Origin of the sequence: Anabaena sp. UHCC 0204, assembly GCF_009711975.1 — a bacterium.
Classification (GTDB): Bacteria; Cyanobacteriota; Cyanobacteriia; order Cyanobacteriales; family Nostocaceae; genus Dolichospermum.
On record NZ_VIKW01000029.1, the window covers coordinates 1 to 50,701 of the forward strand.

Below are 50,701 nucleotides of genomic sequence, written 5' to 3' on the forward strand. Positions count from 1 at the left end.
GATTTTTTCTAATATATTGTAAATAACCTAATTCAAAAAATAATTTAGCTTTTTGTTCATTATCTATTTCATGTTCAATAATATCTATAATTTCTAGGATTTTCCGATTTGTTTCTTCATTCGTTAAATTTACATATTTTTCATAAGTTCCTTCTTGAATAATCCTTGTTGCTTCTTGTTCGAGAGTTGTTGAATCTAAAGGAAAATCAAATAAACCAGAACGCCAATCAAAGAAATCAGGGGCGCGGTGAATAAAATATTTAATTGCAAACTGAGGTAATAAAAAAACAAAACACATTTTCAAATTATCTCTAAACCGTTCTCGCTGTTGATTCAGGTTAATTAAAACAGGTGGTACACCTTCCCAACTATAGGAATAGGTTTCTCTACTACTCCAACCTGCTAATTTTTTACATTCTTCATATTCATACAGTGAAGACTCTAACCCAGTGATAAATAAAACATTAATTTGGTCTTTATTTTCTAAATCATTAATTATTTCATATAAATTAGTAATAGATTTATCTAGCTGTAAAACTTCTATCTTTTTATTATTAATATCTTCTTTTACTTTAATAATTAATTTTTGACCTTCAGCCGGAGAACAGCGTACAAATAACAATTCAAAGCCTTCGGTAAATTGAAGTGTCCGAATAAATGCCTGATATTCTTCATCTTTGTCTATTGGTAAATCATGATCCCAATCACTTAGTTTAAGAGGCATAATTTTAGATATATAATAATGTAGGTTGGGTTGAGAAAACCCAACATTTTCAACATTTCCAACATTTCCGTCATTATGTTGGGTTTCACTTTGTTCTACCCAACCTACGATGTTTAACAATTTTTAAAGCTGTTTTTATCCAGGATATCCTTCATCATAAGCATCCTGAAATTCTTTTATCCCTTTAATTAAAGGGTGAATATCATACCAAACTTTACTACTTCCATCTGGTTCTATATAACGATATTCTAAAACACAACGATTAAATAATAAACCCCGATAAAGTTGATCATTAACTATCTCTTTAGAATGATGCACTTTTGCTAATGCTTCCCATTCATTATGAAAAATTGTATTTTTGTAAGTAGTTCTCAATTCGCTAAATGAACGTTGTAAGGCTCTTTTAGAAATAGGTAATTTTGTTGTATATTTAATTGCCTCCTTCATTAATAATAATAAATTCCGCACATGACCACCACTCATCAAACATAACATTTCTAAAGATTGACTATCTTCAAATATATCAACTATTAAGCGACCTGGATCAATCTCACTCAAACGCTTTTGCAATAGTTCAATAACCTTACTAATTCCTCTTTCATAAGGTTTATTTTCCGGTGTTTGTACCATAATCATTGGTAAAACTTGGGGAGTTCCATAAATATCCGCTAATGATGAAGCGCGATCAGAATAAATTAAAGAAATTGGGACTGTATAAACCAAATGACAATCTAAATCTTTCAATTGTTCATTACGATCTAGAAAAATTTGGTCATGATTACTACGTCCTTCTCCTTGATTGATAGGGACAATTCTATCTAAATTATCAGCAATTAAAACTAATTCATGATATTGTGAAGGTAGACTCTTTTTAACATCTTTAATAAACTGCTTTAATGCCTTTGTTAAAGTAATCGTATGGGGATTAATTAACTGCCGAATTTTAGAACGTTCACCCGGTTCAGTGCGTATTTTAGTAGTAATTTTTGCAAATTGGGAAACTTGCGCTTCCATTGATAATTCTTCTAGAGAAATTTTTGTTTGTAGTAAATCCTTTAAATCTTCGCAACGTTCTTTTAACCAATTTGATATAGCTTGAGAATCGGTTTGATCTTTAAAGACTGCTAATATATTGCGTGTACAAGCTAAAATAATATCTGTATATTGAACATCTTCAGGATCAATATCTTCCTCATCTGCGGCAAAATAAACAACAAAAAACCCATTTTCATCTAAATATTTTTGTAGTCTGAGTAATTCTGTAGATTTACCTGCACCACGATGACCAGCGTATAATTGACAGGTGTTTCTGTCAGAGTACAAAATCTCATTTCCTACCGCTTCTAGTATATCCCCATCACCCCGCACTTCGTGACAATCAACATAAACAGGATCTCCAGCCGGTAAGGGTTGGAAGGGGTCAAAGGCGTTAAATAGCCGCTTTAAAAAGGCAAAATCTGATGTCATAGTAGAAAATATCAGTATCTAACGTCATATTAGCGCAAAAATACTGACATTCATCTAATTATTAGTTAGGGTTTGCTGAAAAAGTTATCTGTGAGGGGAGGGAACAGGGAACAGGGAACAGGGAACAGTTTCAACTATCTGGATATCCTCAATTTCCCATATCCGACAAGGAAAAATGCAACTGTTTTGAGACACCATAAGCTAAAACCTTGCACTTGCTTGTTCTTGAAATCCGCGAAACCCCTATTAATAGACGGTTACAGCTTTATTCAGCAAGCCCTAGTTAAATACCCGACTTGATTAAGGTGATATATATTGAATACTTTAGTCTGTAGCACTTTTGTATTCAATACCTTAATCTCTTTTCATGCAACCAAGTAAACTAGACCAAAATTTAGGGCTAGAAATACAACGTCGTCGTTTAGAGAAAGGCTTTTCCCAAGAGTATCTAGCAGAAATTACAGGTCTGCATAGAACCTATATTAGCCAATTAGAACGAGGCTTAAAAAGCCCATCTGTAAGAGTTCTGAGTCATATCACAAATGCTTTAACTGTAACAATGAGTGAATTTTTGCAAGCTGTAGAGGAATCTTTAAGTGTTGACAGAAAACGAGATTGAGAGGCTAAAACAAGCTATTCTTGCTACTATTGCATCCCCAGTAATTGGGTCAATAGAAGATTATGCTTGGGAAGCTATTTTTCATTATATTAAAGATATTCCTCTGACAGATCCAGCTTTAGGACGTAGTAAACTACTTTATGATGCTGTTAATATTTTAACTAAAACAGGTTGGTCATTAAAATCTCTTCAACTGAATAATTTAAAAGTTGGGAGTACATTTTTCTTTGTAATTCAAAGAGCCGATATTATTAGTAAAGCTGATCAACTTGGTTTCCCTAGTTTAACAGAATTATCTGCACCAGAAGAACTAGGTGCGGCTGTTATTCAACATTGGAATGAAAAATTGATTACAAATCAGTCATTACAAAGAGTTGAAAATAGTTATGAAAGCATACTTCTGAAAACTATTAAAGGTAATGAATATGTTTATTGTGAATATCCTTTATATCCACTTGATCCTACTACTTTTAATTGGGCTTGGACAATAAACAAAAAAACAGGTAAAAGTGGTGCAGGTTTACAAGGTAGTGTAGAAGATAAAGTCCAGTTAGTTTGGTACAAAAATCAAAAACAACTTTTTAAAGCTAGAATTATTCCTCTAGAAGCAGTCAGAATAAATATTCAGAGAACTCGTCTTAACCCTGATAATTATGTGAAAACTATTCTTGCAGCTTTACAAGCCCAAAATTCCTAATCTTAACTTTAGAGAATACATTCAGCGATAGTTTTAGCTAATAGTGGAGGTACAGATTCACCAATTTGAGAAGCCATTTCTGTATATGTTCCCAAAAAGTGAAAAGTATCTGGATAAGAATGAAGTCTAGCTGCTTCACGTATTGTAATAGTTCTATTTTGTGTGGGATGAAAAAATCTCCCAGAACCAGGATGAAAAACCCATCTTGTAATTGTCTTCGCTGGTTGATCCCAATAAAGCCTTCCATAAGCACCACTATAATGTTTTTTAGGTGCTAACTCTGGTGGTAAATTTCTAGCATCTTGTCCTTCTTTTAACAGCTTTACTCTTGACATTTGAATTGAACTTAAAGCCCGCGCAATATGGTTTGTAATTTTACTACTGTTATGTCTAATTAAAGTTTGATAACTTGTTTGAGGATCTGAGGGATATCTATCTTCATCATATTTTTGTCCAGCATTTAATTCTGGTAAATCTCCAATTGCATCTTTAACTGTGACGATTGGAGAAGAATTGGATTTTAGTAGGTTTGTTTGATAGTATGATTCTTGATTTTTAGAATTAATTTTAATATCATCATTATGTGTAGGGTTGGGTAAGACAATTAAACGCTCTAAACTAGCAACAAAAAAAGCTCTACTTCTTGTTTGTGGTACTCCATACTTAGCAGCATTTAAAGATGATGATATAACTTTATATCCAAGTGATTCTAGTTGATTTGTAATTTGATATTTGAATAACCCTTTATATGCTGTCAAAATTTCTGGAACATTTTCCATAATCACGTAAAGAGGTTTAAACTCTTTTACAAAATCTAAAAAACTTTTATATAATTGATTCTGTGGATCATCTATATAGCGATATTCAGCAGGTATATTTCTGGAAAACCCCTGACAAGGAGGACCGCCAATTATCGCTTGTAATTGTTCTCTCTCTAATCCTAAATTGTGACGAAGTTCTGAGGGATTAACTTCACGAATATCTTGATGTATAACTTTAGTATTTGGGTAATTATGTTGATAAGTTGCTAAGGCTTTTTTATTTGCATCAATGGCACATAAGGCTTCAAAGCCAGCCAAATGAAAACCTGTAGTTAAGCCACCTGCACCAGAAAATAAATCAATAATTTTGTTGTTCATGATTGAATACTATAGTATTCGGGAATTAATGTCAAATACTTTGTTTTTTCAGTATTACTCAGACACCGAACTGTTTAAAGAGGTATAATTTTTTTTATTGTGAGTCTTAAAAATCCCCGTGTCTTGAGACCGGGGAGTGTCAAAACCCTACTCCACCTCCACCACAGAGATAATTCTCTCATCCCGGTTCAGTTGACAAATAGTTTCACCTTTACTGTCCTTACTGAGATGAGGAACTGTATCTACTGATATGCGGATTACTCGCTCTTTATTTGTTAGTAGTGCGACTTCTGTTCCTGGATTTGCTCGTACCATTGCGGCTAAATTGTCGGTTTTGTTATTAAATTTCAAAACTTGTATCCCTAAATCACCACGATTAGCAGCCCTTAAGGTACTGGCTGGCATGATTTTGGCATATCCCTCTTCTGTGACTAGCAATAATTGGCCATCTTTGCTGACATTGACGCAGCCAACCATTTGCTGATTTTTCAAGAGTCGGAATGCTTGTAACCCCATTGCAGCACGACCCATCACTGGTAGCTGTTCATCATTGACGGGAAACCTTAACAGACGACCGCTAGAACTAGCCAAAATGAGATGTTGTCCGCTGGTAGTGAATTGGGTAAAAGCTAATTCGTCATCATCTTTGAGTTTCAAAATTGTAATTCCTCTTCGAGAGAGGTTAACAAATTCTGATAAAGACAGACGTTTAATGCGTCCTTCCTTCGTCACCAACACCATTTCTTGATTTTGTGGATTTTCGGGTAGCAAGAACCGGGTAACTATACCTTCGGTATTACCTTGGGCGGTACTGGTAAGCATAGTAATCAATGGCGTTCCCCTCGCAGAACTTGTAGTGAGCGAAGTCGAACTACGTCCAGTAGTCATGGGAATATCTCCCACCGTAATCGGATAGACTTTACCCCCGCTAGTCAGGATTAATAGGTCTTTCTGAGTATTAGTTAATTCAGTTTGGATAATGAAATCATGATCCAATAACCCGTTTTCCCCTTTCGGTTTTTTGCTGTTGGGAGAAATGCGGCGCACATAACCCCGTTGAGTAACTTCTAAAATAGTTTCTTCTGGGGGTTGTTCTGGTTTGGAATGGGGAATTTTAGATGGGGAATTTTCTTCTGGTGCTACTGCTGATTTTTTAGTTTTAGTTTTATCTTCTGGAACTGGTTTTTCTTGGTTATGAACAATTTTGGTGCGACGAGGATCATTGTATTTGCGTTTGAGTGTCCGCAAATCTTTTTTCAAAGCCTTGAGGAGTTCCCGTCTATCTTCCAGTAATGTCCGCAAGAGGGTAATTTCCTGGCTAATTTGGTCAAATTCCTTTTGTAAGTTTTGCTGTTCTAAACTGGTGAGACGACGTAATGGCATAGACAGAATTGCATCTGCTTGTACCTCAGTTAAATCCAGATGGCTACAAAGTGTCATCTTGGCTGTACTGCCATCGGGAGCTTGCCGTAAAATTGTAATAACATCATCTAAATTTGACAGAGCTTTTAGCAATCCAGTGAGGATATTGACCCGATTTTCTGCTTTCTCTAGTTCATAACTGTAGCGACGGTTGAGGGTATGTTCTCGGAACTTGAGAAATTCCTCTAAAAGTTGCCGTAAGCTTAATTGGCGGGGTTGTCCATCAACTATAGCTAAAAGAATCGCCCCAAAGGTCGTTTGTAAAGCAGTTTGGTGATACAAATGCTGGAGTAATTCTTGGGGGTTGGTATCACGTTTAAGTTCAATAACTACGCGCATTCCATCGCGATCGCTCTCATCCCGAATATCAGAAATTCCGTGTAAACGACCTTGATTGACTAAATCGGCGATTTTTTCAATCCAACCAGCCTTATTGACTTGATAGGGCAGTTCTGTGACTATTAATGCTGTGCGGCGTTTACTTCCCCTGGTGGCAGGAATTTCTTCCATTGTCACTATGCCGCGCATGACAATACCACCTTTACCAGTGGTGTAAGCCTCTTTAATTCCCCCATGATCAACAATTTCCCCACCAGTCGGAAAGTCTGGTCCGGGAATTAATTGAAATAATTTTTCGTCCGTTAACTCTGGGTTATCAATTAAGGCAATTAACCCATCTACAATTTCTCCCAAGTTGTGGGGAGGAACATTTGTGGCCATTCCTACGGCAATTCCGGCACAACCATTCAGCAACAAAAATGGTAATTGAGCAGGTAGTACCGTTGGTTCTTGTTGGGAATTGTCGAAATTCCCAGTAAAGTCCACCGTTTCTTCGGCAATTTCCGCCAACATTCCCTCATGTCCCACAGGTGCAAGACGGGTTTCCGTGTACCGCATCGCCGCTGGTGGGTCATTATCAACACTGCCAAAGTTACCATGTCCCCCCAGTAAGGGATAACGGCTGGAAAAGTCTTGGACTAATCGAACTAAAGCATCATAAACTGATTGATCACCGTGAGGATGATATTTACCGAGAACATCTCCAACCACACGGGCGCATTTTCGGTAAGGTCGATCTGGTGTTAAACCCAGTTCGTGCATGGCATATAGGATGCGCCTATGCACTGGTTTTAACCCATCACGGACATCTGGTAAGGCTCGCCCCACAATCACACTCATGGCATATTCTAGGTATGACCGTTGCATTTCGGTGTGCAGGGCGGTGGTGATGACCTGTCCCTTGGAGAGAAGGTTTAACTGTTTTGCCATGAGGTTTTTCCCTGAATTTTCACTACACAACAGCCGCTAGAAGATAACACGCTTCGCAATCACAGCATAACGGATGAAATAGAAATACTCACACAATCTTGATACTCATTAAGATAAAAAGCAGTAGTATTATCCTTGATGTGATCTAAGCTTATGGATTATTAAAAATACAACAGAGATTGCTCCGGTGTTAGCCCTATTAGTATAAAGTCTCATGAAAACTGTTTTAATTGTCGAAGATGATTTAATTAATGCTCGCGTTTTTTCTAAAATTCTCACTAAACGCGGTGGCTTGGGTGTAAAACATACGGAAAATGTAGACGAGGTCATGGAAATTGCCCAAGCGGGTCAAATTGATTTGATTTTAATGGATGTTTCTTTGTCACGTAGTGTATATCAAGGTAAGTCTGTTGATGGTATCAAAATTACACAAATGTTAAAATCTGACCCACAAACAGCCCACTTACCGATTATTTTAGTGACAGCACACGCTATGGAAGGCGATCGCGAGAATTTTCTGAAACAAAGCGGTGCTGATGGTTATATTTCTAAGCCTGTGGTTGATCATCAACAGTTTATAGACCAAATTTTCAACCTGCTACCACCAGGATAAGTAGGTTGGCGTTGAAAATAGTCGTTGGGGCAAGGGGGCAGGGGAGCAAGGGAAGGTGACAGGTGACAGGTGACAGGTGACAGAGAAGAGGCAGGGAGCAGGGAGAATATGTTTTCAACTGACAACTGACAACTGACAACTGACAACTGACAACTGACCAATCACCAATTACCAATCCCTATTGAGGTGTTGGTAATTCCTCCTGTTGCACTAGTGCTAATTTAATTTCCGGTAATTCTAGGAATTTTTTGGTATCTGACAGCAAGCGTTCACCCCAAAGATTTTCTTTGAGAAAATCTAAATCGGCATAACGGTAATCTGTGCGGAGTGCGGATATTCCCATTTGTAAGCCTTTTTGTCTATCCCCTTTGTTATAGGATGCCACTGCTAAAGCAAGCATTGGTTCGGCGGCTTTTTGATCAATGGTGACTGCTGTTTGCCATTGCTGAATTGCTCCTGAAATATCGCCCTGCTCGTATTTGATTAAACCAATGTTGTTGATGGCTGGCCAAAACTTTTGATCTTGTTTAACAGCCAAATTGAATTGAGCGATCGCTTCTGGGAATTTATTTAACATAAAGTAAGCGTTGCCCAAATCAAACAACCCCCCAGCATAATCGGGTTTCAATTTCAAACCCTGTTGATAATGGGTGAGCGATGCTTGGTAATCTTTTTTTTGAAACTTAGCTGAACCTAAAGCAAATAGCACTTCAGGATTTTTGGGGTTGAGTGTTTGGGCTTTGTTCAATGAGGTAATAGCCTCATCAAATTCTTTATTTTGTAAATACAAACTCCCCAACAGCCACCAGACTTTATCATTCTGCGGAGCTAGTTTTGTCGCTAACTGCGCTCTGAGTAAAGCTGGTTCAACCCTCTGAAACTGAGCTAACATAGCTGCTTCCTGTGCCAAGCTCAAACCCTGCCGCTCTAACTGTGCATAATCAATCTGCACTGTATGAGGAATGAATGCTTGAGCATGAGCAGCTTTAGGCAAACTCCATAAACTACAAGCAACTAAAAGAGAAATTAACCGAATGTGTTTTGGCACACTACCGCCTCTTAAACCACAAATCAAGGAATCATTTCCGATAGCTTAACAAAATCAGATGGATTGGTCATTGATCATTGGTTATTAGTCAGGGGACAAAATTGGTAGAGTAACGGTGAAAGTCGTACCTTCACCTGGTGTACTGGTTACTTGAATTTGTCCTTGATGATGTTCGACAATAGCTTGAGCGATCGCTAATCCTAATCCTGAACCAGTAGTTGTGGTTTTATCTGTTTTGCCAGTTCTATGGGTTCGTGCCGGATCAACTCGATAAAAGCGGTCAAATAATCTTGGTAACGCTTCTGTGGGGATACCAATTCCTGTATCACTGACTTTAATTTGTAAATAAGAATTAGTGTAACGCATTCCGGCAACTCGATTTATGCCTTCTATTCTCCCTAATTCTACTTTTATTACTCCTGATATCGGAGTATGTTGCAAAGCATTGCCAATTAAATTTGTCAATAATCTTACCAATTGCTCCCAATTTCCCATCAAAGTAAACCAGTTTTCTAATAATTCAGGATTAATTTCTGTCGGGGGAGGATCAACTAAATGAAGAACTAAATTAATTTGTTTTTCCCTAGCTACAATTTGTTGTTCTTCGACAACTTCCATCAAGAGAGCATCAAGAGGACAAGCTGAAAATACATCTGTGCTAATACCACTATCTTGTCTCGCTAAAAAAAGTAAATCATTTACTAACTTTCCCAATCTTTGAGTAAGTCTTTCTACTACTTTTAATTGTTGGCGATATTGAATTGTATTGTTTCCTGTTTCTTCAACTAAATCTAAATCAGATAAAGCCACTTGGACATTAGTTTGAATTAACGCAATAGGACTTCTTAATTCATGGGAAGCATCAGCGGTAAATTGTTTTAAGCGTTGGTAGGATTCCCCCACTGGTTCCATAGCTTTCCCCGATAAAAACCAACCACTGGCAGCTACAGACAATACCATTAAACTGATACCTAAAGCCAAATCAAAAATTAATTGTCGGCTGGGTTTTGTCACCTCAAACCAAGGATGACTGACTCGCAAATAGCCTAAAACCTGTCTTCCTAGTTCTATTCTTTTAGTAACTTGTCTTAATAATAGTGCAGATTCTCCCCATCCTCCCATACCAGCGACGCGCACAGTTTCACCTGTATGATAAGTATGAATAGGAATATCTAATATTTCCGAAAAAGTTGACCACACTAATTCACCATTAGGATTAAACCACTCTAAATCAATGCGATCATCTTCCGCATTTTCAGCATTATTACGAAAACTAGCTTCTATATTTACTCGCAATTGAGTCGGGTGAAAGCTGATTGGTTCAATGACTAAAGAACGTTCTACAACTTCCACCACATGATATAATGTATCGTCAATTCGCTCAATTAATGTACTGCGAACATACAAATATACCCCACTAGCAAATAGTAATAGTAAGATTGCAGTTACAGCGGTGTACCAAATAGCCAAACGGCGACGAGTAGCCTGAAACATATAACATTTCCTACGTCTAACGAGGTAAAAACTTATTTCCTGCCCCTCTGCCCCCCTGCCCCTGCCTTGCCCCAAGGACAATTTTTAACGCCCACCTACTTAGGGGATTAGCGAACTGACAAGTCAGCACTTGCGCTATCGCCTCACCCACTCTACGTATATTAAAAAAATTAAACATGAGTCTTATACATAAATATAATTCAGTCTACAACTGAATCAGCTTTCTACATGAAGAAGTGTAAAAATCTAATCACTAGCAATTAAGATATGTATATTCATTGGTTCTATGAACAATGTCTACCTTAATCTAAGTAATCATGGCGAAACCAAAAAAAAATCCGGGTGCTATTAATTTAAGTGATCAGCAATACTACATTAACCGTGAATTAAGTTGGTTAGAATTTAACAGTCGGGTGTTGCATGAGGCCTGTGATCCGAGAACTCCTTTATTAGAAAGGCTAAAATTTTTAGCCATTTTTAGTTCTAATTTAGATGAATTCTTTATGGTGCGAGTGGCAGGTTTAAAGCAACAGATAGAAGCCACTGTTAATTTATTAACTCCAGATGGACGGACACCACAAAAACAACTAGATGATATTCGACTGAATCTCAGACCCCAAGTTCAAAGACAAAATGCAGAATTTGAGAAAGTTTTACAACCACTGTTAGCACAACAGGGGATTTATATCCTAGATTACATAGAACTGAATGAAAAACAAAGAAATTACTTAGATAATTACTTTGAAGAACAGGTGTTTCCGGTTCTCACACCCCTTGCTGTTGATCCTAGTCATCCCTTTCCATATATTTCTAATCTCAGTTTAAATTTAGCAGTGGTGCTAAAAAATCCCGATACGGAAGAGGAGTTTTTTGCCAGAGTTAAAGTTCCTAGAGTTTTACCACGATTTTTGCCTTTACCCCCAGAGTTGGGAATGCAGGAAGATGGAAAAATTGCTAACTGGACGGGGATTCCCTTAGAACAAGCGATCGCTCATAATTTAGAATCTCTCTTTCCAGGGATGAATATCCAAGAATATCACCCCTTCCGCATTACCCGTGATGCTGATTTGGAATTAGAAGAAGATGAAGCGGATGATCTCTTATTAGCTATTGAACAAGAACTCCGCAAACGGCGCATGGGTGGAAATACTGTCAGGTTAGAAATTCGCTCCCAAACCCCTACATCAGTTCGTTCCCGGCTTTTACAGGATTTAGGATTAACGGAAAGTGATATTTACGAAGTTGATGGTTTGTTAGGATTGCGGGATTTAATGTATTTTTTGGCGCTACCATTACCAGAACTAAAAGATCCCCCTCGTCAATCTGTCGTTCCTCCCCGCTTACAACGGCTGAGAGAACCAAGCATTGATGTTGATGTTCCAGAACTAGAAGAAGGAAAAGACTTTTTTTCCGTAATCCGCGAAAAAGATTTGCTAGTCCATCATCCTTATCAATCTTTCTCCGGTACAGTGGAGCGTTTTATTACTAGCGCCGCCCATGATCCTAATGTCCTAGCTATCAAAATGACTCTTTACCGGACTTCTGGAGACTCACCCATTGTCAATGCTTTAATTGCTGCGGCAGAAAATGGTAAACAAGTTTCGGTATTAGTAGAATTAAAAGCCCGGTTTGATGAAGAGAATAATATTTACTGGGCTAGACGTTTAGAAAGAGTTGGTGTTCATGTTGTCTATGGTTTAGTTGGTTTGAAAACCCATAGCAAAATTGTCCTCATCGTCCGTCGGGAAAAAGACCGGATGCGTCGCTATGTACATATTGGTACTGGTAATTATAACCCCAAAACAGCACGACTCTATACAGATATCGGATTATTCAGTTGTCGGGAAGAATTGGGTGCAGATTTAACAGATGTGTTTAATTTTTTAACCGGTTATTCTCGCCAGAAATCCTATCGAGAAGTTATGGTTGCACCTGTGAATATGCGCGATCGCTTTCTCGAATTAATTAAACGCGAAATCGAAAATGTCCAAAAAGGATTTTCTGGTCGGATTGTTGCCAAAATGAACGCCCTAGTTGATCCACAAATAATTTCTGCACTATACGAAGCTTCCCGCGCTGGTGTGAAAATTGACCTCATTATTCGCGGGATATGTTGTTTGCGTCCTGGGCTACCAAATCTCAGTGATAATATTCGGATCATCAGCATTATTGGTCGCTTTTTAGAACACTCCCGAATCTTCTATTTCTACAACAATAGTCAAGAAGAAATATATATCGGCAGTGCTGATTGGATGCGTCGCAATTTAGATCGTCGAGTTGAAGTAATTACCCCTATCAAAGATCAAGATATTGCCAAGGACTTGCAAGAAATTTTAGGCATTATGTTGGCAGATAATCGTCATGCTTGGGATTTACAACCTGATGGTAGTTATATCCAAAGATATCCCGGTGAAAACTGTTCAGAAGCTAATTCCCAAAAAATTCTGATGTCTATGGCATTACGTTCTGTTGGTATGAATTAAACTCTCATTAGTTGCAGCAAAGGTGAATAATAACTTGAGATTCTGATAGCGGATGCTTGGCGTTAGCTATACTTGAATTGACAAATTATTATGTGAATTCTTCTTCAATCAATAGATATATATATTGGAAATAATCACTCAGGAGATAATTATGCAAAAACAACATTTCCTTAATGAATTTTCCGCATTTAAATCATTTTTTAGTCACTTAAATTCATCCATAAGATAGAGTGAATTATTTCACCTATACTCATACACTATAAGAGTTCATATCATTTTGGATATTTGATTTTTGATATGGGATTGTCCAAGACTTACAAAAAAAGGGAACAGATAAGAAACAAAAGTTGCTGAGTTTAAAGCTCAGTTAAAAAAAGGATGTTTTTCAAAGATGCGTAGCACGAAAAAAACAGTGTCTTTATTTCAATATCATGTTTAACTCGACTCGAACATGAGTTTTTTCTGTTACCTGCTGCTTGTTGCCCGTTTCCTGTTCCCTCTGAATTTATAAGCTTGACAATTTTCTCTTTATCAGCATCATCTTTCAAATTGATATCAATTAATATTTATTATTGGCGTGGAATGTTAATGTTGTCCCGTGAGTCTTCTAACTTACGTATTCTAGTAGTTGATGATCATGAACTCACTCGTTTAAGCCTACAATTAGTTTTTTCTCTTCAAGAGAATATTAATGTTGTTGGTTTAGCTAGTAATGGTCAAGAAGCTATAGAGATGGTTAAATGCTATAAGCCTGATGTCATTATTCTCGATTTGCAAATGCCAATTATGGATGGTTGGTTAGCATCTGATTACATTAAATCTATATCTCCAACTACTCAAATTCTTGCTTATTCTTCCATAGATGAAGTAACTTTTGGGCAAAATAAAACTAGACATAAGTTTGATAAATTTTGCAAAAAAGATATTCCGACTTTAGACCTTGTGGCTTTAGTGAGAGAGTTAGGTCAGAGAATTACTGATAGAGTAAATGCGATCGCTCCTGAAGTGGTAAACTAAAAGTGCGATCGCATTTTTCTGTAACAATACATTGTTAGGAATAGACAATAGGTAACTCAAGATTAATTCCCATTACCTATTACCAGCTAGAAGTTAATTATTTCTCGCTTCAGGAATAGTCCGTTTAAATTCATCCATTAAATCATCTAATTCTTCCAAAGCTTGATTGACATCAACTCTTAAAGTCCCTAAATTGGGTTGTTCTAATAAACTCAGCAAATATTCACGTTTACCTTGAACTGTGCTAATTCGCTCTTTAATTGTCTGAATATCCATTTTTTGGCTTCCCGTCTTTTAAATACTTCAAATCTAAAGTTAACGCAAAAAGGAAAAATTTCACTTACTCTTTTCCCAATTTGTCGCTGATCAGAGATCATAATAGGCTTAAGATGAAAAGAAATTATACTAATCTCAAATTATGATCGGCGGAATTTCTCTGGGAACACTTGGTTTAACAATAGGTAGTATACTGACTATCATAGGTTTTATTGCCTACTTTGCGGATAATGCTACTCTCAATCTAGTCGGATTTTTCTATGGTTTTCCGCTGCTATTGGGAGGTTTAGCCCTGAAAGCTAATGAACTTAAACCCATACCCTTCAGCCAAGCTACCACACCATCAATTCTGGAACTCAGAAAACAACAAGCAACTGTCACGCAAAATAAAATTCGCAAAGACATTACACGCTACTGCTATGGACAAAAGTCCCATTTAGATGTAGCTCTAGCATATCTAGGCTTGAGTCCCACTGACGAGGAAAGACCAGTAGTGACTAGTTTACAAGAAACCGAAGTCAATGGGGCTTATACCTTAATTTTAGAATTCTATTCACCACTAATTACCCTAGATACTTGGCAACAAAAGCAGGAAAAAATGACCAGATATTTTGGTCCTGACGTAGAAGTGAGCATCAAACAGCCCAGCGAAGATTGCATTGAACTAGCTTTAATGAAGCAATAGTAGGGGCGGGGTTTCCCCGCCCATTTTGACAATTATCAATCACTTTAATGAAGCAGGAATAGGGTTTCCCCGCCCATTTTGACAATTATCAATCACCATCCACAGCGTATTGAATTAGTAAAGATAAACGCTGACGGAGAGTTTCTAGTCCTAAACGCCCAGTAGCAGAAATAAATACTGCCAAGGGAAACTCCTCTCTTGCTAAAGCCAGTGTTTCACTACTAACTTGATCAATTTTATTAAAAGCAACTAAGGCAGGTCCAGGTGTGACTGGCATTTGCGCGAGTATGTCCCGAACTGAACGAATATGACCTAACCAAGCCGGATGAGATAAATCTACTAAATGTAGTAAAGCATCCGCTTCTGTGACTTCCTCTAAAGTGGCACGAAAGGCATTCATCAAAGATTCAGGTAACTCATGGATAAACCCTACAGTATCTGTCATGAGAGTTTCCTGGGGTGCGCCTGTCTCCGCGTGGGGAAGTATTAAACGCCGGGTAGTAGGGTCAAGGGTGGCAAACAATTGGTCAGCCGTGTATACTTCCGAATTGGTGAGGGCGTTGAGTAGAGTAGATTTACCTGCATTTGTATAACCTACCAAAGCTACCGAGGGAACTTCCCGATGTTGTCGCCGTAGACGTAACCGACAACGATGAGCTTGTAATTGATTAACTTCTTGTTGCAGTCGAGAAATCCGTTTTTGAATAGTCCGGCGTTCTGTTTCTAATTTGGTTTCACCTGGTCCTCTTGTCCCAATACCACCTCCTAATCTGGACATGGCTTGACCTCTGCCTGTGAGTCGTGGCAGCATATATTCTAATTGTGCCAGTTCCACCTGTAATTTACCTGCACCTGATTGAGCGCGTTGAGCAAAGATATCTAAAATCAATTCGGTGCGGTCAACAACTCTCACACCAATTTGTGTTTCGAGATTGCGGACTTGGGCTGGTGAAAGATCACGATCAAATACTACCAAATTAGCGCCTAGAGTTTGGGCGGCTAGGGCAACTTCTTGGACTTTACCTTCACCGATAACTGTTTGGGGATGAATGCGCGATCGCTTTTGTTGTAACGTCTGCAATACTTCTCCTCCAGCAGTATCTACTAACCTTCCCAATTCTGAGATGATGTCTTGGAATTGTTGAGGAGTAGTATTTTCTGTTAGCACTCCCACAATCACTACCCGATCATGATCAGCGTCTACTTCTTGAGCTACATACTCCCGACTAAATTCTTCTTCTAAACTTTCTACTAAGTCTAGAAAATCCTGGTCGGCTAAAGCATCTAAGCTCAAAGGTGGTGATGTGTGAGAATATATCCCCGCTTCTGGAATATTGATCCCAGAAGATTGAGTTGCAACTAACTGTCTGCTATTGGCTACTAGATGCGCTAAGTAAGCTTCTTTTACGTATCCAGTTGAACCACCACCACGCTTTGTAAATCCTGTACCAGTAATATTTAAAACTACTAAGGCATCCAATCTTTGTAAAGCCATCGCCGTCAATGCTGACTCATTCGGTGGTTCTGACTTCAGATTGGTGGATAAACAACGAATACCGCTCAGACGCTCTGCGCCATAACGTGGCAATTCCAGGGGTGGAATTTGGGTTTGACGTGGAGTACCTACACCTACTCGAATCACTTGTCCGCGACGGTTGAGATAGGCACAAATAGGTTGATTAATTTCTGTACTAATTGCCGCCAGACGTTGGGCAAACTCGGATGTAGTAATGCGATCGCCTGATATCCTTTGGTGGTACAGCCGCTGGAGTTGTTTTAGCTGGCTGGACTTTAAACCTTGAACATTTCCAAAGATGGTCTCTATAGGCGTTTATGACCAGTAAACTGGCCCCCCCTGAATCCTTACACTGTCTATTTTACAACAGGGATTGGTCATTGGTCAGTTGTCAGTTGTCAGTCGTCATGTAATGGGTAAAATTAATATTCTTTACCTAAATGCGTTAAATAACTGGACTCGCGGGCGATTATGGATTTATAATTAGCGATTGGGAGTTTTTTCAAAAAACAGAAAAATGAACGTACAAGAAATTATTCGCTCAATCGAAGCGGAACAATTAAAGTCAGATTTACCTGATATCTATGTAGGTGACACAGTTAAAGTCGGAGTCAAAATTAAGGAAGGGGCAAAAGAACGTGTCCAACCTTATGAAGGTGTCGTCATAGCCAGACGGAATGGTGGTATTAACGAAACTATTACAGTCCGCAAAGTTTTCCAAGGCGTGGGTGTTGAAAGAGTATTTTTGCTGCATTCTCCCCGCATTGAAAGTATTAAAGTATTACGTCGTGGTAAGGTTAGACGTGCTAAACTCTATTACTTACGCGATCGCGTCGGTAAAGCAACCCGGATTAAACAAAGATTTGATCGCGCTCTGTGATTCAAAATGGTGAATTGATCGAAAAAAACCAAGCTGCAAGCGGCATCTGCCGCTAACTTGCCAAAAAGAAAAAAATAAGTTACAATAAAACTCGAATTGCGTTAAACTAAAAAAAGTTCAGCGCAATCACTGTAACAAGAAAAGCTTGTGCGCTCTTAGTTCAGTTGGTAGAACGCAGGTCTCCAAAACCTGATGTCGGGGGTTCAAGTCCTCCAGGGCGCGCTGAAAAGAAAAATATAGCCCGAAACAATAACGTGACTGCCATATTGGCAGAAAGCGTTAATTATTTCGGGTATAATTATTTTTAAATTACAGCTTTCTTGTTGTCATTTCATTTAGGTCGAAGCTGTAAACCTTGAGAAAAATAACAAGGTCAGGCTATTTTAAGAAACGGGGGTATAACGACTGTGGCCAAAAAAAGTGAAGCAGAAATACCAGAAACCGAAAATGGGTTTAGCTTAAACAATTTTTTCCAAGGAACGAAGGAAGAACTTGAAAAAGTGGTCTGGCCCAGTCGGAAACAGTTGGTGAGCGAATCAGCCGCCGTACTGTTAATGGTTACACTCTCCGCATCTTTGATATACTTGGTCGATGGATTGTTCGGTTGGGCAGCAAAACAGGTGTTCTGATGACTTCTGCAACAGACGAACCACGCAACTTAGATTTGCAGTCAGAGGAAGCACTGGAAACAGCGATAAAAGAAACACGCTGGTATGCAGTGCAAGTAGCCTCCGGCTGTGAGAAACGAGTCAAGACAAATTTAGAGCAGCGCATCCAAACTTTTGATGTAGCTGACAAAATCATCCAAGTGGAAATTCCCCACACACCAACGGTGAAAATCCGTAAAGATGGTAAACGTCAGCCAGCAGAAGAAAAAGTTTTTCCTGGTTATGTGCTAGTACGAATGGTAATGAGTGATGATACATGGCAGGTGGTAAGAAACACCTCTCACGTCATTAACTTTGTGGGGGCGGAACAAAAGCGTGGTGCCGGTAGAGGCCGTGGTCACGTTAAGCCAGTTCCTTTGAATCCAGCGGAAGTTGAACGCATATTCAAACAAACCACAGAACAAGAGCCAGTAGTCAAAATTGATATGGCTACAGGTGATAAGATAGTTGTGCTTTCTGGTCCATTTAAGGATTTTGAAGGCGAGGTGGTTGAAGTTTCCCCAGAACGGAGTAAACTAAAAGCTCTACTCTCAATCTTTGGAAGAGATACACCAGTAGAATTGGAATTTAATCAGGTTAAAAAACAGAGCTAAATACAAATGGCGAAGAAAGTAGTAGCGGTCATTAAATTGGCCCTGAATGCTGGGAAAGCCAACCCAGCACCGCCAGTTGGTCCTGCCCTGGGTCAACATGGTGTTAATATCATGATGTTCTGCAAAGAGTACAACGCCAAAACAGCAGATCAAGCTGGAATGGTGATCCCTGTAGAAATTTCAGTTTATGAAGACAGAAGTTTTACATTTGTACTCAAAACCCCACCAGCATCAGTATTGATTCGCAAGGCAGCGAAAATTGAAAGAGGCTCAAATGAACCCAACAAAAAGAAAGTTGGTAACATTAGCAGAGCGCAATTACGCGAAATTGCTCAAACGAAACTGCCTGATCTCAACGCCAATGATATTGATGCAGCCATGAATATCGTGGAAGGAACTGCTAGAAATATGGGCGTAACTGTCACAGATTAGGTGACAGTCAACAGGTGACAGGTGACAGTAAATAACAACTGACAACTGACAACTAACCAATAACAAAATCATATCGGGGGAGAGGCGCAGCTTCGAGATGACCCCAGGAGAAAAAAATGGCAAAAAAAGTATCACGCCGGTTACAGGCGCTGTTAGAAAAAGTAGAAGATAGGGATTATATACCCTCAGAAGCATTAGCTCTGTTAAAAGAAACAGCAACCGCTAAATTTGCTGAAGCGGCTGAAGCTCATATCCGTCTAGGAATTGACCCCAAATATACAGACCAACAGTTGCGGACAACTGTGGCACTGCCTAAAGGTACAGGACAGATAGTGCGGGTGGCAGTGATCGCTAGAGGGGAAAAAGTCACAGAAGCAAGTAATTCTGGTGCGGATATAGCAGGTTCAGAAGAACTGATTGAGCAGATTCAGAAAGGCTTCATGGACTTTGATAAGCTCATTGCTACACCAGACGTGATGCCACAGGTAGCAAAGCTTGGTAAATTGCTGGGTCCCCGTGGTTTAATGCCATCACCCAAGGGTGGAACAGTAACATTTGATGTTGCTAGTGCGATCGCCGAATTCAAAGCAGGTAAATTAGAATATCGTGCTGATCGGACTGGGATTGTTCATGTTATGTTTGGTAAAGCTTCTTTCTCACCTGAAGATTTATTAATCAACCTCAAGGCATTGCAAGAGTCAATAGACCGTAACCGTCCTTCAGGAGCTAAAGGTCGTTATTGGCGTTCCTTGTATATCTCTTCTACAATGGGTCCATCAATTGCGATTGATGTGAGCGCCCTACGGGAGTTAAAATTGACTGAAGTTGCCTAATTTGGTCATGGATAATTGGTCACAGGTAATTGGTCATAGTTTTATATCATCAATGCCCCATGACCAATAATCAAAATTAAATAAGCAAAGCCGGAGACAGCAGGTGCTAATAACTTAATACCCTGCCGAGGTTGTAATTTGAACCCACAGTTTAAAGCGCAAAAGCGTTATAACTATAGGATTTAAAATACCACCTGGAAACCCCGGCTCAGATAGCTGGGGTTAATTGTTTTCGGTTAGTCAGAAAAAAGGTTACAGATAAAAGATGACAGCCAATTAGGTCATAGGGAATAGAGTAAAAACTCTTCACTGATAACCAACAACTAAGATAATTTTGCCCTTGGAGGTGAGATAAGTATGGGAAGAACGTTAGAAAACAAAAAAGAGATAGTAGCTGATCTCAAAGAAACCTTGAGTTCATCAACTTTAGCTCTGGTAATTGATTATCAGGGGCTGACAGTTGCTGAAATCACGGACTTGCGTCGGCAACTGCGTCCTAGTGGTGCTGTATGTAAGGTGACAAAAAACACCTTGATGGGCATTGCCATTCAGGATCAGCAACAATGGCAACCAATGTCAGAATTGCTCAATGGCTCTTCGGCATTTTTGCTAGTTAAAGAAGATTTATCTGCGATCAAAGCTTATCAAGCATTCCAAAAAGCCACCAAGAAAACAGAAATTCGCGGTGGTGTCATGGAAGGTCGTGTCCTGAGTGAAGCTGATGTCAAGGCTCTAGGAGACTTGCCATCTAAGGAACAACTCATGGGTCAAATTGCTGGTGCTATCAACGCTGTAGCTACCAAGCTGGCTGTTGGTATCAACGAAGTTCCCAGTTCCTTGGCTCGCGCTTTGCAAGCTGTCGCTGAAAAAGAAAATAGCGGTAGTCCTGAAAGTGCTTCCGAGTTAGAGGTAGTTAGTGAAAGCTAACCACTAATAAATGACGACTAACAACTAACAAATCAAAAATTCTTTAGGAGTTATATCCATGTCTGCTGCAACCGAACAAATTTTAGAACAATTGAAATCTCTCAGCTTATTAGAAGCTTCTGAATTAGTTAAGCAAATTGAAGAAGCCTTTGGTGTAACTGCTGCTGCTCCTGCTGGTGGTATGATGATGATGGCTGCTCCTGGCGCTGCTGCTGCTGAAGTAGCAGAAGAAAAGACTGAATTTGACGCAATTTTGGACTCTGTACCAGCAGATAAGAAGATTGCTGTACTGAAAATTGTTCGTGAAATCACAGGTTTAGGTCTAAAAGAAGCTAAAGACTTAGTAGAAGCTGCTCCTAAAGCAGTTAAGGAAGCTGTCACTAAGGATGCTGCTGAAGATATCAAGAAGCGGATTGAAGAAGCTGGTGGTAAGGTGACAGTTAAGTAAAAAGATTGTAAAGACGTTCCATGGAACGTCTCTACAAGGGTTCTGGGAAACGCATATTTAATTTCTACCAGATATCTAATCATTTTTTTTAATGAAGAGCCTAAGCTAGGCTCTTTTTTTTTAACATTGTTTAGCTGCGGCTGGACTAACAAAATCATGTAAGTCTGAGTCCCAAATGCTGATGTAAATAAAATTACAATTTTGTCTGACTATCTGACCTTTAACAGCACCTTGGCTAAACTGAAAATTATCTTTTTGACCTTTTTGGATTTTTTTTAATCCCTCTTGAATCTCTGCTGTTGCTGTTCCCTCTAACAGTTGATTTAATGTGGTTTGCATTATTTGTAAATCTACAGAAGCAGCAAAAGATACCTCTGTTTGGCGGAGTTTCCCCGATTGACGATCAAATAAATAGCCTAAGTCAATTTGGTTGGGAACGAATTTGTAAGTAACCGCACGGGTATTACCCCATAAACCTCTTAAATCTTTTCTTGGTTTTCCCAGTGTGGCTTCTACACTACTTCTAGATGTTCCTGTCGGAAAAGCGGGAACTATTAAACTCGAATTAGAGGTAATTAATGAATCTGGTACTTTTGGTTGTGGCTGGGGTTGTTGTTTTTGAGTATCGGGTAACACAACTTCTTGAGTTGGTTCAACTTCTGGCTGTGGTGTTGATAAAGCTGGGGGTGGGGGAGTATTTTCAATTAAAGGCTTTTGAAGTGTGAGAGATGTCAACTCCTCTGGATCATTGGTATTGGGTAAAGGATAAGAATTAATTCGTTGTTGGGTTGCAGGTGTAGGTGTAATGGCTACTGGAGAAGGGTCTGGGGTAATAGCTGGTGTGGGTAAAATAGTGGGTACTGTGTCAATATTGGAGGTACTCGCTGTAGGAGTTGTTGTTTCTGGACGGATAAAATCAGAAATTATGATTGCACCAATTAAACTACCTACTAACAAACTACCAAAAATAATAGTAGGATTTTGCCAGATTCCAGAATTACTGACTGGGGGAATAACAAGAGTTTTAGAAGGTATAGGGTTTGCTTTGGTTGGTGGGATAGTTGCTAGGGGCGTATAGTTAATGGTGGCGTTGTTTACGGGCTGTAGAGCGTATAGCATTTTACTAGCAGTGCTATAGCGATCGCTTGTGCGAGGTTCAATTGCCTGACTTAATACCATTACTAACTGTGGAGAAATATGAGGTACGTATTGTTGCCAGAGTATTTGCCCAGTTTGGGGATGAGTTTCCAATTCTTGGGGATATTTGCCCGTTAGTAAATAAATCACACTCAAGCCTAAACTATAAATATCAGTAGCATAAACTGGGCGGCCAATGGCTTGTTCAATGGGCATATAGCCTGGTGTACCTATCACTAAAGATTGGGTAGGATTACCGCTAGAATTGGCAACAGTACGGATAGTTTCTTTCACTGCACCGAAATCAATTAAAACTGGCTTATTATCTGGAGTCCGCAGAATGATATTATCCGGTTTAATATCTCTGTGAATAATGCCTTTACTATGGACATAATCTAAGATTGACAGCAAACTGAGCAAAATTTCTCTGACAATAGTTTCACCTAAATTGCCTTGGGATTGAATTACATTAGTCAATGTTTGCCCCTGAATCCATTCTTGTACAAGGTAAAATTGTCCAGATTCAGAAAAATAAGCATAGAGTTTGGGAATTTGATCACTTCCTTCTCCTAAATACTCTAAAATTGCCGCTTCCCTCTCAAACCGTTTTTGAATCATTTGGTAGGTTTTGGGATCATCACTCATCGGTTTCAGTTGCTTGATTACGCAACGACGACGGGAAGGGAGATGAGTATCTTCTGCGAGAAAAGTTTCACCAAACCCACCAACACCGAGTACCTGAATAACTTGATAGCGATTGTTTAGCAACGTTTTTGTCATGAAAGGTTACACGCGAGATACCTTTCCAAATGTATATCAAATAAACAAAGTAGGTTGGCGTTAAAAATTGTCGTTACTTCGACTTCGCTCAGTAACCTATGGCCAGGGAATAGGGAACAGGTGTTGGGAGATTTTACTTTTCGTTACATATTGCGGTTTTTTTCTGTTTACCTACTAATTCAAAATTCACCGATTCAAAATGCAAAATCAAAAAAATCTGTATGACTGACAATACCTGCGGCATTTTTTCATAGGTTAGCTTGAACAGAGCAAAACCCAAGGCATTTGTTGGTTTGAACTTAACATTTCTTCGCAACGCTAACGCGAACAACCCAATCTTGGATCTTGAAGGTATGTTAGAGGAAGTGGTAGACATTTATTTGGTCTTAAAAATCCCCGTTTCCTTGGAGCAGGGAGTGTCAACCAGGTTTTTCATAAAAATAACCTAAAAACCAAAATTCTTCTTTCTCAATCCTCACACTTCCAGAGCGAGGTAATTGTTAATTATCAATTGTCCATTGTCAATTATTAAAAATGCCAATAAATTTTCTCGCAGAACCTATCATTTCTTTTACAATTCTCCTTATAGCTATTTTTATTGTTCCGCCGCTATTTGAGAGATTAAAATTACCTGGATTAGTGGGTTTGCTACTAGCAGGTGTACTCCTCGGTCCAAATGCACTTAATCTCCTAAACTCTAAATCCGAAACCATAAAACTTCTCTCAGATATTGGGAAAGTTTATTTAATGTTTGTAGCGGGATTAGAGATTGATATTGAGCAGTTTCGCAAAACCAAAAATCGCTCAATTGGGTTTGGGACTCTGACATTTTTAGTACCTTTAATTGCTGGTATTGTGACTGGCAGGCTATTCAATTTTAGTTGGAATTCTTCTGTTTTAATTGGTTCTTTACTTGCCTCCCATACCCTGTTGGCATATCCCATTATCAGTCGCTTGGGAGTCGTAGCAAATGAAGCAGTAACTGTGACAATTGGGGCAACAATTTTCACTGATACAGGTGCGTTGTTGGTACTAGCAATTTGTGTTGGTATTCATGGAGGAGATTTTACAGCTTTTAAATTAGCTACTTTATTGGGTGGACTAGCAATTTATTCGGTGTTGATTTTATTTGGTTTTAATTGGGTGGGAAAAGAGTTTTTCCGTCGTTCTGGAGATGAAGAAGGTTATCAGTTTTTGTTTATCTTGCTGTCCTTATTTTTGGCATCTGTAGGAGCGCAGATAATTGGAGTAGAAAAAATTGTTGGTGCATTTCTAGCAGGTTTAGCAGTTAACGGCGTTTTGGGAAATAGCCCCGTTAAAGAAAAAGTGGAGTTTGTTGGTAGTGTGCTTTTTATCCCTTGTTTCTTTGTGGATATGGGATTACTAATTGATATACCTGCTTTTATCCAAACTCTCAGTTCAATTAGTCTGACTGCGACAATTGTAGTGGCTTTGATTAGCAGTAAATTTGGGGCGGCTTTTTTAGCCAAAATATTGTATCGCTACAATACTTCAGAGATGCTAACAATGTGGTCATTGTCACTACCGCAGGTAGCAGCTACACTAGCAGCAACATTAGTTGCCTATAAATCTTTAAATCCTGCTGGTGAGAGACTAATCAGTGAGGATGTTTTAAACAGTGTCATTGTTTTGATGTTGATTACTGCTATTGTTGGTCCAATAATTACAGCTAGGGTGGCGAGGTCTTTACAACTTGTCCCCACCAAGGACTGGAAAACAGATAGTCTATCGGTATGGTGGGAATCTTATGAGCAAGTAACCGAAGCAGCAGAGAAAGCAGACAACCGATTGCAGCAAGATTACCCGCCATTTATTGTCGTAGTCCCCATTTATAATCCGCTTACTCAACGTTATCTGTTAGAAATGGCAGCACTTTTGGCTCGGCATGAATCGGGACAGATTATGCCATTAGCTATTACCAAAGCCCACCTGAATATGGATGATCCGCAATTAGTAACGGCATTAGAACAAAGTCAGCAAAGATTGAAATTGGCTTTAGAAATTAGTCAAGAGTTTAATGTCCAAATATCACCTAAAATTCGCATTGATGATGATATAGCTTTGGGGATTAGTCACGCCAGTCGGGAACAAAATGCTAGTTTAGTGATCATGGGTTGGGGAAATACGAGGAATTTACGCGCTCGTTTATTTGGTAGTCTCATTGATAAGGTTTTTTGGTCTTCTCACTGCCCAGTAGCAGTAACACGGCTGTTAAGAAGTCCTACAGAAATTAAACGAATTCTTGTACCTGTGGGTGATTTAAGGAGAGTGACTATCGGTACTGTGAGGTTTGCCCAAATTTTAGCTGATGCTAATCAAGCTGAAGTTGTACTTCTGCACGTCAGCGATCGCCAAACTCTCTCTCATCAGATCACAGATTTTATGGCTCAATTGTCTGATATTGCTAATCAAAGCAAGTTAAAAGTAAATACAAATATCCTCACAATTGCTGGTGATGATATTGCCAAAACCATTATTGAGCAAGCTCAGGCATTTGACTTGGTGGTTTTGCGCTCTGTGCGCTATCGCACCACTGGTGGATTAGCGGTCAGTGAGGTAACTACTCAGGTGATTAATAATTTGAAGTGTTCGATTGTGATGCTGGGAAAACCTCATTCCTAATTCAAAATTTATTCGGAAAATGTCTTAATTGATAACGGTTTTGATATTGATCAATATAGGCAATATTGTCCATTTCTAGTTTTGATAATAATTTCATGGGAAATTCTTCTGGTGTATATTGGGGAATATACCAAGACTGTTTATTAAAGTAGTCTTGTAAACTTGGGTCTTCAAAACGACGACCATAAATAGCAAAAATTGTATTTCGCATAATATCTAATTGATAACCATTTTTGCCAAATAAATCTACATCCGTGACTGGCCTTTGAGATAACCAAGCATAATTATCTACATTTGTATTAGTTTCTGAGGGTAGGATTGGTGAGATTAATTCAGGATTTGTGGGTGTTATATTTAATGGCGGTTGTAAAATTGGTAAAGTCACAGGACTATCTTGAACCGATGGGGTTGTCATGGTTCTTGTTGTCGAAATTGACACCTCAGTTTTTGTTGTAGATTTGAAAGATTGTGTGATTAATTGACTAATAATTACTGATACACCAACTAAACCACCAGCGATTAAACTACCCATGAGAATAGTCTTCTGAGTATTAACTGGACTATTAACTGGACTATTAACTGGGTAAGAAATAGTTGATTCCTGTAGTGTAGATATAAAGTTTGTAATAAGAGATGGTGCTGGGGTTGTGAAAGAGGAATTGATGGGACTTTGTAAAGCCGCCAACATTGCTTTTGCAGTCGGATAGCGATCGCGTGGATGATAGGCGATCGCTTTATCAATTACCCTCGCTATAGTTGGATCTAAATTACCAATATAATGTCTCCACAACACCTCACCAGTCTGAGAATCTGTTTCTAATTTTTGTGGTCTTTTCCCTGTTAACAAAAAAATTGCTGTTAACCCTAAACTATATAAATCACTAGAATAAATTGGTCTACCTGCTGCTTGTTCACTGGACATAAATCCAGGTGTACCAATCACAATCGAACTAGTCGGATTACCTTGGGAATTCATCACTGTTCCCATTGATTCCCGCACTGCACCAAAATCAATTAATACCGGTTTACCATCATGATGACGTAAAATAATATTATCTGGCTTAATGTCGCGGTGAACAATATGTTCTGAATGGATATAATCCAGAACCGGTAAGATATTTATTAATATTTCCCTAACCACTGTTTCTGTAAATAATCCCTGTTTCTGGAATTCTTTTGTTAACGTATTACCTTCAATCCACTCTTGTACTAAGTAAAATTGTCCATCAGCACAGAAATAAGCATACAGAGCCGGAATTTGATCACAATGACCACCAAGTGTTTCTAAAATAGCTGCTTCCCGTTGGAATCTATCTTGTACTAACTGGTAAATCTGGTGGTTATTTTGGATTGGTTTTAGCTGTTTTACAACACATAAACGCTTAGATGGCATATACGAATCCGTAGCGAGAAAGGTTTCGCCAAATCCACCAGATCCTAGTGTACGAATAACTTGATAGCGATTATTTAGCAAGGTTTGCATAAATTAGCGCCAGTCAGGGAAAGGATACTTTGTTATACAGTGTACAGCTTTAATGTCTAATCGTCAGGGTATAGGCAAAAATCACCAACAATGCTTTGCTTGATTAATTTGATCGAGACGGTTAATTAACCACAAAAATCACGGTTTGTCTCTTTTACCCCATTCACTTCAAATCTAATAATCCTGTTTCTTTTAATTTAGGGTTAAAGCGGATTTGTGTTTTTACCCCCCGTGCTGCTATCACGGCTAAAATTTCTTCTTCAACGCGCCGGGCTACATTTTTTAAAACTTTGCTTTTCGCAAATTCATCAATAGCTATATTCTGATAATTATTTTGTTCTTCTGCTGTCATTAATTCTTTGATATCAATGGGATTAATCCATTTTTGTTTATCCTCAGTATTAGTGATAGCATTATTCCCATTTTCAGTTATCCAAGCATTTTCAATATTTTCTAAAATTGTCCGGTTAGGACGTTCTATTGTTTCTACTTTCACCCAATAACAGCTTTGTGGTTGACGGACTAAATGCTGTTTTAAACTTAGATAAATATCACGGGAATAGCCCACAAATTGGAGATTTTTATCTTGATCGAAAATAGCATAAACCCCGATTTTTCCCTGAAAGTCAGCTATTACTTCACCATTATCATCAATATAGGCAAAGTATTCCAGACTGGCTAATGTTGGTAAACTTATTTCTTGTGTCATAAATGAATTAACAGTTTATAGCTCTTATTGATTACCCAATTTTCTTGTAAATCGCACATAGACGGCTTGGCTTAAATATTTTAGCATTAAACATAAAATTTGGTGGTATGTTAATAATGGTATAGTCTTCAGATTGATAGTATTGTTCAAATTCGGCTGGCATTCCTTTGGGAGTTAGCAAACTGTAAGGAACTGGTTGAAACAGCAATTGTGTAAATTCAATTTCTTGCAATTGCAGATTTTGGCATATTTGCTTGAGAAAAGCCTCACCTGTTAATAAACTAAACAGAGTTTCCTGAGCTTGATTTTCTAGCGTAAAACTGCTATCGAAATTTTTAACTATTTTTAAAGACATTTCGGTTAAAGATAGTAAGTGATCATCGAATCTATTGCCATAGTATTTGAACTTTGAAAAAAAATTGTCAGGTATGAAAATTAAGAATTTTGGTGATATTGTAGTTTTTATTCAAAAGTAACAACGTTACTGAGTTTAAGTATAAACACGATTTATGATCATATCAAAACCCCTATAAACAATTTTTAGGAAACACATTTACACCTAAATTCATATTTCAATACCGCCAGGAATTTTTATATAGAAAAGTGTCAATAAAGAACTATATCCTCCTATGAAACTGGTTTAATATTACAATACCTTCGCCAAATTCAAAAAAGCCTTGATTTTCAGCTTAGGTAAAAGCACGCTTATTTAATGTGAATAAGCATAAACTATCGCATTTATTGGGTTTTGCTTTGTTTAATCTAACCTTGCATCTAGCCGATTGTAATTTTCATACAATTCTTCAAGTTATATTAGGGGAAATTGAGGACTACGAACTAGAGAGAAGTTTTGTCATAAGACCTTGCGGTAAGTGGGAAACTCAGTCACTTTAGTGCTGAGAGGAAAACGACACGAGCAGTTCGACAAGCTCACTGACCACGGTTTTAACCGCCTTAAATATTTCTTTATTACCGCCTTGGAGTTAGGAAATTCGGGGTACTTTTGTGATGTACTTTCAACGGGACAATTACCGATTCAAATTTCCCAACTCTGTACGCATAATGTGTTGCACGCGATGTGCCTCCCATTTCTGGGGTAATGTTAGCTTCGACCAGTTATAAGAGCTTGTTTAGACTTGCAACACTGTTTCAGTGACCTTAAAACTGTTTAATTGCAAATGACAGAGCAGGGAACTAGCTATGCCTGACGGCACGCTGGCGCGAACGCATTCCAAGGTGTCGTGACTCAAATAACGGCTACCATAAGACTTACGCTCAGGGTGGTCTGGTCAGTACGGCTTGCTTGATTACTCTTGCAAACCCAGTCCCTTTAGGGCTGGGTTACTGACTTCTAGTGAGATAGTGATGCGAACAGACAAACATGATACGAGTAAACAGTTAATGATGAAATTACCTCTTTTAATACTGAGTTTTATATTGTGCGAATTAGTACAATGTCATGATGCTCATGCCAATACTCAGCCAGTATCCAATACTACAGTTAAAAGTAACCAAGCAGAGGCTCTAATCACACAACCTGCCACAATTAACAGCAATTGGGATTATACACCGACATTAAATACTAAATCATATTTTACAATCAAAGATCCAGACTGTAAAAAAATAAATCCTCTGGATTACATCAATAACCCAGAGTCTTTTTTCAAATCATGTGAGGATACAAATAACTCAAATCGAAAAATGTATGAACCAGTGGAGTATCTAAAAGTTCCTCCACTTGAGTCTGGGATTAATATCAAGCTTGGTGATTTTTGATCATTAAACTCATAATCATAGTTCAGTGAAAACTAGAACTGACAAAGGGGGTAAGATTATTTCCTACCCCTTTTACAACTAAATTTTATTCATCATCAAAATCATCGTCGTCGTCTTCCTCTTCCTCATCTTCCTCATATTCATCATCATCTTCCACAAGATCAATGATCTCATCAGCAATCAGATCATCGTCATCATCCAAAATCAGCCGCTCCCCTAGCTTGCTACCAAAACCACCGTCTCCAGCCCCCGGCGCATCCAAATTATAGAGCTTGGCTGTGCGGTCATCCAACACCATATCTAAGGGGTCATCGCCCTCATCCAATACCCCACTACCCATATCTGTCACGTAGTCCTCAATTGCCCCCGCTTCCTCATAGGTATTGTAGCCAGTACCCGCAGGAATCAAGCGGCCAATGATCACGTTTTCCTTCAAACCCCGCAACCAGTCCGATTTCCCCTCAATGGCTGCTTCAGTCAAGACCCTAGTCGTCTCCTGGAACGAAGCCGCCGAAATGAAGCTGTCGGTATTCAACGATGCCTTGGTAATCCCCAGCAGCATGGGAGTATATTCTGCCCTCGCGCCACCAGTAATGGACATGGCTTCATTCACCTGCTCCACTTGGCGCAGTTCCACCAGTTCACCCGGTAACATGGTTGTGTCACCACCATCATCAATCCGGACTTTGTTGGTCATCTGCCGCACAATCACCTCAATGTGCTTGTCAGAAATCTCAATCCCTTGAGATTGGTACACCATCTGCACTTCATTCACCAAAAAGGTTTGTACCTTCTGCAAAGCATGACTCGCACAGGCATAAACCCCATCTTCCGAACCCAAGCTGAAGAATATCTCCAGGATTTCATGGGGGTTGGATGGTCCATCGGTCAAAGGTTGACCAGCTACAATCTGCGCCCCGTCCGGAACAATCAAATTTTGTCCAGGACCAAGGGGATAGTCTGTGACCGTGCCGTTGCTTTCCACCACCTTAATTGAGTAAGCCTCGCGGGTGATGGATGTCACCTCATCCCCATCACCATAGACAACCTTCACTTCCCCCGGCCGCCGTGCCAAAATACAAGCTTCCTTGGGTTTCCGGGCTTCCAACAGTTCCTCAATCCGGGGTAAACCTTGAATAATGTCCCCAGTTTTTGCCCGTTCAAACACCAACAACACCAGATTGTCACCGCGCTGCACCAAATCCCCATCTTCCACCTGCAAAACCGCCCCCGGACTCACCCGGTAAGGACGACCAACTCTTAGGGTAATGGTGTAAGAAGGTGACAGGCCAGAGGTTACAGGTGACAGCGAAGAAGAACTACTGTCACCTGTAACCTGTAACCTGTCACCTGCTTTTACTTCCACTACTTGACCGGAATCACTGGCCAATACACCAGGGGCAATTTCACTGCCTTCCACTACCAAGTCCCCAGTTTTGATTTTAGGGGCAACAGTAGTGCTGACAGTCATTAAATCATGCGATCGCAATACCAAACAACGACGCACTGTTTCTGTCCCCTTCTGCACACCGCGGACAACGCCCCCTTCCTTACACAAAATACTCGTCCGTGCTACCACAGCACCAGGGGCAATAGTGTCACCGTCGGTCACTTCCAAGGTCGTTTGGGTACTGCCTTGGGTGGCATCAGCAGTAATATCGCGCCGCACTACCAAGGATTCCAAAATCACCAACTGCAATCTCTGGATTTCCTCATTTTCGGCATCGGCAATCAACTCAATATCCGCCGCCAGAGGTGAAGCACCGTGTTCAGCCGACTCTTCTTGGTCAATTTCCAAAACTATCTGTGTCCGCAGCAGTTCCACTCCTTCCACCGACTTCACCCGCTCGGAATCTTTGTAAGGAATCCGCTGCACTGCTCGCAACTGAATAGACCGCCCCGTATGCTGACTAATAGAGGTGGTAGCGGGGACATCAGGAGTAGTTGGCACAGCAAACTCCACCACCGGACGACTCAACAACCCTGGACCTTCTGGTGTTTCCACATATTGGATATAGCGCAACTCCGTCGCCACTGTCCCTTGCAACTCCTCACCAGCTTGCAAGAAGGTATTGTCATGAACCATGGCAGCTTCTGGATCATCCACCATCAGCAATTCCCCTGGTTTGACTACCACTTCCCGGAGAATGTCGTTCTTTTGGGTAACTTCCACCACCCCAGAAGTCTGACAGAAAATGTCTTTGACTACTTCTGTTCCTGCTTCCACAAACTGGCCATCTTCCACCAACAGCAGGGAAATATCCTTGTTCACCTCATGGGTTTCTTCGGGGATCCACAGCAGCGTTCCCCCCTGCACTACCTCATAACCCAATTTGGCTTTGCCTTTTTTCTGGACTTCCACCCCGGCAAATTTCAACAAACCCCCGGTAGTGGTGCGGTAGTGGTCATCAATCAATTCTGCTACCACCTGGCCATTCTGCACCTTTGTTCCTGGTGTAGCGCGGAGGTTAAATTCTTGATTGTTAGCAGTGGTAATTAGGTAATTGTTCCGGCCTTGGGAACTGTGGACCGTAATGGCGGCTTGATCCAAAATCACTGAAGCCGTAATAATTTCTATTTCCCTGGTCGCCTTCCCTGGTATCGCCTCCGGCAACCGCACTACACCCCCATGGATGGTAGTTAATTTGGTTTGAGCCAAGACCCCATTGGTGTCAATGCCATCACCATTCTTCACCACCAACTCCGCCCCCGGTGGCAAATTGTAGACATCCCCAGACAGAATCCAAATCAGTCCCCCACGGGAAGCTGTGGTGGTGGTGTTGCCCTGTCTATCGGTCTTTTGTTCAGCCACCACATCAGCAAATTTCACCTCTCCAGCCAGGTCAGAAGCCACATCTTTGACGGCTTTTTCTGTATTGGTTCTGGTGGTTCTGCCTCCCAAGGCTACTTCTGCCACCAAATGCTCTGCCAATACCTGCTGACCATCATGGATATATAGGGTTGAACCTTGGGTAACGGCTATTTCTTGACTTGCACCCCCATGTTTCTTGTCCCCTTCAATCATGATTGTGCCGTTGGCTTCCACATACAACGCATCCTCACCATGACGGGTACGATAAGGACGAGTTTGTAGCTTGCGAGGAATTTTCACAGTTCCGGGAACTTGCGATCGCACCTGTTGGGCAACTTCGCCTGTAAACACACCCCCGGTATGGAATGTCCGCATGGTTAGCTGTGTGCCTGGTTCACCAATACTTTGCGCGGCAATAATCCCCACTGCTTCCCCTAGATCCACCATTTTGGCATGAGCCAAACTCCAACCATAGCAATGCTGACAGACTGAACGCGCGGCTTCACAGGTCAAAGGACTGCGGACAATCACTTCCTTGACACCGGCTTTTTGAATAGCGATCGCTAAATCATCGTCTATGGGTGTATTCCGAGGGGCAATCATCGCTTTGGTTTGGGGATGCAGCACATCTTCTCCCACCACTCTCCCCATCAACCGGGTAGAGAGTTTAATCAAGGTTTTGCTACCTTCGGTCATGGCGCGGATGCTCAAACCCCTAGTAGTGCCACAGTCAAATTCCCGGACAATCACATCCTGGGACACATCCACCAAACGGCGAGTCAGATAACCAGAGTCGGCTGTCCGCAATGCCGTATCTACCAGGCCTTTGCGCGCCCCATAACTAGAAATAATATATTCGGTAACGGTCAATCCTTCCCGGAAGTTGGTCTTAATTGGCAAGTCAATAATTTCCCCTTGGGGATCTGCCATTAGTCCCCGCATTCCCACCAACTGCCGCACTTGGGAAATATTTCCCCGCGCCCCGGAAAACGCCATCATATAAACGGAGTTGAGGGGATTGGTTTTTTTGAAGTGGACAACCACCTCATCTTTGAGGGCTTCTGAGGTACTGTTCCAAGTATCAATTACCTTCTGGAAACGTTCAACTTCGGTAATTTCCCCCCGTTGATAGCGTTCTTCTGTGGCCAATATCTCTGTCTCGGCTGCTTCCAGGAGTTCTTTTTTGGAAGGAGGAATCATCAAGTCATCTACGCTAATAGATACCCCGGCTTTGGTGGCATAGCGAAATCCCAAATCTTTGAGCTTATCCGCCATCACCGCCGTCCGCGCCGTTCCATAGTGAGTAAATGACCAAGAAATCAAATCTCTCAGTTTAGCCTTATTAACCACAAGATTGCGAAAAACTGCTTTAGTCATAATTTTAGGTTACAGGTTACAGGTTACAGGTTACAGGTGAAGAAGTTAGAGGTAACAGATTATAGGAAGCAGGAGGCACCGAAGAGGGTAAGGTGAGAGAAAATTAATCTCACCTTCTTATTCACTGTCACCTGTCACCTGTAACCTGTCACCTTGCTTACGCCTCTATCGCTTCCTGAATAGCCTTGTTATAAATTGCTCTGCCAGGAGTCGTATAAATGTACTGAGAAATTACATTGCCTTGGGCATCTTCCCGGACACGACGGAACTTATACTTCAGCGTCCGACTAATCAGCTTGCCCTTATCATCCTTATCTTCGGTGACTTCCAAAGGCTCAGTATCCGGTTCACCAGAGTCAATTTCCCCATCAAATCGCACATAGATATAGGCATGGAGATCAACCTGCTTCGCCTCATAAGCCATAATCACGTCATCCAAAGATGAGAAATAGCCCCCAGCCCCCTTCGTTGCATTGGGATTTTCCGCAGTCAGGTAATATGCCCCCAAGACCATATCTTGGCTAGGGGTGACAATCGGTTTACCTGTTGCCGGTGAGAGAATATTATTAGAAGCCAACATCAACAACCGCGCTTCTGCCTGACTCTCCAAAGACAAAGGCACATGAACCGCCATTTGGTCACCATCAAAGTCAGCATTAAAAGCCGGACAGACCAAAGGATGCAATTGAATCGCTCTCCCTTCTACCAAAATTGGTTCAAAAGCCTGAATCCCCAAACGGTGTAGAGTGGGCGCACGGTTTAACATGACCGGATGCCCCTCAATCACCTCTTCCAACACATCCCAAACACTAGGATCATTGCGAGAAATCAGCTTCTTAGCAGCCTTGATATTGTTCACCATGCCAGAACGAATCAACCGATTAATCACAAAAGGCTGAAACAGTTCAATCGCCATTTCTCTAGGTAGTCCACATTGATGGATTTTCAGCTTGGGACCGACGACAATTACCGAACGTCCGGAATAGTCCACCCGTTTCCCCAGCAGGTTTTGGCGGAATCGTCCTTGTTTTCCCTCAATAATATCTGACAAAGATTTCAGCGGGCGGTTGTTTGCCCCCACCACAGTCCGTCCCCGACGACCATTGTCAATCAGCGCATCCACCGCTTCTTGCAGCATCCGTTTTTCGTTACGGACAATGATTTCTGGCGCTAAGATTTCCTGGAGTCTGGCGAGGCGATTGTTGCGGTTAATCACCCGGCGGTACAAATCGTTTAAATCGCTAGTGGCAAATCTGCCCCCATCCAACTGCACCATAGGGCGCAAATCAGGAGGAATGACAGGAATCACTTCCATCACCATCCACTCTGGCTGCGAACCAGTGGCAATGAAGTTATCAATCACCCGCAGCCGTTTAATTAACTTCGCTCGTTTTTGTCCCTTGGCATTACCAATATCTTCCCGCAGGGTTTCCGCCTCTTGTTCCAAATTGATATCAGCCAACAGTCGCAACAGTGCCTCTGCCCCAATGCCCACTTCTACACCCACCAGTTGGGAATCTTCGCTGTAGATAGCATCTTCAATTTCTAGCCACTGGTCTTCGCTGAGGAGTTGCTTGTAGCTGAGGGTTTCATAATTTCCTGGTGCTAAAACACAGTAGGAATTGAAATAAACAATTTGTTCCACATCCCGCAGGGGCATATCCAGGAGAATGGCAATATAGCTAGGAATCCCTTTGAGATACCAAACGTGGGCAACTGGAGCGGCTAGTTTAATAAAACCCATCCTGTGACGACGGACACGAGACTCGGTAACTTCCACACCACAGCGTTCGCAAACAATACCTCTATGGCGCACTCGTTTGTATTTGCCACAATGGCATTCCCAATCTTTAGCAGGTCCAAAGATGCGCTCGCAAAACAAACCATCCATTTCCGGTTTGAGAGTCCGGTAATTAATAGTTTCTGGCTTTGTCACCTCACCTACCATCTGGCCATTAGGTAAAGTGCGTTCACCCCACTGGCGAATCCTTTCTGGTGAAGCTATGCCAATTTTTACGTAGTCAAATTGATTATTTTGGGGGGATCTCATAATAATTGATAATTGATAATTGATAATTGATAATTGATAATTAACAACTGATCATTGTCAATTGTTAATTGTCAATTGTTAATTGTTATTCTTCCTCTTCCAAAGATTCACGGGAAAGGGATTCGTAGGTTGGTCTGGGTGGTGTCCGGCGGTTGGCTTGGTCCGCCATGAGGTCTACTTCCACATCGAGAGAACTACCATCTGCTTGGGTTTCTACTTTATGGACGGCAATATCCAAGCCCAAGGATTGCAACTCGCGCATCAACACCTTGAAAGATTCTGGAGTGCCGGGACGGGGAATAGCCTTACCTTTGACAATGGCATTCAGGGCTTCATTTCTACCTTGCATATCATCAGATTTGACTGTTAACAATTCTTGCAGAGTATAAGCAGCACCGAAAGCCTCCAGCGCCCAAACTTCCATTTCTCCAAACCTTTGTCCACCTTGTTGAGCTTTACCGCCCAGTGGTTGTTGAGTTACCAAAGAGTATGGTCCGGTGGAACGGGCGTGAATTTTGTCATCTACCAAATGCACCAGTTTGAGCATATAGGCGACACCGACAGTAATAGGACGGTCAAAGGGTTCACCAGTGCGACCATCGTAGACCATGATTTTTCCCGCATCATCGGGATTATATACCCAGTCTTTAGCTGTTTCGTCCCTAGCTTCTTGGAGCTTGCCATGTACCAGGCGGCGGGAAGTTTCCTCACCATACATTTCATCAAAAGGAGTAATCTTGAACCTGACACCGAGATTATGTCCAGCCCAGCCAAGGAGACATTCAAACACCTGACCCACATTCATCCGGCTGGGAACACCCAAGGGATTGAGGACAATATCCACCGGTGAACCATCAGCCAAATAGGGCATATCTTCCGCCGGGAGAATGCGAGAAATAATCCCTTTGTTGCCATGTCTCCCGGCCATTTTGTCCCCGACTTGGATTTTGCGTTTTTGGGCAACATACACCCGCACCACCATATTTGCACCAGGTGGGAGTTCATCCCCTTGTTCACGGGTGAATAGGCGCACATCCACAACGCGACCTTTTTCACCATTGGGGACTCGCAAGGAGTTGTCGCGGACATCACGGGCTTTTTCACCAAAGATAGCTCTCAGGAGTTTTTCTTCTGGGGGTTGGTCTGACTCACCTTTGGGAGTAACTTTACCCACCAAAATATCCCCAGCATCTACCCATGCGCCAATGCGGATAATGCCTTGTTCGTCTAATTGACGAAGGGAATCTTCCCCTACGTTAGGAATTTCTCTAGTGATTTCCTCTGGTCCTAGCTTTGTCTGTCTGGCTTCGATTTCATATTTTTCAATGTGAATGGAAGTATAGATATCATCCTGGACTAGGCGCTCGGAAATTAGAATTGCATCTTCGTAGTTGTAGCCTTCCCAGGGCATATAGGCGACGACGATGTTTTGTCCTAGTGCCAGTTCTCCACCTTCGGTAGAAGAACCATCTGCCAATACCTGTCCGGCGACAACTTTTTCACCAATTCTTACTAGTGGTTTTTGGTTTAAACAGGTGTCTTGGTTAGAACGCTGGTATTTGGAAAGGTTGTATCTAATTTCTTGACCTTTCTCAATTACTTGACTGCCACTGGCTGCGGACAACTGACCACTGACGCGGACACGAATTTCTGTAGCATCAACATAAACCACATCGCCATGTGTCCGGGAAACTATGACCATTCCGGAGTCTCTAGCGGCTTGTGCTTCTAAACCTGTTCCCACTAAAGGGCGTTCTGGTTTGAGGAGGGGGACAGCTTGGCGCTGCATATTAGAACCCATTAGCGCCCGGTTAGCGTCGTCATGTTCCAAGAAGGGAATCATGCTGGTGGCAACTGAGACAATTTGCACTGGGGAGACTGCTACATAATCCACTTGTTCGGGACTAGTAGTAGTCCAGTCTTGGCGATAGCGGACTGGAACTTGTGGTCCTTTGATGTAACCGTTTTCATCTAGTGGAACGTCACCTGTAGCTGTCCGGAGGTCGTCTTCTTCGTCTGCTGTCATGTAGACAGGGGGAACGTCAAATAGGACTTTACCGTTTTCTACTGGTCTAAAGGGGGTTTCTAAAAAGCCGTAAAGGTTAACACGGGCATGGGTAGCCAATGAGCCAATCAATCCGGCGTTTGGTCCTTCTGGTGTTTCAATAGGGCAAATACGTCCGTAGTGGCTGGGGTGAATATCTCGAACTGCAAAACCGGCTCTCTCTCTGGTTAAACCTCCCGGTCCCAAGGCGCTGAGGCGACGTTTATGGGTCAATTCTGCTAGGGGGTTGGTTTGATCCATAAACTGACTCAGTTGGCTTGAACCAAAGAATTCTTTGATGGCTGCTACTAAGGGTTTGGGATTGACTAGAGATGCGGGGGTGAGAACTTCAGCATCGGATACTGTCATCCGTTCGCGAATAATTCTTTCTAACCGATTTAAACCTACTCTGACTTGGTTTTGTAGTAATTCACCAACGCTTCTGACTCGGCGATTTCCGAGGTGGTCAATGTCATCAATACTACCGATGTCATATTCTAGGTTAATTAGATAATCAATAGCGGCTAGAATGTCCCCTGCTGTGAGGACGCGCATAGTGTCGGGGACGGAAAGACGGAGTTTTTTGTTGAGCTTATAACGACCAACTCGACCTAAATCATAGCGTTTGGGGTCGAAGAAACGTGAGTCTAAAAGCTGTTGTCCACCTAGTACGGTGGGTGGTTCACCTGGACGCAGTTTCCGGTATAATTCCATTAGGGCTTCTTCTTCGGAAAATTGCCCTTCTTTTTCAATGGTTTTCTGGAAGTATTCTGGATGACGGAGAGCATCAAAGATTTCGTTGTCTGATAATCCTAGAGCTTTCAGCAATACCTGGGCTGATAGTTTGCGGGTTTTATCAATCCGTACCCAAACAAGGTCATTACGATCTGTTTCAAATTTGAGCCATGCACCCCGGTTAGGAATTAAGCTGGCTGAATAGGTACGTCGTCCGTTTTTATCAATTTCTGATTTGTAGTAAACTCCAGGCGATCGCACTATCTGATTGACAATGACGCGCTCGGCTCCATTGATAATAAATGTGCCTCTATCTGTCATCAAGGGCAGATCGCCAATGAATACTTCTTGTTCTTTAATGTCTCCTGTTTCTTTGTTTAGTAGACGCGTGGGAACGTACATTTGCACTGCATAAGTGCTATCTCTCCGTTTGGATTCTTCAACACTGTATTTAGGTTCTTTGAGTTTGTAGTTATTACCTAAAAAGTGCAGTTCTAGTTTACCTGTGTAGTCTGTAATTGGACTAAAGGAGTTGAGTTCTTCTATTAGCCCTTCTTCTAGAAACCAGCGAAAACTAGAACGCTGGATTTCAATCAAGTCGGGTAACAGAAAGGCGGATTCCATGTATTTGTCGTCGTTATTCATGCCTTTACCTTTATCAACCTGGTTAAACTTTCTGTCCGCTGTTGGTGGAGTTTGCCTTGAGGCTTCATGCTAAAATATGAATTGTGGATGATGAAGGCTATATACTGTTTGGCTATTTGCTCACAGTTTTTTTACTTCACACTTCTTCATACTTCACACTTCATGTCTAATACTTCATCCTGGCTGTGAGATTCCAAAACTGAGGATTGCAGCGAGATTCGGATGGAATAGCGCAGTGTGGCGTTAGCCATGGCATTATGGATTTGTTATTGCTATGATTGTCTGGATAAGACAATTACTTTTAACGATTTTCTATAGGTTTGATATACCAAAGGATTGCTGTTTTCAAAATTTTCAGTCAACCAAGGTTGCCACAGTTTGTTATTTATTGAGAGCATCCGTTTGTAGAGATTTAAGTGGATGGACAGACAATTTTGGATTTTAGATTTAGCTGCTCAATGAGCATGAGGATTAAATTCATCCTCAGGCTAAAACCACAAATTCTCAAGCTGGCCAATATCAGGTTGATAACAGCACAAATTGAGTTTTAGGAGTTATTATCCTTCCTTTACCATTATGGCTTAACCTAAATGTTTTGGAGGGAATAATTTTAGCACATTTTTATCCTCCAAAGGTCTACTCTTGATTAAATCAGCACTAATATGAGGAACTTGATTGTCATCTATAATGCTAGACCAAATAATTTACAAGCATTTTGGGTGGTTTTCTGGGCAATTTCCTCTAATGTTTCTCCTCGTAGTTTTGCTAGTTGCTCCGCTACATAACGAACATAGGAGGGTTCATTGCGTTTTTCACCACGTTTAGGAACGGGTGATAAAAAGGGACAATCTGTTTCTATAAGCAAGCGATCGCTATTGACCATTGCCGCTGAAGCTTGGATAGTTTGAGCATTCTTGAATGTCACTGTTCCGCTAAAGCTGATGTAGAAACCTAAATCTAGAAACCATTGGGTTTCTTCTGGTGTCCCTCCCCAACAGTGCATGACACCCCGTAACCTTTCCCCCTGATTTTCTCGCCATTTTTGCAATACATCTCTGACTGCCGGTGCAGCATCACGACAATGGATGATCACTGGTAAATTGAGTTCACAAGCGATCGCTAATTGTGATGCAAACACTTCTTGCTGATGCTCGTAGTTATCGGCTTTGTAAAAATCCAACCCCATTTCCCCAATTGCGACAACTTGGGAATGAGAACTGGCCAAAGACCTGATTTGTGCGGCACAGGAGTGATCCCATTTATCAGCATCTAGGGGATGCAGCCCTACAGCAAAGCTAAGTTCAGGAAACTGCTCTGCTATTTGGCTGATACTCGCAAATTCTTGCGGGTGAACACATGAGTGTACTAATCGTACTACTCCTGCCTCTTGCCATCGAGATCGGACTGCTGCTAAATCTGGCTGAAAAACATCAAAGTTAATGTGTACGTGGGTATCTATCAGTTGCATAGCTTGTTAGTTATCCATTGCCAGTGGTTATTTAACTAATAAACTTTTAATTTGCATTGTCAGGCGGGCAAGATGCCCACTGCACAATACTTTTACTTTCAGAAAATAGGCAAATTAACAGTTTTACAGATTAGTAAACAAACCACTGACTATTGACTAAGCCGTGATTGTTTTCTGTTTTTGAGCCAATCTTGACTTCTTCCTTGCTCCATTGTTGGAGTGAAGCACGCCTTTTTTCACAGCTTTATCAATTTTGCTGTAAGCCTCGGACATTCTTACTTCCACTTCCTGCTTGAGTTCTGTTGTCGGATTAGCAGCATAAGCTTCTACAGAACTAAAGTATTTCTTCATCAGCGTCTTAACGGCTGATTTATATGCTTTATTACGCAGTCTATTACGTTCTGCGATTTGGGCGCGTTTAAGAGCAGATTTTGTATTCGCCACAGTAATTCCAAAAAAGACTATTAATTATGTACACACACTACTAGGTTTAATAAATATAGCATTATTCTTGCTGATGTTATAATTTCTGAAAAAAATTTTTTTATTTTAGACGTAATAGCTGATGTCTGGGTGAGAAAAAATAGATTAAAATGGAGTATCAGACCAAAAATAAGATGCAATCCCCAGCAATTCAGGGACAGAGGGTATAAAATTTCTAAGCTTTAGGACTTTTATAAAGTAGTATCAAAAAAAATCCAGGTTAAGCTAGAGAAGAGAACCATATTCAGCTTCATACCCTAGCAGGTAAAAAGCCCAACTGGTTCTTGTCTAAGATATTGTAAAATTTGGCATTGTCTTTACTCCATGCTGCGAATCATTACTCAGCAGGCAGACGTTGGAGCAGAACTTCAACGAATCTGCGAACGCACCCAGGACGAACAGGTACTTCACAAAGAAGCAACAGTGCGGGAAGTGTTGCAAGCGGTGAAGCGCCAAGGTGACAAAGCTGTACTACATTATACAGCCGAATTTGATCACCAAACCCTCAAAGCAGAAGAGCTAAGGGTGACAGGATCAGAACTAGATGCAGCATACCAACAGGTATCTAAGGATTTGCTCCAGTCTATTCGCCTAGCTTGCCAAAAAATAGAAACTTTTCACCGTCAGCGAGTTCCCAAAAGCTGGGTACAGTTTGGCGATGATGAAGTAGTATTGGGCAAACGCTACACCCCTGTAGACAGAGCCGGCTTATATATACCAGGTGGTCGGGCTTGTTATCCCAGTACAGTGTTAATGAACGCCATTCCGGCGAAAGTGGCAGGTGTCCCCCGTGTGGTGATGGTGACACCTGCTAGAGGCGGAAAAATGGTTAATCCTGCGGTTTTGGTAGCTGCCCAAGAAGCGGGAGTCCAGGAAATTTACCGAATTGGTGGCGCTCAAGCGATCGCTGCTTTAGCCTATGGTACAGAAACAATTCCTAAAGTCAATGTCATTACAGGACCTGGTAATATTTATGTCACCTTGGCCAAAAAATTAGTTTATGGAACTGTAGGAATTGATTCTTTAGCCGGACCTAGCGAAGTATTAGTAATTGCTGATGGAACAGCCAATCCTGTGTATGTGGCGGCTGACTTGTTAGCCCAAGCAGAACATGACCCCATGGCCGCAGCAATTTTACTGACAACGGATGCTGGATTGGCCAAAAAAGTGCAAATGGCGGTGGAAAGACAATTGGTAGATCACCCTCGACGGATAGATACGGAAAAGGCGATCGCCCATTATGGTTTAATCGTGGTGGTGGAATCCCTAGAAGCAGCAGCAGAACTTTCCAACGAGTTTGCACCAGAACACTTAGAATTAGAAGTTGCCGATCCTTGGGCTTTAATTAACCATATTCGCCATGCAGGGGCAATCTTCCTGGGTAGTTCCACACCAGAAGCAGTAGGAGACTATTTAGCTGGTCCCAATCATACCCTACCGACCTCCGGTGCAGCCCGTTATGCTTCGGCTTTGGGGGTAGAAACGTTTTTAAAACACTCAAGTATTATCCAATACTCACAAACTGCACTGCAAAAAGTAGCATCTGCCATTGACATATTAGCAACTACAGAGGGTTTACCTTCCCATGCTGATTCCGTTAGACTCAGAGTAGAGGAGTAATTGCCATTACTAAGTAAGCTAAAAACTAAAATTTTGTAAAAACGTGATATGATTTTTCTCCTACTCTGTAAGTACGGTCTCAAAAGCGTGTTCACCAAGCGTGCCGATAGTCCTTTACAGAACATTTTTTTGAGGAGACAGGAGTGGTGCTAAATACTGTTTTGGTAGCTCTGGATGGCTCGGACATCACTGAAAGAGTCATTCAGACTTTAGATAATTTGGTACTATCGCCCGATACCAAAGTTGTTCTTTGTCACGTGATTCCCACCCCAGAGGAAGATATAGAACAACCGGCAGATCGTCCGCAATCAGACTCATCTAGGACTTCCTATTTACAACTGGAAAAACAGTTGCAAACTTACCAATCGAGATTATCATTCAAAAGTGAATTAGAAGTAGTGAGTGGCGATCCAGCAGCGGAAATTATTTGCCTAGCTAACATTTATAAAGCTGAGTTGATTCTCATTGGTAGTCGCGGTTTAACTGGGATCAAGAAGATTGTCCAGGGTTCTGTGAGTAGTCAAGTAATGGAAGAGGCCAACTGTTCGGTGTTAGTAGTCAAACCAGATAAAAATTAAACCGGGGAATAGGGAATAGGGAACAGTGTTGAAATTATGATTCCGCTGAAATAAAAAATGCGAACAATTGCGGAAATTAATGAAAAAATCAGCCAGAAACGTGCTGTAGTCTGGACTGCGGAAGAATTAAAAGCGCGAGTTGCAGAAATTGGTGTCAATAAAGCTGCCAAGCAAGTAGATGTAATTACTACTGGCACATTTGAGCCAATGGAATCAAGTGGTGCAATTATTAACTTAGGACATACTGATCCACCGATTAAAATTCGGCGTTGTTGGTTAGATGGAGTACCAGCTTATGCTGGTTTTGGGGCAGTAGATTTATACTTAGGTGCTAGTTGTGCTGTTGATTCTATAGATGGGGAAGAAGTGCGAGAACGTGGTGGTGGCCATGTCATTGAGGATCTAATTGCGGGAAAATCTATCCAAGTTCGCGCTGTTGGCCAAGTTACCGATTGCTACCCTAGAGCCACATTTGAAACCACTATTACTCGTGACACTATCAATCAGTTTTATTTATTTAATCCGCGCAATCTTTATCAAAATTTTATTGTTGGCGTGAATGGAGGCGATCGCCCACTTCATACTTATTTAGGACCACTACAACCACGCTTAGGAAATGCAGTTTATTCTAACCCTGGTTCACTGTCACCCTTACTCAATGACCCCGATTTACAACTTGTTGGGATTGGGACAAAGATTTTTTTAGCTGGGGGTATTGGTTACGTCGCTTGGGAAGGGACACAACATTTCCCTCTGCAAAAACGGTTAGAAAATCGGACACCTATTGGACCATCGGCAACTTTAGCCTTAATTGGTGATGCTAAACAAATGGACGCGCGATGGATCAGAGGCTGTTATTTTAAAAGCTATGGACCATCTTTGATGATGGGTGTAGGAGTTCCATTACCAGTTTTAAATGCTGGTGTGGTAGAACGCTGTGCTGTGCAAGACAAAGACCTGGTAGCGCCAATTGTAGATTTTTCTATTCCCCGTCGTGTCCGTCCTACCTTCGGTTTAGTAAGTTACGCTCAACTTAAATCTGGGCGCATTACTATTGAAGGGAGAACGGTACGAGTAGCATCTTTAGCCAGCCTATTTCTTTCCCGAAAAGTAGCCCAGGAATTGAAACAATGGATTACAGAAGGGATATTTACCCTGACTGAACCAGTAGCTTCAATTCCTATGGAGCGTTCTTTTCTACCCCAAGACCGTTGGACGGAATTTTGACCTTGGGTAATTGGTCATGGGTCATGGGTAATAGTTTTTTCAATTACCACTAACCACTGACCACTGACCACTGACCACTGACCACTGACCACTGACAATTAATCCGCAGTTGGTTTAGGCTTTTTAACGGGCATAGGAGTGGGGGTTTTTGGTATGGGTTTGGTGATAACCGTGGGATCACCCGCTGTCTTTCTAATTGGACGAGGGGCTTCTCCATTGCGTCTGGGAAGAAATGGTCTTCTACTACCACCACCGCCACCGCCACCACCACGAGGCGCGCCTTTGAATGGTGGTCTGCGTTTTTTGGGTAAATCAGCGATCGCTTCGGCATTGACTACTACTAATGCGTCAGCTTCTCGTTTAACGTTGAAGTCCCAGAACTTACCTACAGCTTTGGTGGTTAATATGCCCTTAAGTTTCAACTTAAAATATTTAGCTTTATCGGTAGGTTTACGGGGAGCTTGTTTGATTTTCACAACTAAACTCTTTTCGTCAAAAGACTGGTAAACTACCTCACCACGCACAGAAAAGCCACCATCAGGTATTGCTGATGAAGGTTTTGGATGAATGGCTAACGCTACGCTACCGCTATCAGCAACTACTTCGGAGTTATGTAACTTTTGCGTAGTTGAATCTGGGCTGTCATCATCTAGCTCATGTTTCGCTAGATTTTCTGGTTCCCAAACGCCAACAATTTGCAGATGCAATGCGTCATTTTCTTGTCTGGTGCGGGGATAAACTACCCATAGATGTTCTTTTTCTAGGTCTAAGTGATTTTTGACCAAACTCATAATCCGACCTAAAAGGACGGCGTTGAGTTCAACCCCATCGGTAGTAAGCAGCGTTCCTTGGGTAAACTGTTCACTACTAGCTTGGTAACATCCCCTAATTAACCCAATAGCTCGGTACTGAGTGGGTTCGCTGGGGGGTGGAATTGGTTGTTCTCGATTAGCCAAATGTCCATTAGACTCAGGCTTGTTCAGGTCAATGACAGAATTTTCCAGTTTAGAGGATTGGTCTGCTAATGTATTAGCATTAACAGCGGATTCAATCTCTTTTATACCTGGTTTAGAGGCGGTAGAATTTGAAGATTCAGAAGACGGCATCAGGTCGGAATTCATAAAAACTCCTTGCGGCACAAGACATATCCCATTGTGGGATTTGACAAAGACAGATGAAAAGAGCAAGTGTATGGTTGATCAAAGTATATTCACTTTTAATCTAGCCACTTTAGAATGCCCTGTACGAACATAAAGACGCAAAACATCACATTTATACACTAAATGTGTAATTTAGCGTCTTTAATCCAGTTATGGCTAACGCCACGCTACGCTAACGGAAGCATAGCATAGCGATAATTCTGACGGGTCTTCCTAAAGTCATCACTTACTTTAGCAGGATAGATATTTATTTGTTATAAAATTCACAGACAAATGACCGTATTCCGCAAAGTTTTGGAAATTTTTAACTTTGCCATTCATCTCATGACCATTTAGGAGCAAAATAATATTGTGTCTGAATCACGTAATCGGTGGATAGTTCGAGTGGTGTTAGCTTTTGCTGTTGTGGCTTTTGTGGGTGTTTCTGTGATGCCTATACTGACAGCGTTTAATAATCCCCAATCATCACCACAAAATCAGGGCAATGGTGACAATAATGTATCTTCACCCGAACAAAAGTCAAAACTGGAAGATCAAGTCCGGGGTTATGAATTAGTTTTACAAAAAGATGCAGAAAATCAAACTGCATTAAAAGGACTTTTGCAAGCGCGTCTGGAGTTGTTGAGTCAAAAAAGCCAAGGTGAAGTTAAACCGGCGGATATTCAAGGTGTGATTGAACCTTTGGAAAAACTCTCTAAACTCAATCCTCAACAGTCAGAGTATGGGGTTTTATTAGCACAAGCAAAACAACAAATTGGCGATAAGGAGGGAGCAGCCCAAACTTACCGCTCTATTTTAACTACAAAACCCGGTGATTTAAAGGCTTTACAGGGAATGGTGAATTTACAATTAAGTGAAAAGCGCCCGGAAGCAGCTATTGGTTTATTACAAGAAAGTCTAGCTGCTGCTAATCAGGCTAATACTATTCAGCCTGGTAGTGTGGATGTAGTTGCTGTACAAGTGCTTTTAGGTAGTGTGTACGCTTTCCAAAAAAACGATACTCAGGCTGTTTCTATATATGATCAAGCGATTAAGAAAGATCCTCAAGATTTTCGTCCTGTATTAGCAAAGGCAATGCTGTTTAAGCAACAAGGGAAGGTTGATGAAGCAAAACCTTTATTTGATAGTGCCACAGCTTTAGCGCCGGCTCAGTATAAAGACGAAATTAATAAGGCAGCAGCAGTATCTAATCCTCCTGCTACTTCGTCACCTACGCCGTCACCTGTGGCTACTCCGTAAGATAAGGGCGCGGACTCTGCGCCCCTACGAGTCATGAATAGGACTTACGCAAAATACCTTTCAAACTCTCTTTCCTTCGTGTTTCCGTGGTTCGTTTTTCCGTTGCTTGTGCGTAAGTCCTACTGAATTTATTTTCCTTCTATTTTTACTTACCTTTTCAGTTTTAACGATGCGTTACAGAAAAATTTGTGATAAACTGTAGGCAATTGTTAACTACTGCTGGCACTTTATCACATTTGATAACAAAAGTGTTGGAGTTAAGTCCATTGATTTAATTATGTCAAAAACACAACAAGTGCTAGATTATGCTCGTGAAAAAGGCATAATTACAGCTAAAGACATAGAAAAACAAGGCATTCACCGAGAGTATATTAAACGCCTTGAACAGCAAGGACTACTCATACATTCTGCTCGTGGTATTTATACTTTTGCAGATGCTGAAATTACAGAAAGTCATACTTTGGCTGAAACTGCTAAACGAGTTCCTAGTGGGGTAGTTTGTCTTCTATCAGCACTCAGTTTTTATGAGCTAACTACGCAATCACCTTTTGAAGTATGGCTTGCTATTCCTCACAAACATCGTCCACCAAAAGATAATCTTCTACCTCTGAGAATTGTTTATATGTCTGGTCAATCTCTAGAAGAAGGTATTGAAGACCATCAAATAGAGGGTGTTAATGTACGGGTATATTCTTTGGCTAAAACAGTTGTGGATTGTTTTAAATTTCGCAACAAAATTGGTCTAGATGTAGCACTTGAAGCACTAAGAGAATGTTGGAGAGAAAGAAGATGCTCAATGGATGAACTATGGCATTACGCTAAAATTTGTCGAGTTCATAATGTAATGCGCCCTTATCTAGAATCACTCCCATGACATCGAAAAAGTCTACTAATATAGCAGCATCTATCCGTTCTAGATTGTTAAACTTATCTAAAAAAAGAGGGGAAGACTATAATTATTTACTAATTCTTTATCTTGGTGAAAGGCTACTATATAGGCTTAGTCAATCTCTCTATCAACAACAATTCATTTTGAAAGGAGCTACACTTTTTAAGGTATGGAATGGTGAACCGCATAGAGCGACGAAAGATTTAGATTTTCTGAGTTTTGGTAATAATGAAGTCGAACATATAGAAAAAGTTTTTCAAGAAATTTGCTTAATAGAGTGTGAAGAAGATGGCATTATTTTCTTACCAGAATCTATCAAAGCTCAAGTCATAAAAGAAGATCAACAGTATGAAGGAGTAAGAATTGAAATTATAGGAAAATTAAATAATATTCACCGTCCGCTTCAAGTTGATATTGGATTTGGTGATGTTGTTACACCCGATGCGAAAGAACAGATAATTGATACTATTCTAAATGTTCCCAAGCCAATATTGAGAATCTATCCTCGTGAAACAGCAATAGCTGAGAAATTTCAAGCTATGGTTGATTTAGGTATAAAAAATAGTCGCATGAAAGATTTTTATGATATTTGGTTTCTTTGTAAAGATTTTGAATTTCAAGGGGATTTACTTTGCCAAGCTATAGGAAATACTTTTAAACGACGCAAAACAGAAATACCAGCAAAAGAACCTTTAGCTTTTACCCAAGAATTTAGTAATGCTCCAGAGAAACAAACACAATGGAAAGCCTTTTTAAAGAAATCAAACATAGGAAAACCGCAACTTACGTTTGATGAAGTCGTTGCTGTTATTAAAAATTTTATAATGCCACCTTGTATAGCATCTGCTAAAAATGAAAACTTTGATAAAGTTTGGAATGTCGGAGGGTTTTGGAATGATATTGAATAAACGTCAAACTCAACCCTCACTGACAGGAAAAGGCTATTTTAACCTCAGTAGTTTACAGTTCATTTTCCTTTTATGGCGGCGATTATACCAAAGATGATGAAGAGGAAACCGCCGAGGAAGGTAATTTGCCGTTCGGAAATTTTACCTGAAATTAATTTACCACCGATAACGGCGATCGCTGCACAAATGGCGTGTCCTAATATTGCTCCCAGTGTCACACCAATGGGGTTATTGTTGGATGCTAGGGCTATGGTAGCTATTTGTGTGCGATCGCCCCATTCTGCTATAAATGTTAGTATGAAGGACTTGAGTAAAATTGACCAAACACTTTTTTGCTGGGAGTTATCTAAATGGGCTTTTTCTACCGCCTCTTTGGCCTCTTCTACTACTTCTTCAGTCGCAGATACAGGCATTTTACTGGCATCATAAATTAACTTCAAACCAAAGGCAATAAATAAAGTTATTTCGCCGTAATGAATGATTTGTTTGGGCAAAAAAGATACTACCTGTCCAAACATTACAGAAAGAATAGTCATAGCCGCTAAAGCAGCTACGACACCTGTAAATACCAAGCGCCGCGAGTGGTGCATGGATAATATCACAGCAATAAAAAATGTTTTATCGCCTAGTTCGGAAATGGTAATTAGTAATAAACCTGCGGTAAAAGCTGTTAGCACTCTCTTAAACTCCTGAAGGATTTTTTACCTGTGTGGAGTATCAATGAGAGCCATAAAACCTCACTGAACTCCACACTTTTAAATGTGTAGTCAGTGAAGGTCTCGCTTTCAAATACTTTATTTATTCGCTATCTAAACCAGGTTCATCACCAGTATGTTGACTTAGATATACTGAGCAGAAAATCTTGATTTACTGCCAGCAGCTACTCCCCTTCTATTAGTTATGTATAATACTATGTCTGACAGTACGAGTCAAGCCCGTTGGGAATTAAAAATTCAAAATGATGAAACTTTTTGGCATTTTTGATTACAGTGAAGTGACAGTTAAACCAGAAACAGGGCTATTAAAATGAATTGATTTTGATTTCCGAAAATTACAATTGTTGATTTAATCGGTGACAATTTGGTATAAAGTCACAAATATTAAGAATATATATATGTCATCAAATAACTATTTTGTAAAGAAATTTACGGTAATTTAAGTTCTATTTTTGAGATGAAGTATGATAAAGGAAGTTAAGTCTCCTCACACCACATTTTTGTTAAAGCCGTGAATTTATTTTCACGGTTTTTATTTTTATAGCTATTGTTATAACAATTAATTATGTCAGTAAGATCAATCGTCTCAATAATGGTATAATTTAGTTTGGTAATTATAAGTAAACGTATATGGCTTACTGGTTATTTCAGGGTAATCCCAAGTATTATCGAGTTTTAGATGCTATTAAAGAATTAGAGCAAATACCTTGGTTAGTAACTCGTTATACTAAAGATATCGCACCTGGTGATGGTGTTATGCTTTGGATATCCGGTAAGCAAGCAGGAATTTATGCAACAGCAGAAGTTATAGAACCTGCTCAATTTTTGACTCAAATACCAGATAAGAAATATTGGGTAGACTCTACAAGGGCTTTGGGAAAACAACAAGCGATAATTAGATTTACGAATAAACTGATAGAATCTGCTTTACTAAAAAACAGGTTACAACAAGACTCTATAGTTAAAAACTTA

40 protein-coding genes, 1 tRNA gene, 1 pseudogene and 1 other annotated feature are annotated in these 50,701 nt (G+C 40.6%); of the genes and pseudogenes, 23 read left to right on the forward strand and 19 right to left on the reverse strand.

What is annotated here, in order from left to right:
• Positions 1–844 (reverse strand): annotated as a pseudogene (locus tag FJR04_RS19750) (hypothetical protein); the annotation flags it as partial.
• Between the two features lie 15 nt (positions 845–859).
• Entirely contained in the window at positions 860–2,191 is a 1,332-nt protein-coding gene (locus FJR04_RS19755) for a P-loop NTPase fold protein (protein ID WP_168497937.1), read from the reverse strand.
• Between the two features lie 367 nt (positions 2,192–2,558).
• Here FJR04_RS19755 and FJR04_RS19760 point away from each other — a divergent pair, with 367 nt between their 5' ends.
• Both FJR04_RS19760 and FJR04_RS19765 read left to right on the forward strand, forming a co-directional pair.
• The gene (locus FJR04_RS19760) at positions 2,559–2,810 is read left to right on the forward strand and encodes a helix-turn-helix domain-containing protein (RefSeq protein ID WP_168497939.1); all 252 of its coding nucleotides are present in this window, start codon (positions 2,559–2,561) and stop codon (positions 2,808–2,810) included.
• Entirely contained in the window at positions 2,788–3,507 is a 720-nt protein-coding gene (locus FJR04_RS19765; RefSeq protein ID WP_168497941.1) for a hypothetical protein, read from the forward strand. Before FJR04_RS19760 ends, FJR04_RS19765 begins: the two co-directional genes overlap by 23 nt.
• An 8-nt stretch (positions 3,508–3,515) precedes the next feature.
• Here FJR04_RS19765 and FJR04_RS19770 read toward each other — a convergent pair whose 3' ends face one another.
• On the reverse strand, positions 3,516–4,646 hold the full coding sequence (locus tag FJR04_RS19770; protein ID WP_168497942.1) for a DNA cytosine methyltransferase: 1,131 nt from the start codon (positions 4,644–4,646) through the stop codon (positions 3,516–3,518).
• 147 nt (positions 4,647–4,793) lie between these two features.
• Complete coding sequence (locus FJR04_RS19775; protein WP_168497944.1) at positions 4,794–7,337, reverse strand: DNA topoisomerase (ATP-hydrolyzing) subunit A; 2,544 nt, start codon at positions 7,335–7,337, stop codon at positions 4,794–4,796.
• A gap of 214 nt (positions 7,338–7,551) precedes the next feature.
• Between FJR04_RS19775 and FJR04_RS19780 the strand changes: the two genes are divergently transcribed.
• A complete protein-coding gene (locus tag FJR04_RS19780) occupies positions 7,552–7,950 on the forward strand; it encodes a response regulator (protein ID WP_168497946.1) in 399 nt (132 codons plus the stop codon).
• Positions 7,951–8,128: 178 nt separating this feature from the next.
• Here FJR04_RS19780 and FJR04_RS19785 read toward each other — a convergent pair whose 3' ends face one another.
• Positions 8,129–8,998 (reverse strand): tetratricopeptide repeat protein, encoded by an 870-nt coding sequence (locus FJR04_RS19785; RefSeq protein WP_168497948.1) that lies wholly within the window; start codon positions 8,996–8,998, stop codon positions 8,129–8,131.
• Between the two features lie 84 nt (positions 8,999–9,082).
• Entirely contained in the window at positions 9,083–10,492 is a 1,410-nt protein-coding gene (locus FJR04_RS19790) for a cell wall metabolism sensor histidine kinase WalK (protein WP_168497950.1), read from the reverse strand.
• Between the two features lie 317 nt (positions 10,493–10,809).
• Between FJR04_RS19790 and ppk1 the strand changes: the two genes are divergently transcribed.
• Together ppk1 and FJR04_RS19800 are read left to right on the forward strand one after the other, a co-directional pair.
• On the forward strand, positions 10,810–12,975 hold the full coding sequence (gene ppk1 / locus FJR04_RS19795; RefSeq protein WP_168497952.1) for a polyphosphate kinase 1: 2,166 nt from the start codon (positions 10,810–10,812) through the stop codon (positions 12,973–12,975).
• Between the two features lie 582 nt (positions 12,976–13,557).
• Positions 13,558–13,992 (forward strand): response regulator transcription factor, encoded by a 435-nt coding sequence (locus FJR04_RS19800; RefSeq protein WP_168498014.1) that lies wholly within the window; start codon positions 13,558–13,560, stop codon positions 13,990–13,992.
• A gap of 93 nt (positions 13,993–14,085) precedes the next feature.
• On the opposite strand, the gene FJR04_RS19805 is transcribed toward FJR04_RS19800, so the two are convergent.
• A complete protein-coding gene (locus tag FJR04_RS19805) occupies positions 14,086–14,268 on the reverse strand; it encodes a hypothetical protein (protein WP_168497954.1) in 183 nt (60 codons plus the stop codon).
• A gap of 142 nt (positions 14,269–14,410) precedes the next feature.
• Between FJR04_RS19805 and FJR04_RS19810 the strand changes: the two genes are divergently transcribed.
• Positions 14,411–14,953: a DUF2854 domain-containing protein gene (locus tag FJR04_RS19810; RefSeq protein ID WP_168497955.1), complete on the forward strand. Its 543-nt coding sequence runs from the start codon at positions 14,411–14,413 to the stop codon at positions 14,951–14,953.
• 88 nt (positions 14,954–15,041) lie between these two features.
• On the opposite strand, the gene hflX is transcribed toward FJR04_RS19810, so the two are convergent.
• Complete coding sequence (hflX, locus tag FJR04_RS19815; protein WP_168498016.1) at positions 15,042–16,778, reverse strand: GTPase HflX; 1,737 nt, start codon at positions 16,776–16,778, stop codon at positions 15,042–15,044.
• Between the two features lie 208 nt (positions 16,779–16,986).
• On the opposite strand from hflX, the gene rplS reads away from it, so the two are divergent.
• From rplS to rplL, 8 genes are all read left to right on the forward strand, one after another.
• Positions 16,987–17,349 carry a 50S ribosomal protein L19 gene (gene rplS / locus FJR04_RS19820; protein ID WP_168497957.1) on the forward strand — a complete coding sequence of 121 codons (363 nt, stop codon included), beginning with the start codon at positions 16,987–16,989 and terminating at the stop codon, positions 17,347–17,349.
• A 149-nt stretch (positions 17,350–17,498) separates the two neighbouring features.
• Positions 17,499–17,571: transfer RNA gene (locus tag FJR04_RS19825), tRNA-Trp, on the forward strand.
• A 185-nt stretch (positions 17,572–17,756) separates the two neighbouring features.
• A complete protein-coding gene (secE, locus tag FJR04_RS19830) occupies positions 17,757–17,978 on the forward strand; it encodes a preprotein translocase subunit SecE (RefSeq protein ID WP_168497959.1) in 222 nt (73 codons plus the stop codon).
• Positions 17,978–18,610 carry a transcription termination/antitermination protein NusG gene (nusG, locus tag FJR04_RS19835; RefSeq protein ID WP_168497961.1) on the forward strand — a complete coding sequence of 211 codons (633 nt, stop codon included), beginning with the start codon at positions 17,978–17,980 and terminating at the stop codon, positions 18,608–18,610. Before secE ends, nusG begins: the two co-directional genes overlap by 1 nt.
• A 6-nt stretch (positions 18,611–18,616) precedes the next feature.
• On the forward strand, positions 18,617–19,042 hold the full coding sequence (rplK, locus tag FJR04_RS19840) for a 50S ribosomal protein L11 (RefSeq protein WP_168497963.1): 426 nt from the start codon (positions 18,617–18,619) through the stop codon (positions 19,040–19,042).
• Positions 19,043–19,158: 116 nt separating this feature from the next.
• On the forward strand, positions 19,159–19,875 hold the full coding sequence (rplA, locus tag FJR04_RS19845) for a 50S ribosomal protein L1 (protein ID WP_168497965.1): 717 nt from the start codon (positions 19,159–19,161) through the stop codon (positions 19,873–19,875).
• Between the two features lie 72 nt (positions 19,876–19,947).
• Positions 19,948–20,112, forward strand: a sequence feature (ribosomal protein L10 leader region).
• Positions 20,113–20,232: 120 nt separating this feature from the next.
• A complete protein-coding gene (gene rplJ, locus FJR04_RS19850) occupies positions 20,233–20,802 on the forward strand; it encodes a 50S ribosomal protein L10 (protein ID WP_168497967.1) in 570 nt (189 codons plus the stop codon).
• Positions 20,803–20,860: 58 nt separating this feature from the next.
• Positions 20,861–21,250, forward strand: a complete 390-nt coding sequence (gene rplL, locus FJR04_RS19855) for a 50S ribosomal protein L7/L12 (RefSeq protein WP_168497969.1) — start codon at positions 20,861–20,863, stop codon at positions 21,248–21,250.
• A gap of 120 nt (positions 21,251–21,370) precedes the next feature.
• Here the strand turns inward: rplL and FJR04_RS19860 are convergent, their stop codons facing one another.
• Entirely contained in the window at positions 21,371–23,167 is a 1,797-nt protein-coding gene (locus FJR04_RS19860; protein WP_168497971.1) for a serine/threonine-protein kinase, read from the reverse strand.
• 534 nt (positions 23,168–23,701) lie between these two features.
• On the opposite strand from FJR04_RS19860, the gene FJR04_RS19865 reads away from it, so the two are divergent.
• Positions 23,702–25,810 (forward strand): cation:proton antiporter, encoded by a 2,109-nt coding sequence (locus FJR04_RS19865; RefSeq protein WP_168497973.1) that lies wholly within the window; start codon positions 23,702–23,704, stop codon positions 25,808–25,810.
• Between the two features lies 1 nt (position 25,811).
• On the opposite strand, the gene FJR04_RS19870 is transcribed toward FJR04_RS19865, so the two are convergent.
• The 3 genes from FJR04_RS19870 to FJR04_RS19880 form a co-directional block, all read right to left on the reverse strand.
• The gene (locus FJR04_RS19870) at positions 25,812–27,293 is read right to left on the reverse strand and encodes a YARHG domain-containing protein (RefSeq protein ID WP_168497975.1); all 1,482 of its coding nucleotides are present in this window, start codon (positions 27,291–27,293) and stop codon (positions 25,812–25,814) included.
• 163 nt (positions 27,294–27,456) lie between these two features.
• Positions 27,457–28,002 (reverse strand): GIY-YIG nuclease family protein, encoded by a 546-nt coding sequence (locus FJR04_RS19875; protein ID WP_168497977.1) that lies wholly within the window; start codon positions 28,000–28,002, stop codon positions 27,457–27,459.
• 31 nt (positions 28,003–28,033) lie between these two features.
• The gene (locus FJR04_RS19880) at positions 28,034–28,357 is read right to left on the reverse strand and encodes a hypothetical protein (protein ID WP_168497979.1); all 324 of its coding nucleotides are present in this window, start codon (positions 28,355–28,357) and stop codon (positions 28,034–28,036) included.
• A gap of 1,010 nt (positions 28,358–29,367) precedes the next feature.
• Between FJR04_RS19880 and FJR04_RS19885 the strand changes: the two genes are divergently transcribed.
• Complete coding sequence (locus FJR04_RS19885) at positions 29,368–29,778, forward strand: hypothetical protein (protein WP_168497981.1); 411 nt, start codon at positions 29,368–29,370, stop codon at positions 29,776–29,778.
• 85 nt (positions 29,779–29,863) lie between these two features.
• Here FJR04_RS19885 and FJR04_RS19890 read toward each other — a convergent pair whose 3' ends face one another.
• The 5 genes from FJR04_RS19890 to rpsT all read right to left on the reverse strand — a co-directional run bounded on the left by FJR04_RS19890 (position 29,864) and on the right by rpsT (position 41,353).
• A complete protein-coding gene (locus FJR04_RS19890; protein ID WP_168497983.1) occupies positions 29,864–33,967 on the reverse strand; it encodes a DNA-directed RNA polymerase subunit beta'' in 4,104 nt (1,367 codons plus the stop codon).
• Positions 33,968–34,124: 157 nt separating this feature from the next.
• The gene (locus FJR04_RS19895) at positions 34,125–36,017 is read right to left on the reverse strand and encodes a DNA-directed RNA polymerase subunit gamma (protein ID WP_168497985.1); all 1,893 of its coding nucleotides are present in this window, start codon (positions 36,015–36,017) and stop codon (positions 34,125–34,127) included.
• A gap of 85 nt (positions 36,018–36,102) precedes the next feature.
• A complete protein-coding gene (rpoB, locus tag FJR04_RS19900) occupies positions 36,103–39,441 on the reverse strand; it encodes a DNA-directed RNA polymerase subunit beta (protein ID WP_168497987.1) in 3,339 nt (1,112 codons plus the stop codon).
• 682 nt (positions 39,442–40,123) lie between these two features.
• Positions 40,124–40,909 (reverse strand): TatD family hydrolase, encoded by a 786-nt coding sequence (locus FJR04_RS19905; RefSeq protein ID WP_168497989.1) that lies wholly within the window; start codon positions 40,907–40,909, stop codon positions 40,124–40,126.
• Between the two features lie 156 nt (positions 40,910–41,065).
• Entirely contained in the window at positions 41,066–41,353 is a 288-nt protein-coding gene (gene rpsT / locus FJR04_RS19910; protein ID WP_168497991.1) for a 30S ribosomal protein S20, read from the reverse strand.
• A 363-nt stretch (positions 41,354–41,716) separates the two neighbouring features.
• On the opposite strand from rpsT, the gene hisD reads away from it, so the two are divergent.
• The 3 genes from hisD (at position 41,717) to FJR04_RS19925 (ending at position 44,817) form a co-directional block, all read left to right on the forward strand.
• Positions 41,717–43,012 (forward strand): histidinol dehydrogenase, encoded by a 1,296-nt coding sequence (hisD, locus tag FJR04_RS19915; RefSeq protein WP_168497994.1) that lies wholly within the window; start codon positions 41,717–41,719, stop codon positions 43,010–43,012.
• A 146-nt stretch (positions 43,013–43,158) separates the two neighbouring features.
• A complete protein-coding gene (locus tag FJR04_RS19920; RefSeq protein WP_168497997.1) occupies positions 43,159–43,590 on the forward strand; it encodes a universal stress protein in 432 nt (143 codons plus the stop codon).
• Positions 43,591–43,647: 57 nt separating this feature from the next.
• Positions 43,648–44,817 carry a homocysteine biosynthesis protein gene (locus tag FJR04_RS19925; RefSeq protein WP_168497999.1) on the forward strand — a complete coding sequence of 390 codons (1,170 nt, stop codon included), beginning with the start codon at positions 43,648–43,650 and terminating at the stop codon, positions 44,815–44,817.
• Positions 44,818–44,915: 98 nt separating this feature from the next.
• Here FJR04_RS19925 and FJR04_RS19930 read toward each other — a convergent pair whose 3' ends face one another.
• Positions 44,916–45,938 (reverse strand): hypothetical protein, encoded by a 1,023-nt coding sequence (locus FJR04_RS19930; RefSeq protein WP_168498001.1) that lies wholly within the window; start codon positions 45,936–45,938, stop codon positions 44,916–44,918.
• A 390-nt stretch (positions 45,939–46,328) separates the two neighbouring features.
• Between FJR04_RS19930 and FJR04_RS19935 the strand changes: the two genes are divergently transcribed.
• From FJR04_RS19935 to FJR04_RS19945, 3 genes are all read left to right on the forward strand, one after another.
• Entirely contained in the window at positions 46,329–47,216 is an 888-nt protein-coding gene (locus tag FJR04_RS19935) for a tetratricopeptide repeat protein (RefSeq protein WP_168498004.1), read from the forward strand.
• A 277-nt stretch (positions 47,217–47,493) separates the two neighbouring features.
• Positions 47,494–48,090, forward strand: coding sequence for a type IV toxin-antitoxin system AbiEi family antitoxin domain-containing protein (locus FJR04_RS19940; protein ID WP_168498006.1), 597 nt, complete (start codon positions 47,494–47,496; stop codon positions 48,088–48,090).
• Positions 48,087–49,013: a nucleotidyl transferase AbiEii/AbiGii toxin family protein gene (locus tag FJR04_RS19945; RefSeq protein WP_168498008.1), complete on the forward strand. Its 927-nt coding sequence runs from the start codon at positions 48,087–48,089 to the stop codon at positions 49,011–49,013. The genes FJR04_RS19940 and FJR04_RS19945 overlap by 4 nt, the downstream gene beginning before the upstream one ends.
• Before the next feature lie 59 nt (positions 49,014–49,072).
• On the opposite strand, the gene FJR04_RS19950 is transcribed toward FJR04_RS19945, so the two are convergent.
• Positions 49,073–49,690 (reverse strand): TMEM165/GDT1 family protein, encoded by a 618-nt coding sequence (locus FJR04_RS19950; protein ID WP_168498010.1) that lies wholly within the window; start codon positions 49,688–49,690, stop codon positions 49,073–49,075.
• A gap of 669 nt (positions 49,691–50,359) precedes the next feature.
• Between FJR04_RS19950 and FJR04_RS19955 the strand changes: the two genes are divergently transcribed.
• Positions 50,360–50,701: EVE domain-containing protein (locus FJR04_RS19955; protein ID WP_168498012.1), on the forward strand; the 342-nt coding region annotated here is incomplete at its 3' end.

Bases quoted from the DNA above. Each gene is read 5' to 3' on its own strand.
- FJR04_RS19930 (WP_168498001.1), bottom strand. From the start codon at position 45,938: ATGAATTCCGACCTGATGCCGTCTTCTGAATCTTCAAATTCTACCGCC.
- rplA (WP_168497965.1), top strand. From the start codon at position 19,159: ATGGCAAAAAAAGTATCACGCCGGTTACAGGCGCTGTTAGAAAAAGTA.
- rplS (WP_168497957.1), top strand. From the start codon at position 16,987: ATGAACGTACAAGAAATTATTCGCTCAATCGAAGCGGAACAATTAAAG.
- FJR04_RS19885 (WP_168497981.1), top strand. From the start codon at position 29,368: ATGCGAACAGACAAACATGATACGAGTAAACAGTTAATGATGAAATTA.
- FJR04_RS19870 (WP_168497975.1), bottom strand. From the start codon at position 27,293: ATGCAAACCTTGCTAAATAATCGCTATCAAGTTATTCGTACACTAGGA.
- ppk1 (WP_168497952.1), top strand. From the start codon at position 10,810: ATGGCGAAACCAAAAAAAAATCCGGGTGCTATTAATTTAAGTGATCAG.
- rplL (WP_168497969.1), top strand. From the start codon at position 20,861: ATGTCTGCTGCAACCGAACAAATTTTAGAACAATTGAAATCTCTCAGC.
- FJR04_RS19880 (WP_168497979.1), bottom strand. From the start codon at position 28,357: ATGTCTTTAAAAATAGTTAAAAATTTCGATAGCAGTTTTACGCTAGAA.
- FJR04_RS19755 (WP_168497937.1), bottom strand. From the start codon at position 2,191: ATGACATCAGATTTTGCCTTTTTAAAGCGGCTATTTAACGCCTTTGAC.
- rplJ (WP_168497967.1), top strand. From the start codon at position 20,233: ATGGGAAGAACGTTAGAAAACAAAAAAGAGATAGTAGCTGATCTCAAA.
- FJR04_RS19940 (WP_168498006.1), top strand. From the start codon at position 47,494: ATGTCAAAAACACAACAAGTGCTAGATTATGCTCGTGAAAAAGGCATA.
- FJR04_RS19905 (WP_168497989.1), bottom strand. From the start codon at position 40,909: ATGCAACTGATAGATACCCACGTACACATTAACTTTGATGTTTTTCAG.
- FJR04_RS19895 (WP_168497985.1), bottom strand. From the start codon at position 36,017: ATGAGATCCCCCCAAAATAATCAATTTGACTACGTAAAAATTGGCATA.
- FJR04_RS19800 (WP_168498014.1), top strand. From the start codon at position 13,558: ATGTTAATGTTGTCCCGTGAGTCTTCTAACTTACGTATTCTAGTAGTT.
- rpoB (WP_168497987.1), bottom strand. From the start codon at position 39,441: ATGAATAACGACGACAAATACATGGAATCCGCCTTTCTGTTACCCGAC.
- FJR04_RS19865 (WP_168497973.1), top strand. From the start codon at position 23,702: ATGCCAATAAATTTTCTCGCAGAACCTATCATTTCTTTTACAATTCTC.
- FJR04_RS19770 (WP_168497942.1), bottom strand. From the start codon at position 4,646: ATGAACAACAAAATTATTGATTTATTTTCTGGTGCAGGTGGCTTAACT.
- hisD (WP_168497994.1), top strand. From the start codon at position 41,717: ATGCTGCGAATCATTACTCAGCAGGCAGACGTTGGAGCAGAACTTCAA.
- FJR04_RS19805 (WP_168497954.1), bottom strand. From the start codon at position 14,268: ATGGATATTCAGACAATTAAAGAGCGAATTAGCACAGTTCAAGGTAAA.
- FJR04_RS19860 (WP_168497971.1), bottom strand. From the start codon at position 23,167: ATGACAAAAACGTTGCTAAACAATCGCTATCAAGTTATTCAGGTACTC.
- FJR04_RS19890 (WP_168497983.1), bottom strand. From the start codon at position 33,967: ATGACTAAAGCAGTTTTTCGCAATCTTGTGGTTAATAAGGCTAAACTG.
- FJR04_RS19945 (WP_168498008.1), top strand. From the start codon at position 48,087: ATGACATCGAAAAAGTCTACTAATATAGCAGCATCTATCCGTTCTAGA.
- FJR04_RS19790 (WP_168497950.1), bottom strand. From the start codon at position 10,492: ATGTTTCAGGCTACTCGTCGCCGTTTGGCTATTTGGTACACCGCTGTA.
- nusG (WP_168497961.1), top strand. From the start codon at position 17,978: ATGACTTCTGCAACAGACGAACCACGCAACTTAGATTTGCAGTCAGAG.
- FJR04_RS19760 (WP_168497939.1), top strand. From the start codon at position 2,559: ATGCAACCAAGTAAACTAGACCAAAATTTAGGGCTAGAAATACAACGT.
- FJR04_RS19775 (WP_168497944.1), bottom strand. From the start codon at position 7,337: ATGGCAAAACAGTTAAACCTTCTCTCCAAGGGACAGGTCATCACCACC.
- FJR04_RS19780 (WP_168497946.1), top strand. From the start codon at position 7,552: ATGAAAACTGTTTTAATTGTCGAAGATGATTTAATTAATGCTCGCGTT.
- rplK (WP_168497963.1), top strand. From the start codon at position 18,617: ATGGCGAAGAAAGTAGTAGCGGTCATTAAATTGGCCCTGAATGCTGGG.
- FJR04_RS19925 (WP_168497999.1), top strand. From the start codon at position 43,648: ATGCGAACAATTGCGGAAATTAATGAAAAAATCAGCCAGAAACGTGCT.
- FJR04_RS19810 (WP_168497955.1), top strand. From the start codon at position 14,411: ATGATCGGCGGAATTTCTCTGGGAACACTTGGTTTAACAATAGGTAGT.
- FJR04_RS19875 (WP_168497977.1), bottom strand. From the start codon at position 28,002: ATGACACAAGAAATAAGTTTACCAACATTAGCCAGTCTGGAATACTTT.